This is a genomic window from Pseudalkalibacillus sp. JSM 102089 (assembly GCF_041366475.1).
Classification (GTDB): Bacteria; Bacillota; Bacilli; order Bacillales; family Guptibacillaceae; genus Guptibacillus; species Guptibacillus hwajinpoensis_B.
Map to the genome: position 1 here is coordinate 749,172 of NZ_JBEWYW010000001.1, position 57,428 is coordinate 806,599.

General features: G+C 40.1%; 61 protein-coding genes and 1 other annotated feature (1 of these 62 only partly in view). Of the genes, 20 read left to right on the forward strand and 41 right to left on the reverse strand.

What is annotated here, in order from left to right:
• The 4 genes from ABVF21_RS03715 to ABVF21_RS03730 all read right to left on the reverse strand — a co-directional run.
• Positions 1–1,378: the 5' portion of a hypothetical protein gene (locus tag ABVF21_RS03715; RefSeq protein WP_371017509.1), read on the reverse strand. The gene continues 1,079 nt to the left of window position 1, outside the view; the window shows 1,378 of its 2,457 coding nt (coding positions 1–1,378); its start codon is at positions 1,376–1,378; its stop codon lies off the left edge, out of view.
• Between the two features lie 581 nt (positions 1,379–1,959).
• Positions 1,960–2,184 carry a hypothetical protein gene (locus ABVF21_RS03720; protein WP_194221231.1) on the reverse strand — a complete coding sequence of 75 codons (225 nt, stop codon included), beginning with the start codon at positions 2,182–2,184 and terminating at the stop codon, positions 1,960–1,962.
• A gap of 80 nt (positions 2,185–2,264) precedes the next feature.
• Positions 2,265–3,164 (reverse strand): hypothetical protein, encoded by a 900-nt coding sequence (locus tag ABVF21_RS03725; RefSeq protein WP_194221230.1) that lies wholly within the window; start codon positions 3,162–3,164, stop codon positions 2,265–2,267.
• 102 nt (positions 3,165–3,266) lie between these two features.
• On the reverse strand, positions 3,267–4,442 hold the full coding sequence (locus tag ABVF21_RS03730; RefSeq protein ID WP_194221229.1) for a hypothetical protein: 1,176 nt from the start codon (positions 4,440–4,442) through the stop codon (positions 3,267–3,269).
• Between the two features lie 129 nt (positions 4,443–4,571).
• Here ABVF21_RS03730 and ABVF21_RS03735 point away from each other — a divergent pair, with 129 nt between their 5' ends.
• Together ABVF21_RS03735 and ABVF21_RS03740 are read left to right on the forward strand one after the other, a co-directional pair.
• Positions 4,572–5,366, forward strand: a complete 795-nt coding sequence (locus ABVF21_RS03735) for a hypothetical protein (RefSeq protein WP_283152329.1) — start codon at positions 4,572–4,574, stop codon at positions 5,364–5,366.
• Between the two features lie 74 nt (positions 5,367–5,440).
• Positions 5,441–5,572, forward strand: coding sequence for a hypothetical protein (locus ABVF21_RS03740; protein ID WP_276511840.1), 132 nt, complete (start codon positions 5,441–5,443; stop codon positions 5,570–5,572).
• 9 nt (positions 5,573–5,581) lie between these two features.
• Here ABVF21_RS03740 and ABVF21_RS03745 read toward each other — a convergent pair whose 3' ends face one another.
• The 6 genes from ABVF21_RS03745 to wecB are packed head-to-tail and all read right to left on the reverse strand — an operon-like array spanning position 5,582 to position 11,103.
• Entirely contained in the window at positions 5,582–6,571 is a 990-nt protein-coding gene (locus ABVF21_RS03745; protein ID WP_242057371.1) for a glycosyltransferase family 4 protein, read from the reverse strand.
• Positions 6,572–6,618: 47 nt separating this feature from the next.
• Entirely contained in the window at positions 6,619–7,335 is a 717-nt protein-coding gene (locus tag ABVF21_RS03750) for a glycosyltransferase family 2 protein (RefSeq protein WP_194221226.1), read from the reverse strand.
• A 17-nt stretch (positions 7,336–7,352) separates the two neighbouring features.
• A complete protein-coding gene (locus ABVF21_RS03755) occupies positions 7,353–8,213 on the reverse strand; it encodes an NAD-dependent epimerase/dehydratase family protein (RefSeq protein WP_371017510.1) in 861 nt (286 codons plus the stop codon).
• A complete protein-coding gene (locus ABVF21_RS03760; RefSeq protein WP_371017511.1) occupies positions 8,206–9,033 on the reverse strand; it encodes a dTDP-4-dehydrorhamnose reductase family protein in 828 nt (275 codons plus the stop codon). Before ABVF21_RS03760 ends, ABVF21_RS03755 begins: the two co-directional genes overlap by 8 nt.
• Positions 9,033–10,019, reverse strand: a complete 987-nt coding sequence (locus tag ABVF21_RS03765; RefSeq protein WP_371017512.1) for a polysaccharide biosynthesis protein — start codon at positions 10,017–10,019, stop codon at positions 9,033–9,035. Before ABVF21_RS03765 ends, ABVF21_RS03760 begins: the two co-directional genes overlap by 1 nt.
• Positions 10,009–11,103 carry a non-hydrolyzing UDP-N-acetylglucosamine 2-epimerase gene (wecB, locus tag ABVF21_RS03770; protein ID WP_194221222.1) on the reverse strand — a complete coding sequence of 365 codons (1,095 nt, stop codon included), beginning with the start codon at positions 11,101–11,103 and terminating at the stop codon, positions 10,009–10,011. Before wecB ends, ABVF21_RS03765 begins: the two co-directional genes overlap by 11 nt.
• A gap of 192 nt (positions 11,104–11,295) precedes the next feature.
• On the opposite strand from wecB, the gene ABVF21_RS03775 reads away from it, so the two are divergent.
• Positions 11,296–11,712, forward strand: a complete 417-nt coding sequence (locus ABVF21_RS03775; protein ID WP_194221221.1) for a hypothetical protein — start codon at positions 11,296–11,298, stop codon at positions 11,710–11,712.
• A 90-nt stretch (positions 11,713–11,802) separates the two neighbouring features.
• Positions 11,803–12,867, forward strand: coding sequence for a glycosyltransferase family 4 protein (locus ABVF21_RS03780; RefSeq protein WP_371017513.1), 1,065 nt, complete (start codon positions 11,803–11,805; stop codon positions 12,865–12,867).
• Between the two features lie 12 nt (positions 12,868–12,879).
• Here the strand turns inward: ABVF21_RS03780 and ABVF21_RS03785 are convergent, their stop codons facing one another.
• Positions 12,880–13,791 (reverse strand): glycosyltransferase, encoded by a 912-nt coding sequence (locus ABVF21_RS03785; protein WP_371017514.1) that lies wholly within the window; start codon positions 13,789–13,791, stop codon positions 12,880–12,882.
• Positions 13,792–13,849: 58 nt separating this feature from the next.
• Positions 13,850–14,071, reverse strand: a complete 222-nt coding sequence (locus ABVF21_RS03790) for a hypothetical protein (protein ID WP_303534855.1) — start codon at positions 14,069–14,071, stop codon at positions 13,850–13,852.
• A gap of 245 nt (positions 14,072–14,316) precedes the next feature.
• Between ABVF21_RS03790 and ABVF21_RS03795 the strand changes: the two genes are divergently transcribed.
• A complete protein-coding gene (locus tag ABVF21_RS03795) occupies positions 14,317–14,874 on the forward strand; it encodes a hypothetical protein (protein ID WP_371017515.1) in 558 nt (185 codons plus the stop codon).
• 33 nt (positions 14,875–14,907) lie between these two features.
• Here ABVF21_RS03795 and fabI read toward each other — a convergent pair whose 3' ends face one another.
• The 4 genes from fabI to mgtE all read right to left on the reverse strand — a co-directional run bounded on the left by fabI (position 14,908) and on the right by mgtE (position 19,295).
• Complete coding sequence (gene fabI / locus ABVF21_RS03800) at positions 14,908–15,684, reverse strand: enoyl-ACP reductase FabI (RefSeq protein WP_194221216.1); 777 nt, start codon at positions 15,682–15,684, stop codon at positions 14,908–14,910.
• 90 nt (positions 15,685–15,774) lie between these two features.
• Entirely contained in the window at positions 15,775–15,927 is a 153-nt protein-coding gene (locus ABVF21_RS03805; RefSeq protein WP_371017516.1) for a hypothetical protein, read from the reverse strand.
• A 119-nt stretch (positions 15,928–16,046) separates the two neighbouring features.
• The gene (locus ABVF21_RS03810; RefSeq protein ID WP_194221214.1) at positions 16,047–17,894 is read right to left on the reverse strand and encodes a monovalent cation:proton antiporter family protein; all 1,848 of its coding nucleotides are present in this window, start codon (positions 17,892–17,894) and stop codon (positions 16,047–16,049) included.
• Positions 17,895–17,933: 39 nt separating this feature from the next.
• Positions 17,934–19,295, reverse strand: coding sequence for a magnesium transporter (mgtE, locus tag ABVF21_RS03815; RefSeq protein ID WP_371017517.1), 1,362 nt, complete (start codon positions 19,293–19,295; stop codon positions 17,934–17,936).
• 272 nt (positions 19,296–19,567) lie between these two features.
• On the opposite strand from mgtE, the gene ABVF21_RS03820 reads away from it, so the two are divergent.
• Together ABVF21_RS03820 and prpE are read left to right on the forward strand one after the other, a co-directional pair.
• The gene (locus ABVF21_RS03820) at positions 19,568–20,752 is read left to right on the forward strand and encodes an FtsW/RodA/SpoVE family cell cycle protein (protein ID WP_283152336.1); all 1,185 of its coding nucleotides are present in this window, start codon (positions 19,568–19,570) and stop codon (positions 20,750–20,752) included.
• 96 nt (positions 20,753–20,848) lie between these two features.
• Positions 20,849–21,583 carry a bis(5'-nucleosyl)-tetraphosphatase PrpE gene (gene prpE / locus ABVF21_RS03825; RefSeq protein WP_371017518.1) on the forward strand — a complete coding sequence of 245 codons (735 nt, stop codon included), beginning with the start codon at positions 20,849–20,851 and terminating at the stop codon, positions 21,581–21,583.
• Here the strand turns inward: prpE and ABVF21_RS03830 are convergent.
• The 4 genes from ABVF21_RS03830 to ABVF21_RS03845 form a co-directional block, all read right to left on the reverse strand.
• Positions 21,567–22,442, reverse strand: a complete 876-nt coding sequence (locus ABVF21_RS03830; RefSeq protein WP_371017595.1) for an RluA family pseudouridine synthase — start codon at positions 22,440–22,442, stop codon at positions 21,567–21,569. The two genes, prpE and ABVF21_RS03830, sit on opposite strands and share 17 nt — an antisense overlap.
• A gap of 113 nt (positions 22,443–22,555) precedes the next feature.
• Positions 22,556–23,356 (reverse strand): NAD kinase, encoded by an 801-nt coding sequence (locus ABVF21_RS03835; protein ID WP_194222277.1) that lies wholly within the window; start codon positions 23,354–23,356, stop codon positions 22,556–22,558.
• A gap of 26 nt (positions 23,357–23,382) precedes the next feature.
• Positions 23,383–24,018, reverse strand: a complete 636-nt coding sequence (locus ABVF21_RS03840) for a GTP pyrophosphokinase (RefSeq protein WP_194221210.1) — start codon at positions 24,016–24,018, stop codon at positions 23,383–23,385.
• Positions 24,019–24,044: 26 nt separating this feature from the next.
• Positions 24,045–24,452, reverse strand: coding sequence for a hypothetical protein (locus tag ABVF21_RS03845; protein WP_283152339.1), 408 nt, complete (start codon positions 24,450–24,452; stop codon positions 24,045–24,047).
• Between the two features lie 113 nt (positions 24,453–24,565).
• Here ABVF21_RS03845 and ABVF21_RS03850 point away from each other — a divergent pair, with 113 nt between their 5' ends.
• The 4 genes from ABVF21_RS03850 (at position 24,566) to ABVF21_RS03865 (ending at position 26,883) form a co-directional block, all read left to right on the forward strand.
• Positions 24,566–25,141, forward strand: a complete 576-nt coding sequence (locus ABVF21_RS03850; protein WP_371017519.1) for a CYTH domain-containing protein — start codon at positions 24,566–24,568, stop codon at positions 25,139–25,141.
• 116 nt (positions 25,142–25,257) lie between these two features.
• Positions 25,258–25,653: a globin gene (locus tag ABVF21_RS03855; RefSeq protein WP_371017520.1), complete on the forward strand. Its 396-nt coding sequence runs from the start codon at positions 25,258–25,260 to the stop codon at positions 25,651–25,653.
• Between the two features lie 92 nt (positions 25,654–25,745).
• The gene (locus tag ABVF21_RS03860) at positions 25,746–26,570 is read left to right on the forward strand and encodes a ClpXP adapter SpxH family protein (RefSeq protein ID WP_303534953.1); all 825 of its coding nucleotides are present in this window, start codon (positions 25,746–25,748) and stop codon (positions 26,568–26,570) included.
• A gap of 133 nt (positions 26,571–26,703) precedes the next feature.
• On the forward strand, positions 26,704–26,883 hold the full coding sequence (locus ABVF21_RS03865; RefSeq protein WP_226612623.1) for a hypothetical protein: 180 nt from the start codon (positions 26,704–26,706) through the stop codon (positions 26,881–26,883).
• 49 nt (positions 26,884–26,932) lie between these two features.
• Here the strand turns inward: ABVF21_RS03865 and pepF are convergent, their stop codons facing one another.
• From pepF to mecA, 3 genes are all read right to left on the reverse strand, one after another.
• Entirely contained in the window at positions 26,933–28,756 is a 1,824-nt protein-coding gene (gene pepF / locus ABVF21_RS03870) for an oligoendopeptidase F (RefSeq protein ID WP_303534842.1), read from the reverse strand.
• Positions 28,757–28,848: 92 nt separating this feature from the next.
• Positions 28,849–30,030 carry a competence protein CoiA gene (locus tag ABVF21_RS03875; RefSeq protein WP_283152343.1) on the reverse strand — a complete coding sequence of 394 codons (1,182 nt, stop codon included), beginning with the start codon at positions 30,028–30,030 and terminating at the stop codon, positions 28,849–28,851.
• Positions 30,031–30,216: 186 nt separating this feature from the next.
• Entirely contained in the window at positions 30,217–30,900 is a 684-nt protein-coding gene (gene mecA, locus ABVF21_RS03880; protein WP_194222276.1) for an adaptor protein MecA, read from the reverse strand.
• A gap of 269 nt (positions 30,901–31,169) precedes the next feature.
• On the opposite strand from mecA, the gene ABVF21_RS03885 reads away from it, so the two are divergent.
• Positions 31,170–31,847 carry a TerC family protein gene (locus ABVF21_RS03885; RefSeq protein ID WP_303534839.1) on the forward strand — a complete coding sequence of 226 codons (678 nt, stop codon included), beginning with the start codon at positions 31,170–31,172 and terminating at the stop codon, positions 31,845–31,847.
• 196 nt (positions 31,848–32,043) lie between these two features.
• Here ABVF21_RS03885 and spxA read toward each other — a convergent pair whose 3' ends face one another.
• Positions 32,044–32,439, reverse strand: coding sequence for a transcriptional regulator SpxA (gene spxA / locus ABVF21_RS03890; protein ID WP_098443134.1), 396 nt, complete (start codon positions 32,437–32,439; stop codon positions 32,044–32,046).
• A 288-nt stretch (positions 32,440–32,727) separates the two neighbouring features.
• Between spxA and ABVF21_RS03895 the strand changes: the two genes are divergently transcribed.
• Positions 32,728–33,930, forward strand: a complete 1,203-nt coding sequence (locus tag ABVF21_RS03895) for an efflux RND transporter periplasmic adaptor subunit (protein ID WP_371017521.1) — start codon at positions 32,728–32,730, stop codon at positions 33,928–33,930.
• 11 nt (positions 33,931–33,941) lie between these two features.
• A complete protein-coding gene (locus ABVF21_RS03900) occupies positions 33,942–37,007 on the forward strand; it encodes an efflux RND transporter permease subunit (protein ID WP_371017522.1) in 3,066 nt (1,021 codons plus the stop codon).
• Positions 37,008–37,054: 47 nt separating this feature from the next.
• On the opposite strand, the gene ABVF21_RS03905 is transcribed toward ABVF21_RS03900, so the two are convergent.
• Positions 37,055–37,183, reverse strand: a complete 129-nt coding sequence (locus tag ABVF21_RS03905) for a hypothetical protein (protein ID WP_255462008.1) — start codon at positions 37,181–37,183, stop codon at positions 37,055–37,057.
• A gap of 33 nt (positions 37,184–37,216) precedes the next feature.
• Entirely contained in the window at positions 37,217–37,780 is a 564-nt protein-coding gene (locus tag ABVF21_RS03910; RefSeq protein WP_303534834.1) for a GNAT family N-acetyltransferase, read from the reverse strand.
• Between the two features lie 156 nt (positions 37,781–37,936).
• Here ABVF21_RS03910 and ABVF21_RS03915 point away from each other — a divergent pair, with 156 nt between their 5' ends.
• Positions 37,937–38,116, forward strand: a complete 180-nt coding sequence (locus ABVF21_RS03915; protein WP_303534833.1) for a hypothetical protein — start codon at positions 37,937–37,939, stop codon at positions 38,114–38,116.
• Between the two features lie 83 nt (positions 38,117–38,199).
• Here the strand turns inward: ABVF21_RS03915 and ABVF21_RS03920 are convergent, their stop codons facing one another.
• Positions 38,200–39,408 (reverse strand): putative glycoside hydrolase, encoded by a 1,209-nt coding sequence (locus ABVF21_RS03920; RefSeq protein WP_303534832.1) that lies wholly within the window; start codon positions 39,406–39,408, stop codon positions 38,200–38,202.
• Between the two features lie 178 nt (positions 39,409–39,586).
• Between ABVF21_RS03920 and ABVF21_RS03925 the strand changes: the two genes are divergently transcribed.
• Complete coding sequence (locus ABVF21_RS03925) at positions 39,587–40,123, forward strand: HD domain-containing protein (RefSeq protein ID WP_303534831.1); 537 nt, start codon at positions 39,587–39,589, stop codon at positions 40,121–40,123.
• Here ABVF21_RS03925 and ABVF21_RS03930 read toward each other — a convergent pair.
• The 6 genes from ABVF21_RS03930 to ABVF21_RS03955 form a co-directional block, all read right to left on the reverse strand.
• Positions 40,120–40,518, reverse strand: a complete 399-nt coding sequence (locus ABVF21_RS03930; protein ID WP_371017523.1) for a hypothetical protein — start codon at positions 40,516–40,518, stop codon at positions 40,120–40,122. The two genes, ABVF21_RS03925 and ABVF21_RS03930, sit on opposite strands and share 4 nt — an antisense overlap.
• Positions 40,519–40,824: 306 nt before the next feature.
• Positions 40,825–41,757: an ABC transporter ATP-binding protein gene (locus ABVF21_RS03935; RefSeq protein ID WP_303534829.1), complete on the reverse strand. Its 933-nt coding sequence runs from the start codon at positions 41,755–41,757 to the stop codon at positions 40,825–40,827.
• The gene (locus ABVF21_RS03940; protein WP_283152350.1) at positions 41,750–42,820 is read right to left on the reverse strand and encodes an ABC transporter ATP-binding protein; all 1,071 of its coding nucleotides are present in this window, start codon (positions 42,818–42,820) and stop codon (positions 41,750–41,752) included. Before ABVF21_RS03940 ends, ABVF21_RS03935 begins: the two co-directional genes overlap by 8 nt.
• 11 nt (positions 42,821–42,831) lie before the next feature.
• The gene (gene opp3C / locus ABVF21_RS03945) at positions 42,832–43,854 is read right to left on the reverse strand and encodes an oligopeptide ABC transporter permease (RefSeq protein ID WP_283154302.1); all 1,023 of its coding nucleotides are present in this window, start codon (positions 43,852–43,854) and stop codon (positions 42,832–42,834) included.
• Positions 43,855–43,859: 5 nt separating this feature from the next.
• Entirely contained in the window at positions 43,860–44,789 is a 930-nt protein-coding gene (opp3b, locus tag ABVF21_RS03950; RefSeq protein ID WP_283152351.1) for an oligopeptide ABC transporter permease, read from the reverse strand.
• A 176-nt stretch (positions 44,790–44,965) separates the two neighbouring features.
• Positions 44,966–46,651, reverse strand: coding sequence for a peptide ABC transporter substrate-binding protein (locus ABVF21_RS03955; protein ID WP_283152352.1), 1,686 nt, complete (start codon positions 46,649–46,651; stop codon positions 44,966–44,968).
• 462 nt (positions 46,652–47,113) lie between these two features.
• On the opposite strand from ABVF21_RS03955, the gene ABVF21_RS03960 reads away from it, so the two are divergent.
• Positions 47,114–47,485, forward strand: coding sequence for a DUF3899 domain-containing protein (locus tag ABVF21_RS03960; RefSeq protein ID WP_371017524.1), 372 nt, complete (start codon positions 47,114–47,116; stop codon positions 47,483–47,485).
• A 53-nt stretch (positions 47,486–47,538) separates the two neighbouring features.
• Positions 47,539–47,765 (forward strand) — a binding site (T-box leader).
• A 60-nt stretch (positions 47,766–47,825) separates the two neighbouring features.
• On the forward strand, positions 47,826–48,815 hold the full coding sequence (gene trpS, locus ABVF21_RS03965; protein WP_226612605.1) for a tryptophan--tRNA ligase: 990 nt from the start codon (positions 47,826–47,828) through the stop codon (positions 48,813–48,815).
• A gap of 94 nt (positions 48,816–48,909) precedes the next feature.
• Here trpS and ABVF21_RS03970 read toward each other — a convergent pair whose 3' ends face one another.
• The 3 genes from ABVF21_RS03970 to ABVF21_RS03980 form a co-directional block, all read right to left on the reverse strand.
• Positions 48,910–49,656 (reverse strand): YjbA family protein, encoded by a 747-nt coding sequence (locus ABVF21_RS03970; RefSeq protein ID WP_194221188.1) that lies wholly within the window; start codon positions 49,654–49,656, stop codon positions 48,910–48,912.
• Positions 49,657–50,633: 977 nt separating this feature from the next.
• Positions 50,634–51,872, reverse strand: a complete 1,239-nt coding sequence (gene fabF / locus ABVF21_RS03975; protein WP_303534822.1) for a beta-ketoacyl-ACP synthase II — start codon at positions 51,870–51,872, stop codon at positions 50,634–50,636.
• A gap of 31 nt (positions 51,873–51,903) precedes the next feature.
• Positions 51,904–52,842, reverse strand: coding sequence for a beta-ketoacyl-ACP synthase III (locus ABVF21_RS03980; protein WP_303534820.1), 939 nt, complete (start codon positions 52,840–52,842; stop codon positions 51,904–51,906).
• 178 nt (positions 52,843–53,020) lie between these two features.
• Between ABVF21_RS03980 and ABVF21_RS03985 the strand changes: the two genes are divergently transcribed.
• Positions 53,021–53,374: a YppG family protein gene (locus tag ABVF21_RS03985; protein WP_303534818.1), complete on the forward strand. Its 354-nt coding sequence runs from the start codon at positions 53,021–53,023 to the stop codon at positions 53,372–53,374.
• Positions 53,375–53,405: 31 nt separating this feature from the next.
• Here the strand turns inward: ABVF21_RS03985 and ABVF21_RS03990 are convergent, their stop codons facing one another.
• From ABVF21_RS03990 to ABVF21_RS04005, 4 genes are read right to left on the reverse strand one after another with little or no spacing between them, the layout of a single operon-like run.
• Entirely contained in the window at positions 53,406–53,549 is a 144-nt protein-coding gene (locus ABVF21_RS03990; RefSeq protein ID WP_159782169.1) for a hypothetical protein, read from the reverse strand.
• Between the two features lie 12 nt (positions 53,550–53,561).
• On the reverse strand, positions 53,562–53,738 hold the full coding sequence (locus ABVF21_RS03995) for a ComZ family protein (RefSeq protein ID WP_194221184.1): 177 nt from the start codon (positions 53,736–53,738) through the stop codon (positions 53,562–53,564).
• Between the two features lie 44 nt (positions 53,739–53,782).
• Positions 53,783–54,337 carry a DinB family protein gene (locus ABVF21_RS04000; RefSeq protein ID WP_303534815.1) on the reverse strand — a complete coding sequence of 185 codons (555 nt, stop codon included), beginning with the start codon at positions 54,335–54,337 and terminating at the stop codon, positions 53,783–53,785.
• Positions 54,338–54,353: 16 nt separating this feature from the next.
• Complete coding sequence (locus ABVF21_RS04005) at positions 54,354–55,271, reverse strand: NAD-dependent epimerase/dehydratase family protein (RefSeq protein ID WP_303534813.1); 918 nt, start codon at positions 55,269–55,271, stop codon at positions 54,354–54,356.
• A 109-nt stretch (positions 55,272–55,380) separates the two neighbouring features.
• Here ABVF21_RS04005 and ABVF21_RS04010 point away from each other — a divergent pair, with 109 nt between their 5' ends.
• On the forward strand, positions 55,381–56,571 hold the full coding sequence (locus ABVF21_RS04010; protein WP_371017525.1) for an NAD(P)/FAD-dependent oxidoreductase: 1,191 nt from the start codon (positions 55,381–55,383) through the stop codon (positions 56,569–56,571).
• 1 nt (position 56,572) lies between these two features.
• Here ABVF21_RS04010 and ABVF21_RS04015 read toward each other — a convergent pair whose 3' ends face one another.
• Entirely contained in the window at positions 56,573–57,295 is a 723-nt protein-coding gene (locus ABVF21_RS04015) for a hypothetical protein (protein ID WP_371017526.1), read from the reverse strand.
• Between the last annotated feature and the right edge of the window lie 133 nt (positions 57,296–57,428).

Below are 57,428 nucleotides of genomic sequence, written 5' to 3' on the forward strand. Positions count from 1 at the left end.
CGGTGGCTCCCGTTGTTCCGGTTACTCCCGTTACTCCCGTTGATCCGGTGGCTCCGGTTGTTCCTGTTTCACCGGTTGCACCCGTTGATCCGGTGGCTCCCGTTGTTCCGGTTACTCCCGTTACTCCCGTTGCTCCGGTGGCTCCGGTTGCTCCTGTTTCACCGGTTGCACCCGTTGCTCCGGTTTCTCCGGTCGCTCCTGCTTCTCCCGTTGCTCCAGTTACCCCAGTTGATCCGGTGGCTCCGGTTGTTCCTGTTTCACCGGTTGCACCCGTTGATCCGGTGGCTCCCGTTGTTCCGGTTACTCCCGTTGCTCCGGTTGCTCCGGTTGCTCCTGTTTCACCGGTTGCACCCGTTGATCCGGTGGCTCCCGTGGCACCGGTTGCTCCCGTGGCACCTGTTTCACCGGTTTCTCCGGTTGCTCCCGTTGTTCCGGTTGATCCCATTTCTCCTGTGGATCCAGTTGCTCCGGTTTCTCCGGTTGCACCCGTTGATCCGGTGGCTCCCGTGGCACCGGTTGCTCCCGTTGTTCCGGTTACTCCCGTTGCTCCGGTTGCTCCGGTTGCTCCTGTTTCACCGGTTGCACCCGTTGCTCCGGTGGCTCCCGTGGCACCTGTTTCACCGGTTTCTCCGGTTGCTCCCGTTGTTCCGGTTACTCCCGTTGTTCCGGTTACTCCCGTTGCTCCGGTTGCTCCGGTTGCTCCGGTTGCTCCTGTTTCACCGGTTGCACCCGTTGATCCGGTGGCTCCCGTGGCACCTGTTTCACCGGTTTCTCCGGTTGCTCCGGTTGCTCCTGTTTCACCCGTTGCTCCGGTGGCTCCCGTGGCACCTGTTTCACCGGTTTCTCCGGTTGCTCCCGTTGTTCCGGTTGATCCCATTTCTCCTGTGGATCCAGTTGCTCCGGTTTCTCCGGTTGCACCCGTTGATCCGGTGGCTCCTGTTTCTCCGGTCGCTCCTTTTACTCCAGTTGATCCCGTTACCCCAGTTGCTCCGGTTGCCCCGGTCGCTCCAGTGGCTCCACTCAATTGGGCCCCTATCAATTCAGAAGAAACCAAACGATGAGCCGTGACCAATTGGCCTGCAGTGTTTTTACCCCAGGCAGATACTTCAATATTTTTTTCAGCGCCCCCTCCTGTAGTGAAATTAAACTCAAATGCATCAAAATTAGCGACAAAAGTCTTAGTAATAACTTGATTCGGTGCAATACTGAACAATTCTTGAACATATAAAGTCCTGGTATTACTTAATATATATCCTTCGATATAGACAGTTCCGTTCAACGTTGAACTTCGATTAGTTATTTTCACTGAAAACTGTTGTGTTGCTCTAACACCATTTACAGGAGCATTTTCGATTGGACCAGTGTATAATGTTGGCATTTTACCCCCCCTTTTCCGCTTAAAACCTTCACTTCAACCGTTTGTTTAGGAAAGTAAAATTTCGCCGTTAAATTAACTTTCGATTCTAATGGGACAAGTCCATGTGCTGGTTACAATGTTCCATTCCGTTTTCCTAAATTGTTATTACCGTCTAGGTAAAATTTAGTTACTTTCCCATTACTTCTATTGTAGAGGTATTGACAGAACTACGATTCGAAATCTTTATTGTTACCTAGTGCGTTGTTCTAGTACCAACAGTAGGTTTATTTTCAATTGGCCCAGTCGTCAATATAAAAACTTTCTCTCCTCCTTTTCCAATAAAATCAAAATACGTTATTCAACTCAATCAAACCCAATTCGTCTTTCGAAAGCGAAAAATTTGAGTCGGTTTACTCTGAATGTGTGTCTTTACTATGTTGCATCTCAAACAATATATGATGATCTCTTTCTAATATGAGAAAAATTAGCGGAACACCACTTTACTTCTAAACATACACATTTCACACTTAATCCATTGACCATATTATGTAATAAAATATTGAATAATTACACAACAAAAAAAAGAGCAGAATATTCTGCTCTTAGAACCAATTAAAGCCACCTTTGTTCGTATCTTCTCCTGCTTCTTCTCTTTCCTCCTCATCATTCGATCCAAAAAATCCCCAAGGGTCTCGCTTGTTTTCTCTATTTTCTTCTATATCTTCATATCGTTTATGTTCACGGTCATTGCGGATAATAACTTCATTAGCTTTAACGATCAGTTTATCAACGTGAATGACTTGCGGTTTTCTCTTCTTCTCAGACATTCTAAATCCTCCCCCTCTTATCCTCTTACTTCACATTATCCTATGCAAAAGGAGGATAGTGGGTATGGGCGCCATCTATATTAGTAGCTCAAGGCTATTTGATTTGAAACTTTTATTTTATAATTCTCTTTTTGAAAATAAACAAATCCTTCAATAATAACAGGCTCTTTAAATTCAGATTTAATTGGGATTTGAAAACTTTCGATCCCGATCTTATCTCCAGGCTTCAATATCACTGGGTGTAACGGAGAAACCCAAATTTCCCCCTTCTCTTTTGATTTCTCTAACCAATCATGATCAGGAAATACCCACTGAATTCGATCGCTTGCATCAACACCTTTTGTTTCTACATCATCAATGGAATAAATACGCCCTTTTAAGGTAGCTGCTTCTCTCGGCAAAAAGCGAAAGCAAACAAGAGGATTACGCAATTTCGTTGTTCCGCAATTTTCAATTTGTAAATCTCCACGAATCATAACCGTCTGTTTATCGCTAATAATTATAGAAGTATTGAAGTAGCTCACAGCGTAAGTCTCAGCTATTTCATCTTTTTCCTTGACTGACTCTGATACTTCTTCGTTCTTTTGATACTGCGCCCGCTTCTCAAGGTTTTTCACTTTTCCTTGATAATGCTGAAGCCGCTTGTCTTTTTCATTGATCTCTATTTGCATCTCTGCAAGAAGGTTTTCATATCCTTGTATCCTTACATCATCTTGCCCAATACTTTTCTTCTCTTCTACTTCTTCCTTAATAAGCACATGCTCTTTTGCCTGGTTTTCAAGCTCTTTTTCTAATAAATTTAACTCTTCCTGCAAATAAGCGATCGTTTTCTCCTGCTCCTTACTTAACTCGATTTGCTTCTCAAGCGAAGCTAATTGATCGTTCGCAAAAATAAGTTCTTTCTCAAGTTCCAGCGATTTTTCTTGAAAATATTTCGTACGTGAAATGAGACGAGAATAACTCAATTTTTCACCCTGCATGGAACCTCCCCCTCTCTAACCAGCGCTACATTCTATATGTATGAGTGATAGGTCTCTTTTCATAACAAAAAAGTGCAGGATATGATCTCCTGCACTACTGATTTATGACTGTTTCTTGTACTTAATATCATCAAATGTGATGCAATCATCAACGGTAAGATCGCCTTCTTCAACTTCCACAGTTCCTGTATTAAAGACAACTTTTCCTCTACGGTTTAATAAATGCACTTCAAACCACTGATCATCGTCTGCGTCAACTACAGCAAGTTTAAAGTCAAACGTACGACCGCGATCCGTTACACCGCTACCTTCAACGATGAACTTCAAACCATCTCCACATTCTTCGCACTTAAGAGTATCTTGATCAAAACTCGTTGCAGTGAATGTAAAGTCGTTCTTTCCATCGCTTGAGTCTGTGTCATGGAAATTAAGTTTCATAGAGCTTCCAGTAAGACTACAATTATCACAAATGTTTACAAGCAATGTTGCTTTACCAGAATCATCATCACAGTCTATTTCTCCACTCGCTTCACCACTTAGTGAGCAATCACAACTTGGACGCGGGAAGATGTCTGGACACTGTTCCGGGAATTCAATTGGAGGACATTCATCGATCAAGTCAGGTGCAATTAGATCATTGTCACGAGGTGAACAGAACTTCGCAAGAACCTCTAGTTTCACTTCAGCTTCTACTTGAATGTCTACACAGAAAATAACTTCTAGATCAAATGAAGATGGTGCAGGACAGTTTAATAATACAGTTCCTGAAGGAATGCGGCATACAATTTTAGTGATTCGACAGAAGAGATCTGTTCCATTCGGGAAGCATAGCACAAATGATTCAAGAACAGATGCGTTGCAATCGACCTCTGTTACTAAATCGCCATGTCGGTCGACAACCTTCACCTTTACATCAGTTGTAAATAAAAGGTCAACGAGTTGAGCATCTGCAAATCCCCCACCAGGAATTGCTACGCTAACATCCCGTTTTTCTCCAATTTGTTCACAGAAAAAGTCATCTTCTGTATGCTCGCTGCCTGAGAGTGGGAACAAAGGAGGTGCTTCTGGTGTTTTACATACAATACGAAGTGGACGGCGGCTTGGATCTTCCATAGCACATTCGATCTTTTTAAGCTCATGATCTGTAAATTTGATTTTCTTCTTTACAGAAAGCTGATCGGTTACCCAATCGTATACTTTTTGAACGCGAATGCACTCATCCTGTAGGCTATTTGTAGCTGTAGGAACGGTGCGTTGCTTATGTTGTTTGTGACCCATATCGTTCCTTCCTTTCTTTCACATGATAGGTTGATTCACTACATACTATGGAATTAGCACAGAAATGCAACAGAAGGAGCTGCCCAAATTTCATATGCGTTTCTCATGGAGAAGAAAGGAGAAGATTTTTTGATAAATCTCATCTGGAAAGATAAAGTGATTTGTAAGCTCTCAAGCGAAGAATTAAATGCGCTATTATTACTTCTCCCATACTGGGGGCTGCAGATGAACGACAATGTTCTTACGATGCCATTAGAAGGGAAGAAGCTGCATCTCACTTCCGAGTGGAGCCACTATGCTTATTCCCTTATGGAGTTAGTAAGGCATACGGGAATCGATGCTACACATATGGAAGAAAACAGTGACCTATCGATCACAATTGATGTAGCCTCACACCTCGCTTCTCCACTATCCATTTTGATCGGGAACAAAAAAGTACGCCCGAAAGCACTCGACTATAAGAGCCTTGATTTACAAAAAAGAATTCACAAAAATGCCTGGCTTCCTTTCAATGGATCCACAATGACTTGCTTTATTAAAGAAGATGATCATTATACTGCAATTGAATGGATTTCCTATATGATCATTCAATATTTTATGAAACCCTATTTCAAGCCGGTACATCACATTTCAATCGGTATGTATGAAAGATTAGTTACAAACGTTTTAGAAGAAGTGAATCCAACGCTTGCATCACATCAAAAAACGGATCACCCTCTGTCTGAGTGGCCCGATGTTCCTGATGCGATCGTTCCTCAACAAAAAACAGAGCCACAAACGACTTCACCAAATCAAAATCACCAGCCAATCAACCCTTTTTCTCAGTCTAGTACACTTTTTGAACCCTCACCATTTGATCCATTTAAGTTTAATCATAATCAGCGGAAAACATCAGTCATTAACCCATTTCATCAGAAGAAGTAATCAACTCCACACCTTACTCTTCCTAGCAGAATAAGATGTACAAAGTTATAGAAAAGTCTGTCAGGAGGAGAAAGATGAAGAAAGCAGATATTCAAGAATTATATAAAAAAGTGAAACGTACAAGAAGAACAAGAAAGTCGCGGCCCACTCAAATAAAAGGATGCCGCACATGTGGTAAAACGACTTGGAAGCCAAATACACAGTAAACGACCGGATTATCCGGTCGTTTTTATTATGGAGTGAACAGCATTCAAAAAGGCGTCGACGCTTCGCTTCCACGTCCATTTCTCTGTTTCTTTCTCTCCATTTAATGCGATCTCATTTCTTAGATTTGGTTGGCTTAGTAGTGTCATAACGTCTTCTGCTAGTCGATTTTCATAGCGGTAAGAAAGCAGGGAATTCACGCCGTGTTTGCAATAATCTAAATTACCTCCGTTATACGTTGTGACGAGTGCAGCTCCACACTTCATGGCTTCAAGTCCAGGAAGTGAAGCCGTATCATAAGTAGAAGAATTGACAAATATGTCTGCTTCATTGTAATGATAAGCCAACTCTCGATCATCAGCCGGTGTGAGATAGCGATACTTCCCTGATGCTTTAATCATTTGAAGCGCTTTAGAAGCAGCCAACTCATTAGGTGGACTAATTAATGTGTATTTGGCATTAGGGTATGACTTTTGAACAATAGCCAGTTGCTCTAACAGGTAATTTTGCTCACGATGCCAGGAATGACCTCCCTCTGGCCTTCTTAGTATCGCTGTAAGATTAGGGACTTTATTTAATAACCGTGTACCCATATTATAAAATTGGTCACTAATTCCTACAGGTACGATTGAGCCAGTAATGCCATGATTTAGTCGAATCAGGTCTTGCTGCCATTTCGATAATACAATGAGGTTTGGCGTTACATGATAACTTGGGAAGGATAATTCTTGTTCAGGTAAAAAGGTTGGTTCGTAACACAGACTAATTCTTATGTGGATACCTTTCTTGTTCCTACTAGCGTTTTCTGCGTCGTCAATAAGCGTATAATAGTTCGATACAATAACATCTGCTTTCGGATAAGAAGATTCTGGTATCCCGTATAGCTCTGTCGTTCGTTTGACAGTTGATTTTATTGGATATTCAATCACACCGGTTTTTGGCATCAGAATGATGACTTCATGGCCACGGTCTACAAGGCCATTCGTTATTTCAGCCAGCATTCTTTGTGCGCCGCCTTTACATAGAGTAATGATTGGGAAGGTGAATTTCATAATTGCATACGTTCTTTCCGATACGCTTCTAGAAGGAGCATTCTCACTTTCTTTTTCACAAGGCGAAGTTCTGTTCGAATGGCTTCACTGTGTCGTTGTGTTCCCATCTCACTATGCACCCGGTATTGAACAAGACATTCGTCTATATAAGAAAAGGCATGATCCTTTGCAATACGCGCCCACAAATCATAGTCATGTGTAAATCTTAGCGTTTCATCAAACCCGCCTAATGCCCGGAGCACTTCCATTTTCACCATGACCGTGCAGCCGTTAATGGCACACCCTTGCCTTAAATGCTTTAAGAAAGATAGTCGATTAGGAAAAGCCACCCCTACTGATCCGCTTGTTACTGTTCCAAATTCGTTTATCAACACATAAGAGGAGTACCCTATAACGTGATTGGATTGTTCGAGCGCAGTCACTTGCTTTTCTACTTTATTGGGTTGATAAAGGTCGTCAGCGCTTAACCATGTAAAGTATTCTCCCGTTGCATTAGCAATCCCCGTATTTAGCGCCCCTGCTGTCCCTTTATTTCCCTGTTCAATATAGCGAATCCGTCCGTAGTACGGTTTGATTTTCTCTGTATAGAGCGTTGAACCATCATTAATCACGATCACTTCAATGTTCTTATACGTCTGTGCCAAAGCACTTTCAATCGCTACATCAATATATTCACAGTTATAAAAGGGGATAATGATTGATACTTTCTTCATACTCTCCCTCTTTTCTTTTAAGATTTTTTTGCATACTCCATCAGATCCCTAAGAGATTTCTCAAATGAGATATTTGGCTTCCAACCAAGTTTGTTCATCTTGATGGATGAGTTCAATGATACCTGTTCCTTCTTACGTTCTAGATATGAGGCATTTATAGGATATGGTGTTAGCTTTTGAAATTCAGCGATAACTTCTTCAAGGGTTCGATAATATCCACTTCCAATCTCGTAAGCTATGCCTACTTCACCATACTCTAGAACCATTTGATAGGCTCTCACTGCGTCTCTCACATCAAGGTAATCTCGCGTAGCAAAGGCATTAGATAATTGTATTTCTTTCTCTTTATCCCGATTCTCTTCGTTAATTAGCTGTTTTGCAATCGCTGAACAAACACCAGTAGATGGACCGGGACCGATTAAGTTACATGGAACAGCTAAAATTATTTGCATTCCATATAAATCTCCCCAGGCTTTCGCTAAGTTGGCCTGGAGTGATTTACTAAAACTATATGGGTGAGGATACGCTTTTTCTGCTTGAAGGGCAGATCCAACAACGACAATTCGACAGTTTGGCACGTGTTTTCTAGCTGCCTCCAAAAGATAAAGCGTAGCGAGCACGTTAGTTTCAAAAGTAGAGACTGGTTCTTCCCAGGACTGTTCGACATGGTTCTGTCCTGCTAAGTGAAGAATCATATCGGGCATTGTTTTGGCCATCATTTCATTTACAGCATACTGATCGCTAAGATCTACACGAAGCATGTTAGGATTTGCACTGCGGGATATTCCAATAACATGATAATCCTGCTTTAATTTCTTAATGGCATGAGCCCCTGTAAAACCAGTTGCTCCTGTAACAAGAACCGTTTGTTTAGGCATAATCCTTCATCCATGCTCTTAACTCCTGAAGCATAGCTCGGTAAGGTTGTACGTCGTAAAAAGCATCAGTACGAGTATGAACAATCGTTCGATCTAACTTTAATTCGCTAGAAGGGACAATTGTTACATCTTCCTTTTGAAATACTTCTTTAAAAAGAGTAAGTAGCTCAAATTTCGAAACTGTCTCAGGTGCATGCAGATGGTATAGCCCTGTCGTTTCTTGTTGTATTAAAGAATCGATCGCTTTCGCAAGCTCTAATGTCGTAACCCCATTCCAGAACGCCTGATCAAACCCTTTTATTTCACCTTTCTGTTTGAGAAACCATTGTAAGAGACCAATTCCATTTCCCTTTAGTTCAGGTCCTACAATGGAAGTTCGGACTGTCAAATGAGGGAATTCCGTCACTTCTCCGAGCGCCTTCGATTTGGCATAAACCGTGATTCCATCAGGCTGATCTGATTCTGTATAGTTGCCTTTATCTCCTTTAAAGACACAATCTGAACTTATATGAACAACTTTACCTTTTCTCCGGTTCATTAATTTCACAAGTTGATGTGGCAGTAATGCATTAACCTGAAAAGCAAGTTGCTCATTTTGTTCTGCAGACTCATTCAACACCCCAATCGCATTTATCACAACATCCGGCTGGACTTCATCGATTACCGACTCTAATTGCACGGTATCAAGAACATCTAACACATACCCGTGCGGATCACTAGCATCTCTTGAAGTGAAATAAACGTCTTTATGCTTTTTTTTGAAATAGGCAGTCAGAACATGACCTGCCATTCCTTTTCCTCCAAGTACTAGCAGCTTCATTAGATGAACCCACCTTTAATAAGCATGGCTTTGATTTCTGCTTTCGTCATAACGTCTTCACCAGAGTTATAGTTTTTTAGAGTAACAGGTTGAAAGTTCGCATATCTCTCATTCAGACCAGTAATTTTGATTGCAGGCAAGATAACGAAGTACTCTTTGTCGTAGTATACTGTTGATTGACTCTCATATTCCGAGAAAAGAATTTCATGGAGCTTCTCTCCTGGTCTTATTCCCTGTTCACGTATTTTCACATTCTGGACGCCCGAGGACTCGATGAGAACTTCCGCAAGATCAATTATTTTACAAGTAGGCATCTTCATAACAAAAATTTCGCCGCCTCTACTTTCATATGTGGCTTTGAATAGTAGTTTAATGGCGTCTTCAATTGTTAAGAAGAAACGCGTCATTTCAAGATGAGTAATGCCGATCTCAGCTTTGTTTTGAATTTGGTTCTTAAAAACATGAATGACGCTTCCATTTGTTCCAAGGACGTTTCCACCTCTCACGCATACAAAGGTAGTATTCGACTTGAGCGTGTTCGCATGAATGATCAACCGCTCACCCATTGCCTTTGAAAACCCGTAGAAATTAGATGGATTTGCAGCTTTGTCTGTCGAAATGTAAACAACTTTCTTCACATTATTCTCGATCGCCGTTTTAATCACATTCTGTGTGCCGATAACGTTTGTATTTAAAGCTTCAATCGGTTGGTCTTCACAGACTGGCACGTGCTTCAATGCAGCAAGGTGAAATAAATAATCAACACCCTTACCTGCTTCTAATAAACCTTCTCTTTCTTTAATATCTCCGATTAGAAATGTTAGTCGTGGGTCTTGATGAAATTCCCTCTTCATTTCAACCTGGCTCGTTTCATTTCTCGATAAAACACGAATTTCTTTTGGCGATTTTTGCAACAGCTGTTTTATTAACTCATGGCCCCAGGATCCAGTTCCTCCAGTTACCAGTATCGTTTGATCACGGAACAATTTGTATTCCTCCTAAAATAAATTTCACTACTCGGTCTGATACATTTAAATCCTCATAACCAGTTGGAATCATCCAATTTGGTTGATGATAAAGCATTACGTCAACAGCTCGTTTTATACTCGCAGCATCAATGCCTGAGATCATATTGCTTCCACATGCGATCGTCTCAGGACGTTCAGTTGTGGATCGGACTGTAACAGCTGGTACTCGGAACAAACAACATTCCTCTTGCACTGTTCCGCTATCTGTTAAGACGCAGAACGCTGACTTCTCAAGTCTCACAAAGTCTATAAACCCAAACGGTTCATGCAGTTCAATAAGCGAGTCCAAGCTATCAGCATATTCGGCCGTTAATTTTGATTTAGTTCTTGGATGAATACTGCAAATAATTCTCTTCTTATATTCCATCGCAATGAGCGTTAACCCATCGAAGATTTCTTTCAACTTTTTAGGATGATCTACGTTCTCAGCTCGATGAATCGTCACTAGAAAATAGTCTTTTTCTTCTAGCTTTAGCGAACTTAAAATGTCACTTTGTTGAATAGAAGCTTCATAGTGTGTTAGTACTTCGAGAATAGGATTACCAGTAACGTAAATTCGGTTAGATGGAAACCCTTCTCTTAATAGGTTTTCTCTACTTTGAGGTGTGTAGGGCAAATTATAGCTAGATACAGCATCGATCACCTTACGATTTTTCTCTTCAGGTACTTCAAGATCAAAACAGCGATTTCCAGCTTCCATATGTGTAACAGGAATGTTTAAACGCTCCGCAAGCACAGCACATAAAGCTGAATTCGTGTCTCCCAGAATTAAAATACGATCTGGTTGATGTGTGAGAAGAATTTGCTCTATCTTCATGAACATGAAAGATAGCTGTTCTCCTAATGAAGAAGCTGTATTTGAAAGCATGTAATCTGGTGATCGAATGCCCATTTCTTTAAAAAACACATCTCGGAGAGAAGGTGCTGAATTCTGTCCTGTATGAATGAGGATGTGTTCATCAGCTAATTGATCGAGTTTATCAATGATCAAACTTAATCTAATAATTTCTGGTCGTGTGCCCAGTATTGTCGCAACCTTCATGTCGGCCCTCATTTCTTACACTTTTTTTACACTAATTAACTTATGTATGAAACGGTAACCCGCAATGGACAATCTCCTAATTTTGAAAAACTACTTTATAATGCCCTTTTTATTTAAAAGGGGGGGCCTGTCTATTCCATCCCTCTGTAGTTCGCATAGGATAAGCTATCCTGATAAGAGAGGAGGTCACTTATGCCTAAGCAAATTTTTGATTATAACAAAAGCGTTCCAACAGCTTTTAGCAACTCAATCGTTCGAAACATTCCTCGCTCACCTTCTCGTGTTACGCTAGCTAGCTTCGGACTATACGTTCCCAATCAAGTAAGCGAAGTTGAACTTAATGCGACTATCGGGGTTAGAGCCACTGCTTTAAATCCAACTGTACTAGTTACAATCTACAGAAACTCAATGGTTATTTTCAGTACACGTATTTCCATTGATGTAAGCGTAGCAGACTATCAAACGATATCTTTCACTGCCGTCGACAATAATCCCCCAGGCGGTTATTATGACTACTCTCTACGAGCAGAGTTAGATCAAAGCCTTATCCTTCTTGATAGCGCTAATGCAGTTGGCCCCATAACCCTTACTGGAATTTCGTTTGGGTAATGAGAAAACGAGACCGAAATTGGTCTCGTTTTTTATTCGATATTTTTTCCTTTATGCATAACGTAATAAAAGCAGGATGGGAGGCTAACTATGAAAGTTCTTTTTGTCTATTATTTACCGAGTGGTGGTGTTGAAACATTAAATCGAGAAAGATGTCTTGCACTTAAAGAAGCAGGCGTCTCATGCGAACTTCTGTATATGCAGCAAGGAAGCGGCTATGCCAATATTCGTGATATACCTGTTTATGTGACGAACAATGATCAAGAGATCAAAGCATTAATCGAAAAAAATCACTATACGCTTATAATGGTTTGCTCCGATCATTTATTTCTTAAGCGTATTCGTTCTCTCGGTTATGAGGGAAAGTTGATTTATGAAATACAGGGCCTCGGAACGATGCCAGAAGCTGAACGGTGGATGCAGCGAGCCCATCGTCATGTGACGACTTATGCTGACGCAATCTTTTATCCTCGCACGCCTCACCTTGCTTCATTAGTGGAAAAATATATTCCGAATTTCCCTGTTTATTCTTTCCATAATTGTTTTGATACAAATCGGTTTAAATATATTAACTCGCCATCGATTTCTTCTGCCCCCATTATCGGATGGGTGGGTCGGCTGGAGTCCAATAAAAATTGGCGTGGGTTCCTGGAATACGTATTTGAACTGCGAAAACGACAACCTAATTTAGTCATATGGATGTTTCATGATCCTACATTGGCATTTACGAGCGAAAAGGAAGCATTTGAAACTTCATGCTGTGAACTTGGACTGAATGAAATTATCACTTGTTACTCCAATGTGCCTAATATAGAAATGGCCAAGTATTTTTCCATGATCGGTGATTCAGGTGGATTTTTATGCTCTACTTCGTTAGTGGAAGGCTTTGGTTATGCATTAGTTGAAGCGATCAGCTGTCACTGTCCAGTCGTAACGACAGATTCAGATGGTGTAAGAAGCTTTGTTCTTCATAATCAATCAGGTAAACTTATTAACCTCTCCGATATGAGTGATGCTGTCAATCAAGGTATAGACCTTTTGACAAATAAAACGTTAAGAAATGCCCTTAAATTACAAGCGAAGAATCACATCGCTTACAACTTGGATCCAAAAAAATACGCTTCTCGATTTATTGATATGATGAAAAACTCATAAAAAATAGCACATTCATATAACGTTATGAATGTGCTTAATCATTTCTTCGACCCTTATCGAGGTTAGGTGCCGTTCTCTCACCATTTCAAAGCCTTTCTGAGCGATGTGCCGTCTTTCTGTCTCGTTCACTAAATAATAATTTACTTTCTCAGAGAAATTGCTGTTATCAATTGCCACAAAGGTTTCTTCATTCTTGAATCCTAAATCTTCTAGTTCTTTAGTTACTGGAGCAAGAAGTAGCGTATTGCAAGCGAGCGTTTCAACATATTTAAGTAATGGATAGTGATAAATGGAATTACAAGTCAGAAACAGTTTAGCACGGTTTAATTCGCGGGCATATACTTCTCCTACTACTCCAGAATCGATCTCCTTGTCATAGCCAGGATGAGAATGGTAAAGAAATCCCTTCCTCTGTTTTAAATGACGGTACATTTGATTCCGGAATGGGTATAGCTTCGGTATCATGGATCCCATCATTAGAATATCCGTATCTTTTATAAGTTTATAGTCATGAAAAATATCCTTGGGTACATGATGAGGAAACCAGACCATTTCGCTTTGAAATTCTTGAAATGATTCCATGAATGCGTCTCGGTAATGAGTAAAGATAACTGATGGTTGAACACGTTTCATCATTCTTTTACGTGAGGCAACTTTGTAATGCAAATCATGCATCATGATACCGATCGGAATATCGGTATTCTCTAATCCTGTAATGTAACGGCCATAAGTAGGATGAAAATCATTCATTAAAATAAAATCTGGCTTCACTCTTAACATGGATAGAATCGATTGAATGTCGCCATGACTATGCCAAATCGTGAGAGCAGATTGTTTTTGTAATTCTGCAATTAAATACGAAGTACTTTTATCTATATAATGTGAAACATCATTTGTTATAAAAAGAATCGATATTCTCTTCAACTAGTTCCACTCCTATTCAAAAAAGGTTTCAAAATCTGAAACCTTTTTTAAATACCTATTAGTATTCGATACATACTATTTTATCGATTGGCATTACAAGTGTTCCAAATCCGCCTGATCCCACTTGATTAAAAATAACGAAGTCATGCCCTACTTCTTGTACTGTAACCCCACTAAGATAAGGATCCCCTAATTCTTCTTGAGTGTTAAATGTATAAACGTAGTCAATTGTAGTATTGCTTGCCTTCATCTGGCACAAAAGTCCTTTAAGTCGTAACATATCATCCATCCTTTTTTATTATTTCGGTAGTACCACTCCCGTTCTATTAATCATATGAAAGCAATACAAGCTTGTATGGACAATATGCTCAATCTAAAGAAAATTGGACGAATTCTATCTAGCGTTGCACCTAATTTCTAATAAATGGTTGAATATCCGGTGCAACTTGTACCTTCTTTAATACATTATAGTAGACCTGACCTTTTCAGTATCGGGTAAATATGTTTAGAAAGGATGTCGATTAATTGAGTACTTTATTCTCAGATGAATTCTGTCCAAAGAGTAAAAAATATTACGATTCTAAGTGGGATCGTAAGCATGATTCAAAGTGCGATAAGAAAGACGAAGATAAGCAACATAAATGCAAATGCGATAAGGACGACCATCATTCAAAATGGACGAAGCATGATGGAGAGTGGAAATTAGAAGTACACTGTAATTGCAAGTGTGAAAAAGAGGAACACCATTCAAAATGTGAGGAAAAGCATGAATCAAAGTGTGAGAAAAAGCATGACATGAAAGACCACGATTGCATCACGTCGCTTTTGAAAGAACTATTGCACCAGGATCATGAATTATTACTTCCAAGAAGACCTCTTGTTTATCTTCACATGAAGGGAACAGCAGGCTTTGTTATCCTTGAATCAGGGGCAAAAGCACCAACACCTTTTACACTCCTTAGCTATAATCATAAAACCGGCTGTGCTAAATTCACCTATGAATCTGTTATCGATCTATCTCCACAGGTTTATGTGGTTGACATCAATTCATTAAGTGCTATTTCAATCGCAAATCAAGCATAAGAAAAACCACGACATTTGTCGTGGTTTTTTCAATCATGTCGCGATAATATTGTACCCACTATCCACATGAATCATCTCGCCAGTAATTCCACCAGAAAGATCACTCATTAAGAACAGCGCTGTGTTTCCGACGTCTTCTTTCGTTACAGTACGACGCATCGGAGATTTCTCTTCAATCTCTTTAATCACAGAGTTGAAATCATTAATTCCTTTTGCAGCAAGTGTACGGATTGGCCCAGCCGAAATCGCGTTTACACGGATGTTGTCTTTTCCAAGGTCGTTCGCAAGGTATTTCACACTTGCGTCAAGCGAGGCTTTTGCTACGCCCATAACGTTGTAGTTGTTCACAACACGTTCGCCACCAAGGTAAGTCATCGTAAGGATGCTTCCTCCTTCAGTCATAAGTGGACGAGCTGCTTTTGAAACAGCTGTGAGTGAATATGAGCTAATGTTATGCGCTAGCAAGAAACCTTCACGCGTCGTTTCAAGATACTCGCCCTTTAATTCTTCTGTTTTCGCGAAGGCGATACAGTGAGCAAGTCCGTGAATAACACCAACTTCTTCTTTAATCTGAGCGAATGTCGCTTCGATTTCTTCATCATTCGTAATATCACACGGTAAAATAATAGAATCATCACGATCTAGCGTTCCAGCAAGGTCGCGAACATTCTTCTCAAGACGCTCACCTGCGTAAGTAAAAATCAATCTAGCACCGGCACTGCTTAGCGCCTGCGCAATTCCCCAGGCAATGCTACGTTTGTTTGCAACGCCCATGACAACATATGTACGGTTCTCAAGAGACAGGTTCATATCCATGCTCCTCCTCGAATTTATTATTAGTTATTAGCACCACGTCCTAAGTATAACATGCTTTAGTGAACATGCACCATGTGGATTTCTTCATCCTTTACTTGTTTGAATATTTCGTCTCTCATAACCGCATATTGGACACTCAAATATGACGTTTTGATTTGACTGAGCTGTAAGAGATTCTTCCATATCACAACTTCCTTTACATACAGGACAAATCACTTTCGGACTTTCAACATCCATTCACCTTCACCCTCCATTCATAACCTTATGGTAAAAAGTATCACCTTGTTCGTCGCATTTATGCTCCTTTCTTATTAACGTAAAAAACCCCCTCTCTCTCTAAGAGAAGGGGCTGAAAATTAATAACTTAGCAACGTTCGAACTTCTTCTACACTATCGCTGCTTCCTGTCACAATTAAGCGATCACCAATTCGGAGCTCAGTGTCACCATGAGGGACAATCGAATCCTTACCACGGAAAATTCGTACTATGATCGTATCACCGAGATATGGGAAGCTACGCAGTGGCACACCGTTGTATTCCACATTGTTCATGTTAATTTGATATAGCGCATTTTCTTCACGAGTGAAGATATTAACGACTCCAGGAGACTCGATGAGCGCTTTTAACAAGGCTTTTGTTGAGAAGAAAACAGAGAATACATCAATATTAAGCTCTCTTAGCTGATCGGCTATTTCTGTTAATTCAATTCGAGCAATGACGCGATCTGTTCCATATTCTTTCGCGAATACCGCAATATCCGAGTTCGTTTCATCATCTCCAGAAGAAATGAGGAGGATATCGGCATCGAAGACAGAGCTTTTCTTTAGTGTATCAATGCTATAATCCGAAAGCTCAATTACTTTAAAATGACTGCTTTGTTTCTCAGAGTCCACTTTCTCCTGCTTCGTATGATAAATCGATGTTTCATAATTGGCAGGATTAAGTTCCAGCGAGATAGGCAAAGTGATTTGGTTTGCTCCGATGATCGCCAGCTTCTTCGCATGAGAGCTTTCTTCTGGCTTCGGCATTAGTTTCTTGAAAAGAATTGGTGCTAGAATACAGCTCATAATCGCCACTAAGATTAAAGCAGATGACAGCTGATCATCAATGATATCAATTCGTTCTCCGATTTCAGCTGCTGCAATAACGAGAGAAAGCGTTGATGTTAGCAACATGCCGGAACCGAGAACCGTTTTCGTATCATACCATTTTTTCAATACAACAACGGGCACTAATTTTGAAGCAAAGAGCGCAATCAACAGTAATGGAATAAGAATTAACACTTTAGGATCCTGGAAAAGTGACCAGATATCTAGCTCTACCCCAACCATTACGAAGAAAATAGGAATGAGAAAGCCATATCCAAATGAATCGAGCTTTTGCACGAGTTCCGTATTTGGTGAGAGCAAGGAAACGAGTGCACCGGCAAGAAAGGCACCTAAGATATTTTCCGCTCCAACCGTTTCAGAGATACCGACTAATACAATAATTAACGTAAAGACGGCTCTCGTACCAATTTGAATGGTCCCCTTGGACATCGTCTCGATAAAGGAAAGATGTCGGAAGTAAGCCCCAAGGAAATAAAGCAAAATTCCTGCTCCAAAGAGTATGAGAAGCAGCCACATGTTCCCTTCTCCCCCTGAATTCAGGGAAACAAAGATCGCCAGTAAAATCATTGTAGCCAAGTCAGCTATAACGGCGATTAATAGAATCGTTTGACCGATACTACTCTTCATTATGTTTGCGTCTTTTAACGTAGGAACCACTACACCAAGCGATATGGTTGAAATGATTAACGTCATAAAGAAGGCATTATCCGTATACCCAAGTACAACGAATAGAAGAGACAATAGGTACGATACAAGAAATACAAAAATAAAGACGATAAACGAGACGAGAACACGATTCGGTTCGAGTTTACCGCTTGGTAGCTTTACTTTTTTCTTTTTACTCGCAAAAACCGAGAAATCGATCTCAAGACCACTTAGGAACATCAAGAAGATAAAACCAAGAGTTGATAGCGTATCAAGCCAAGTATCTCCTTGAACAAGGTTAAATCCACTTTGTCCAATGAAAATTCCGGCGATAATCTCGGCAACTACGACTGGCAAAAAGTTCAGTCTGAAGCGGTGTAAGATAAACGGTATTAAAAATGCGATTACGACTACGATAACAAGTGATGATACGGATGCACCGTGTTCCATTTCTTTCCTCCTTCAAACGTCTGCACAGTCAATTAGTCTTTAGACTAATTGACTCATAAATGCAGTCGCCATTCCAAAATAAATAAGTATACTGATAATATCATTAATAGTTGTAATGAACGGCCCTGAAGCAACGGCAGGGTCTATGTTAAGTTTGTGCATTAAGAGTGGGACTAGCGCACCAGCAAGAGTGGCAACAATCAACGTAAATAATAACGAAAAACCAACTAATAAACCAAGTAAAAAGGTTCCTTTCCACAAGAAAATAATAATGGTGACGAGAACTCCTGACGTTGCACCGGTAATTAGTCCAGTTCCTGCTTCTCTAACTATTAACGCCCACTTACTATTCTCTTCAAAATCTCCAGTAGCAAGACCTCTTACAACAACAGCAAGCGCTTGTGTTCCTGTATTACCTGCCATTCCAGCAATAAGTGGAATAAATACCGCTAGCAATGGGACTTTATCGAGGGTTACCTCAAACTGACCAATTAAGCTTGCTGTCATCATTCCAAGAAATAAGAGAATGATGAGCCATGGTAACCTTTTTTTCGCTGATGAGAATGGATTGCGATCAAACGAACCGTCATCTGAAATAGCGGCAAGCTTTGAATAGTCCTCTGAAGCTTCTTCCTCAATAACGTCGACAATATCATCGTGTGTGATAATACCGAGCAAATGATTTTGGAAGTCGAGAACGGGAAGTGCTAGAAAGTCATAATCTCTCATAATTCTAGCGGCTTCCTCCTGATCTTCACCGACCGAAATGGAAACAACCCGCTCATTCATAATCTCTTCTATTAACGTATCTTCTTCTGCAATAATTAAATCTCGAAGAGAAATAACACCAACGAGCCTTTTCTGTTCATCTAATACGAATATATAATAGATAGTCTCTGCTTCAGGTGCTTCACGTCTCAGTATTTGCATCGCTCGCTTCACCGTTTGATGTGCTCGGATCGATACAAATTCTGTTGTCATGATACTACCAGCTGTTTTTTCTTCATAATGAAGAAGTTCCTTAATTTCGTCAGCTGCATCATCATCCATAATGGTTAAGTAACTTGCAATCTGTTCAGGATTTAGTTCATTTAAGACGTCTACTGCGTCATCGGCATACATTTCTGCAAGCATTTTAGCCGCATAAGCTGGCTCCATCTCCGAAATGTATTCTTCTTGCTCTTCAATATCAAAATTCTGAAAGATCTCGGCCATTTCTCTTGGTGATAAATAGGTGTACACAAGCAGCCTGATTTGTTCGGATACGGTTAAGAAGAATTGAGACTGTTCATAAGGATGAATTTCTAGAAACAACTCTCGAAAGGCATCGATTCTCTCTTGTTCTAAATGATGAATAAGTGCTTCGTACAAAGCTTGCGTTTCTTGCTCCTGGTAAGCCACTCTGCACACCTCCTTGATGTTTTAGTAACAAAGTGCGTAAATACTCAAATATGGCTATATCATTTATCGTTTATTTCCGATAAGCTTTTCTAAGGATCGATGTTTTTTCTACTTATCAGTGTCATAAAGTAAAATTACCTTCCTATCTTAGTCGGTGTGTAGTTATTTTGTCAAAAATAAATACAGGAACCGATTTGCAAATGGAAGGATTTCAGATAAGATAGGAATTGTGATTAAAAGAAGGAACGCTTTTCTTTAGAAAGGATTATATCATGAACAATGACAATCAAACACCATGGCAACAAATAGATTTCACACTTTTATTCTTTGTCTTTCTCCTGATGTGCATTAGTACTGTCGCTATTTATAGTGCACAAGCTTCACTACCTGGAGAATTAAAAAACTTCAACTTTGCAGGAAGACAGCTAACGTGGTATTTCGTTGGTGCGTTTGTCCTCTCGCTCACACTGGTCATTGATTTTGATCGCTTTAAACAATTATCCTGGTATCTCTATGGATTTGGAATTCTTCTTCTAATCTTGCTTGCGGTTAGTCCTGAGTATATTGGAAGTTATCAAATTGCTCCGATTCGAAATGGGGCAAAAAGCTGGTTTGTGCTGCCTGGTTTAGGAAGTGTACAGCCATCAGAGTTTATGAAGATTTTCTTAATTATTACGATCGCTTCTACAGCGGTGAATCATCATGAAAAAAACCCAACAAAAACCATTCAAACAGACCTTTTATTATTAGCCAAAATTTTCGGTGTGGCAGCTGCACCTCTTCTAATCGTTATGGCCCAGCCTGACCTCGGAACAGCGATGGTTTTTACTGCTATTGTTGTTAGTATTACATTAGTATCAGGCGTTCGCTGGCGACTTCTCTCTCTTTTAAGTTTACTAGGGGTTGCAGGAATATCTGCTCTTGTCTTTATTTTCTTTAAGTTTCCGGCCTTCTTTAAAGCCTACTTACTTGATGAATACCAGCTCGCTCGGTTCTATGGCTGGCTTGCTCCTGAAGAGTATACAGATGCAGGCTATCAAGCGACGAAAGCGATCCTTGCCATCGGCTCTGGTAAATTAGAAGGGAAAGGATACGCTGACGGTACTGTTTACTTCCCTGAAGCGCACACTGACTTTATTTTTGCTGTGATTGGAGAAGAATTCGGATTCATCGGAGCAAGTATTACGATCTCCATTTTCTTCATGCTAATCTACCGAATGATTCATACAGCCCTTGAAAGCAATGAGTCCTTCGGAAGCTATTTGTGCGCAGGAGTTATCGGAATGCTAACATTCCAGGTATTCCAAAACATTGGAATGACCATTCGGATATTGCCAATTACTGGTATCCCATTACCATTCGTAAGCTATGGAGGAAGTGCACTTTTAACCTACATGATTGCAGTCGGACTCGTATTAAACGTCCGATCTCGAACGAAAACGTATATGTTTGAATAACCTGCCATATTGGCAGGTTATTTTATTTAGCCTTTAACCTTGATACATACTCGTCCAATAGGGTAATGATATAGAGATGAGATAGGAGGGTGCCATTTGTTAGACATTATCAGCGATATACACGGTTGTTATGAAGAACTGACAGAACTAACCAAACGAATCGGATATTCATGGGAAAGTGGACTTCCCGTCCATCCTGACGGTAGGAAACTCGTCTTTCCTGGTGATATCACTGATCGAGGAAAAGAATCTCTTGCTGTAATTGACATTGTCTCTCAGCTCGTTAGCACCGGACAGGCTTACTATTGCCCTGGGAACCATTGCAATAAACTTTATCGGTATTTTATCGGTCGAAACGTTCAGCAAACTCATGGACTGGAGACAACGGTTGCCGAACTAAATGCTCTCAAAAATGATGAGAAAGAGGCTGTGAAAAGGAAATTCATCTCTCTTTATGAACATGCACCACTCTATTTATCCCTCGATGACGGGGAATTAATTGCTGCACATGCAGGAATTCCTGCGCATTATATCGGCCAAGTTGGAAAAAAAGTAAAAACATTTGTCCTCTACGGTGACATTTCAGGCGAATCTCATCCGAACGGCATGCCTATTCGCAGAGACTGGGCTAAGCATTACAACGGAGAAGCTCTTATTGTTTATGGGCACACTCCAGTAAAAGAACCAAGGTGGATGAATCATACAATAAACATTGACACAGGATGCGTGTTTGGAGGCAAATTGACTTCGCTTAGCTATCCGGAATTGAAAACAACTTCTGTCCAATCATCAATGTCTTATGTTCCTGAGAAATTCACTTCTTTCGAATAAGACATAACATATCCTCTTCAACCTCTACTTCAAACCGGAGTTTTTTTTCTAGGAAAGGATGATAGAACTCAAGCTTCGCACTATGTAACGCTTGTCTATTTATTAATGCATGCGTTCCACCATAAAGATCATCTCCTAAGAGCGGATGACCAAGATAAGACATATGAACTCTAATTTGATGGGTTCTCCCCGTTTTTAGGGATAATTCAAGAAGGGAGAATCCTTTATAATGATTTATTGTGCGATAACTCGTTAATGCGTGTTGTCCATCAGGGCGAACAGCCCTTTCAATAATACTCCCCTCTTTCCTCCCTATTGGCGCATCGATTTCGCCGTCTCCTTTCACTTCGCCATGAACAAGTACAACGTATTGTCGTTTCATCTCTTTGTTTTTCTGCTGTCTGGAAAGAAGGTCATGTGCATAGCGGTGCTTCGCAAATAAAACGAGTCCAGATGTATCTCGATCCAAACGATTAACAGCGTGGATGGTACGATCTAGCTTATGCGTATGATAATAGTAGAGAACACCCTCTGCGAGTGATTCAATTGAATGTCGAGATGGGATCGTCGGTAGGCTTGCTGGCTTATTGATAAGTAAAAAGTGTTCATCCTCATAACAAATACGAAGCTCCATCTCTTTAGCTACCATCGTTTCGCTCACAGTTTCTTTTGGAAATAAGACTTCCACCGCATCGCCTTTCCTTAAAACAGCTCTAACGTTTTGATTGATGTTATTAACCGTAAGTTGTCCTCCATTGAATTTAATATCCGTTAACATACTTCTCGATAAATTCTTTTCCGTTAGAAGGTATTCCCTTAGCAGCATCCCTTCATTCTTCTCTTCTACGCTCCACTTCATTCTAACGCTCAAGCAAACTCACCTCGTGTAATTAAATTTTTCATGATAGGCATTCTTTTGTAATAGAGCGAAAAAAACAGCACCGTTCAACTCATGAACAGTACTGCCTCGCTTTAATATACTTCATCGACAAATGATTCCTTGACTCTTTTCCAGAAAGGAAACGGTCTAAAACGCGCGAATCTTACCTTCTCTTCTGCTACTCGATATTGAATAGACTTTACATCTTGTTGCAATAAGAAAAGATGATCAATCGTAATTTGAAAATCAGCATCATTCACCGGTCGCAGTAGACATGTATGATGCTGCGGAAGCACAAGTGGAGATCCTACAGTACGAAAGACGCGATTGTTGATAGATGCCATTTCTGAAAGTTGAATGGAAGGAAGTGCAGGATGAATGATAGCCCCGCCTAACGCTTTATTATAGGCTGTACTACCAGAAGGCGTTGAAATGCAGAGGCCGTCTCCTCTAAACGTTTCAAACAGATCACCTTTTATTTCAACATTCATCACTAAAGATCCCTCTACACTTTTGACCGTACATTCATTTAGCGCAAGATAGCGATTCTCTTTAGAACTATTCAAATAGCGAACCGTTACTTCAAGCAATGGATATTCTACGATTTGAAAAGGAGTCCTTGCAATATGGATGACGAGCTTTTCGACTTCTTCAGGGGTCCAGTCCGCATAGAAACCTAAGTGTCCTGTATGAACACCTACAAAGGCTGTTTGATCCAGGCGATCTTGATAATGATGAAAAGCGTGTAAGAGTGTCCCATCACCGCCAACCGAAATGACAATATCCGGTTCTGCTTCATCATAGTCCAGATCGAAATCACGTAAATAATTTTTGATGCGCTGCTGAAGTTGATTGGAGGTTTGATCCCCTTTTGACTTTACCGCAAATTTCAATTTAGGCACCTCGTCTAGTTTAGTTTTCAGCTTTCTTTTTGTTCATTTTCTTTCTTTTGCATAAAGATTTTCTGAGCTTCCTTAATCTCACCGCGTATTTCAGACATTTCATCATCAAGTTTGGAAGCTGCTTCAGCGGCTCGTTGAAGACGCTTTTTGACATCATCAGGGATTTTCTTATTGTATTTATAATTCAAAGAATGCTCAATTGTCGCCCAGAAATTCATAGCAAGTGTCCGAATCTGTATTTCAACGAGCAGCATTTGTTCTCCTTGAATCGTTTGAACCGGATACTGAACGACGACATGGTATGATCGATAGCCGCTTACTTTCTGATTCGTCACATAATCCCGTTCCTCAACGATATCAAAATCTTTTCTACCACGAAGGTGATGAATGACTTTATTAATATCTTCTACAAACTGACACATCACACGAACACCTGCAATATCATGCATTTCTTCCTGCAGTCTGTTGAGCGGTATGTGTTTCGTTTTCGCTTTATCAAGAATACTTGAAATCGGCTTTACTCTCCCAGTAACAAATTCAACAGGTGAATGATCATCCGCCTTTTCAAATTGCTCTCGAATGCCTTTCAATTTCACTTTCAATTCATTTACTGCTTGTTTATACGGTGCTAAAAATTCTTCCCAATTTTTCATCCAACCACCACCAACGACGATATCTATTATGACGCTGTTAGGAATACTTTCTCAACAGCTTGATTCATCACTTCTCCATAATTTGAATTATCTTTAATATTCTCAACAAGATAGGATAGTTCCTCTTTTAGATCAGTAAGTTCTATTGATGCGTCATCCCCGGAAGTAATAACCACGTTCACGTCCTGATCGAGCACGTTTGCTAACATTGGCCATACTTCCTCTTGAAATCGAATATATGTATACCCTTCTCCACCATCAAGCAAATACACAAATGACAAAGAATCGGAGTCCACTAACATATTTCCAGTAGCTGTATAGGAAGTAAGATCCACTTTTTCATTCAAACCAAAGGTAAGTGTGTGATCTGATAATTCTCCTGTAATAATGTAGTATTGTTCTGGCACAAATACCTCTCCTTTCGTTATTTCCAAGTATGTATCACCTAATAGTTTATCACAATGCAGTGGGAGATTTCACCGTTGTTGTTCTGAATAAAGACATATGCCATAATTCTTTTATATTCATCTAAATGGAGGGTTCACTTATGGCACAGGAAGTAGAAATCGAATTTAAAAATATGCTCACAAAAGAAGAGTATGCCTCTTTGCTTGATTACTATAAATTAGAAGAGAACATTAAAACACAAACGAATGATTATTTTGATACAAAGAATTTTATGATTCGTGAAAAAGGGGCTGCGTTACGCATTAGAAACAAGAATGACAAATTCGTATTAACATTAAAGCAGCCTGCCGAGGAAGGACTCCTTGAGACACATCAAACCGTATCACAAGAAACCTTTGAAAAGATCAAGAAGGACGGCACACTTCCTGATGGAGAAGTAGCATCGCAGCTAAACGAACTAGGAATTCCATCTCCGCTCGACCACTTAGGACGATTAACGACACATAGAGCTGAATACCAAACGACTGAAGGACTGCTCGTCCTCGACCATAGTGAATACCTCGGGAGAGAAGATTTCGAACTTGAGTTTGAAGTCTCTGATTTCACGACAGGAGAGCGCGCCTTCACGTCCGTTCTTCATCAGCATCAAATTCCAAAAAGAAAGACAAATAATAAGATTCTTCGATTCTTTCTAGCATCCCAAGAACAGGCCTAAACGGTCCTGTTCTTTTTGTTTGGCAATGATTTCAAATCGGATTATTTGCTGTTACGTAGGGAGGTTGCTAAAATGAAATTGTAATTAAGTTCTACCTTCCAAAGGGGAAAATGTATATGAAACAAAACATGTATGATCATATCGGCGGTGCTCAGCTTGAACAGCTAGTGACTGCTTTTTATAATCGGGTTTCACAGCATCCCGAATTAAAACCTATCTTTCCAGATGATTTAACTGAAACAGCTAGAAAACAAACTCAATTCCTAACTCAATTTCTCGGAGGGCCGCCTCTATATTCCGAAGAACATGGGCACCCTATGTTAAGAGCTAGGCATCTCCCATTCGAGATAACACCTAAACGTGCGACAGCATGGCTTTCTTGCATGGAGTTAGCAATGGATGAGGTTGAACTAGACGAAGATTTACGAGAACATCTCCTAACAAGGTTAACGTTTACTGCTCATCATATGGTTAACTCGGGTGATCAGGAAGAGAAAGGAGAATCGAATTGACACCGAATGCTACTGGTTCCTATTGCGATTCTTACAATCCAAATGGACAATCCGATACAGCTTGCACGACTACATCTCAAAAAGGTAAACCTATCGAGATTTACTCATTTATTGATCCGCTTTGTCCTGACTGCTGGGGTCTCGAACCGGTCATTAAGAAATTACACCTAGAATATGGACATACCTTCCGCATTAGACATCTAGTGGGCGGAAATATAAAATCATTTAACTCGTTTAAACGAAAAAATGAAGGCATCACAACACACGCTGATGTCGCTGAGCGTTGGGAACGTACAGCCAGTCGCTCTGGGATGTCCTGTGACGGTGATTTGTGGTATGAGGACCCTATGGATACCCCTTATATCGCATCAATTGCTATCAAGGCTGCAGAGCTTCAGGGAAAGCTTCCAGGATTTCGTTTCCTAAGGAAAATGAGAGAACTTCTTTTTATCCAAAAGCAAAACATGACTAAAGAAGAAAATCTAGTTCAAGCAGCAAAAGAAACCGGACTTGATGTAAAGGAATTCCAGAAAGATCTTCACTCTCAAGCTGCTGTAAAAGCATTTCAATGTGACTTAAAGATCTCTTCAGAAATGGAAGTTAATGAGCTTCCTACCCTTGTTTTCTTCAATGAAAATATTGAAGAAGAAGGTCTTAAAATTACAGGACTTTATGAATATGATGTGTATGTCAGAATTCTGACAGAAATGCTTAAAACAAAACCAACGCCAGAGCCTCTTCCGTCGCTAGATGAATTCATGGAACGCTATCACTTTGTCGCAACAAAAGAAGTGGCAGTCGTTTACGACATGAGTTGTGACGAGGCAGATGCCGCTATGAAGAAGCTCGCCTTGAAGCAAAAGGTAGAGAAAGTGCCCGCGAAACACGGATGTTTCTGGCGCACTGTAAAAAGTTAAAATCGGGCTTCAAAAAAGGAATGAACCAGCATGGTTCATTCCTTTTTTGTTCTTACCATTCAATTACTTCTCCTCTTCCAAGTAAGTATATGCATCATCATTTCTCATAACTATAATACGAGGAGGGAATTTTATGACGCGTTTTTTCATCTTACTAGGTGTGGCACTCATCATCGTTAGCTTTGTCATGTTTATTATGGGATTATTAAGATTTATTCCTGTGCCTATTGGTGGAGCCCTTTTATTTCTCTCTATTCTTTTTACCGTTAGCATGTACAATTCCAGAAACCAATTCAAAGGATTTAATCGCTAAAAAAAGCCTTCTCTAGGAGTAGAGAAGGCTTTTTTGCGGCCTATGGAGCCTATTCGTCTTCGAATAACAAATTCTCCATTTCGTTAAGAATGGATTCAAATACATCTAGTGCGTCACTGATTGGTTTAGAAGAAGTCATATCTACTCCGGCCTTCTTCAAGACTTCAATCGGATAATCTGAACTTCCTGCTTTTAAGAAATCAATGTATCTTGAGACTGCTTCATCGCCTTCTTCAAGAATTTGATTTGAGAGGGATGCAGCTGCGCTAAATCCAGTCGCATATTGGAATACATAGTAATTGTAATAGAAATGAGGAATACGAGCCCACTCGAGAGCAATTTCATCATCGATCACAAGATCGTCACCAAAATACTTTTTGTTAAGATCATAGTAGATCGAGGAAAGAAGATCTGGCGTCAACGGCTCACCATCTTGCGCTCTTTTGTGAATCGCATGCTCAAACTCAGCAAACATCGTTTGTCTAAATACCGTTCCTCTGAATCCTTCTAGATAGTGGTTTAATAAATAAAGCTTTTCCTTTTTGTCTGAAGTGTTTTCAAGCAAATAATGATTGAGTAACGATTCATTTGTTGTTGAAGCAACTTCAGCTACAAAAATGGAATAATTTGCGTATGGATAAGGTTGGTTTTCTCTTGTGTAATAACTATGAACCGAATGGCCGAATTCGTGAGCGAGCGTAAATAAATTATTCACGTTATCTTGCCAGTTCATTAGAATATATGGACGAGTTCCATACGTCCCTGAAGAGTAAGCCCCGCTTCTTTTACCTACATTTTCTTGCACATCAACCCATCGGTTTGAGAAGCCTTCTTCTAAGATTTCTTTGTACTCTTCTCCTAGTGGAGATAATCCTTTGAGAATATAATCTTTCGCTTCTTTATATGAAACCTCCATCTTCACTTCTGGTACAAGTGGTGTATAGAGATCATACATATGAATGTCATCAAGACCAAGTGCTTTCTTTCGAAGGTTTACATAGCGATGCAATAGATCAAGGCGATTGTGCACTGTTTCCACAAGGTTGTCATAGACGTCTTCTGGAATGTTATTACTATCAAGTGCAGCTTGTCTTGCCGAATCATAATTACGCACGCTAGCATAATAGTTGTCTTTCTTAACTGTTCCACTTAGGGTAGAAGCAAAAGTATTCTTGAATTTCCCATACGTTTCATAGACTGCCTTGAACGCATCTTTCCTTACACGACGGTCGCTACTCTCAAGAAAACGAATGTACCGTCCGTGTGTAACTTCCACTTCTTCCCCATTCTCATCCTTAATCGTTGGAAACTTCATATCTGCATTATTTAACATGCCAAACGTGTTGCTTGAACTGTTCGTTACGTCGCTAACCCCGGCCAGAATGGCTTCTTCTTCCTTAGATAGAACGTGCGGACGCTCTCGATTAATTTCATCTAATGCTTGCTCATAAAGTTTCAGTTCTTTCTTTTCGTTCAAATACTGTTTGATGGTTTCTTCGGGAACACTTAGAATTTCTGGTACAACAAAAGCGAGCTCACTACTCACCTGCGTCGCAAGATTAGCTGCACGATCATTAAGACCCTGGTAATGCGAGTTAGTTGTATCCTGATCATAGCGCATATGGGCATATGTATACAGCTTGCCAAGCTTAATTGTAATTTCATCTTGTTTTTGAAGGGCCGCATAAAGCGTATCTGCAGAATCGGCTAACTTCCCTTTGTATTCTTCCATCTCCGGGAGAAGTGCTTTTATTTCTTTAAATTCCTCATCCCATTTTTGATCGTTTTCGTAAATGGCTTCAAGATCCCAAGTATCTTCTACTGGAATTTCGTCTCGTTTAGGTAGAGCGTTTACTTTTTTCTCTTCCATCATTAGACACCTCCATCAAATAATTACCTCACATACATTATCGTACCATATTCCTCTTAGGATTCTTACAATTTCGCTCGACAAACGTTGCAGTTTCACACAAGTTTCCCGAGAATTTCATGATCTTTTTTAGTGCATCGCTCAACTTGCTGGTGAACCTCAGGTTGATAAAGCTTTTCATATCGTTCATTATCCCATTCTTTCAAAACTTTTAACCGAACTAATTGATCAATATACCCCTTTAGTGCCGCTGACACTCCTTCACCCTGTATCTTGTGAGGGCCATTTCTTACTTTAATAAGAGTAGCATCGATTACTTGTTGGAAGGCATTTATTAATGACTGCATAGAGAACGATTTATTTTGAGGAATGAAAGAAAGATAGCAAATAATAATCCACGTTTGCCATAAATAAGAGGGGGTTTCAATCCAGTAGTTTTGTGAAGATGGGATGCCAGCTTCAGAGGGGAAAGATCGAATAGACTTTCCGCTAAGATAGAGTCGTTTACGTAAGAAGTAATAAATGAATGATTTTTCACCGTGGGGATTTTGACGCCAAATTTGTTTTTGCTTAAACCATATGGGCACGGATTCATGATTAGTAAAAGGAGTATGAGACTTAAATAAATCGAAATAAGAAATAGATGAAGCGCTATGATAAGTGGTTGTACAGATGAATTTTGTAGGGGTTAAGCTATAGTGGATCGTTAGGTTCGCGAAGGTACATTCTTCGGGGCAATAATAATAAATAGAAGGAGAACCTCTATGGTGAGATGCTGCTGCCCAGTCCATAGCTGTAAGGGTGTGAATGAGGGAATATAGTCGTTTGAGTCGCTTTGCTCCAAGAATCCACGTTACATGAATGTTTGTAGCGTTATAATCAAATGATCGTTTCGTAAGCAGTCTCGCTTCTATTGAGGCACATTGAAATTCAATCGCCGTACGAGATGAGGGGATAAATAGATCGGGGCGTTGATTAGAGGCAATTAACACATGTTCTAATTGCACATCCTGGTGATCTTCTCTAAGCCAATCATAAAGGTGTTGTTTTCCGGTTAGGTGGTAATTAGATTCTCGCTCCCATTCCATTTCACAAGGGGGGGAACCTTGATGAGCAAAATGCCATATCTTCTTTTCACCTAGCTTCATGACAACCCGCTCACGGCACCCAGGACAATAATAGGGTGTGGAACGCCTTAATTTCCGTAGCTCATCAAGGCTGAAGCAACGGTCGGCAAGATTGAGTAATGATCCATTTATAGTTGAAGCAGTTAACATCACAACACCTCTCTTTTATTCGTTCCTAACAATAATTCTCTTCCTAGAGAAACATCCCTCTACAGTTTCTATATTTATTTGAATGAGATAACCGGCTTGACCACATGGCCAAGGCTGCTTTTTTATGGCCCCTTCAAGGATTGGAGAAATAAAAAAAAGCCGATTTCCATAGAAATCGGCCTCACCTTATAAGAGTGGGAAGTGTCCGCGGAGTTGTTCAAGAGCCTGCTCAGAGAGAATCTCCTTACCGTATTCATGAATGCGGTGAATGGTCAGGTCTGTTTCATATCCGTATTCCAACAGCTGACTCAATCGGTTGTCCTGATCTTCTTCTATCAATGTTTCGTCGAAGACAACATGGAGATAATAACGGTCCTCATAATGATACAATCCATTTTCGACTCCAGTTGAATCAAATCCGTGTGACAATGAAATCACATCTTCAAAGTCTCTAAATCCGATCATAAAGGAAAGCTCTTCGCCTTCTAGCGGCTCAGGCTCGTCTTCTGGATCTAAATTGTTCTGAAGCGCAAATTTATCATCAAGAATTTTATCCATATTTTCATCGAGCGGAAGATCAAGCTGCTTATCCTCTGACATCGGAAGTTCAAGTTTGGACCCGTCGTTTGACATTTGTGCACGTGTCACAATGATTTCAAGACCCTTTTCAAGTGCTTGAACTTGTATCCAGAGTGGACCCTCAAGTGAAAACTGTTCCCTTTGATGTGCTTCGTCCATCATTTCCCAGAACAATTCTTCTCCTCTTTCTCTATCGTACCAAATTTCTTCTCGATCGAACCCTCTATTTTCAATATCTCTATACGTAATAAAGAATTTTAAAGTATTCGCATTGACGCGTTCGATTTCCATGTGCACTCTCTCCCTCCTGTTTAGTTAACCGGAAGGCTATTCCCTCTGGGATACTCCTAATTTTCTCTTTCCCTTAAGTGGCTTGAGTTTAACCACTTTTTCTCTTGTAATACCATTCTATGATAAACCATCAAAGAATGGAAATAAAAAATCGTTTGATTTTTTCACTCATATTAAACCATATACACGATATATTTATTTATGTGTATAGCTTGCCCTAAAGTGCTCCTGTCATATGATTAAAAATTCGCTATTCGGGAGTGGATTCCTTGCTTACCTTAGAAACCATGACTCAGATTCTGTTTATTATCGGTATTGATATCGTCCTAGGTGGTGACAACGCAGTTGTAATCGCCCTCGCGTGTCGTAATCTCCCCGATTCTCATCGCAATAAAGCTATCATGATGGGAACAGCCATTGCTGTTGGACTTAGAATAGCACTAACCATTGTCGCTGTCTATTTATTGATGCTCCCTTTCTTATTAATTGTTGGTAGCCTCTTTCTTCTCTACATTTCCTTCAAATTGGTAATAGATAGTGAAAGTAATGAAACGGTCCAATCCACCTTTTCGTTTTGGGGAGCCATTCGAACCATTGTCATAGCAGATCTCATTATGGGGCTTGATAATGTACTAGCGATCGCTGGTGCATCCGAGGGGAAACTGCCGCTTGTCGTTTTTGGATTATTCATCTCTATCCCTATTATCGTATGGGGGAGTCGAATGATCATGCATGCCCTTGATCATTTTCCTGTATTAATTTACATTGGTGCAGGCATTTTAGCTTTTACCTCCGCAAGGATGTTAACAAGCGCAGCAGAATTAAAAACCTTCTTTTATACATACCCTTCCATGGAAATAGCTACCGAGATTATATTTCTTCTCATTGTGATTGTTGGAGGGTGGTTAGTAAAGAAGGTAAAAGGAAACATCCTTTATATTTATTAATCTGTACTCTTGGTATGAGGAGATAGTCATTCCTATCGACAAAAAAACTTCTACAGGAAATCCTGTAGAAGTTTTTAATTAGTTGGCTATGTTTATGCATATTGTTGATACTTCGCCTTGTGATGCCCTATGATTGGTTATCACAGGGGTAAAGAGTCAAAAATCGAGAATCAACAATATAAGCTAATATAGCTAATTAGTTAACGAGACGCTGTGCCTCTTGAAGTTGAAAAGTACGAACCTTGCGAGGTAGGAAACGACGAATTTCATCTTCGTTATAACCAACCTGGAGTCTTTTTTCATCCAAAATGATTGGACGGCGAAGCAATCCTGGATGCTCGCTAATTAGCTCAAATAATTCCTGTAAAGAAACCGTATCAAGATTTAAGTTCAATTCCTGGAAAGTTTTTGAGCGAGTTGATATAATTTCATCTGTTCCGTCTTCAGTCATACGTAAAATTTCTTTCACTTCTTCAATAGTAAGAGGTTCAGAAAAAATGTTACGTTCTGTAAACGGAATATCGTGCTCCTGCAACCACGCCTTCGCTTTTCGACAAGATGTGCAGCTTGGTGATGTATAGAGTGTTACCATAAGGAATTGCTCCTTTCTATAAGTAAACGTCAAATCTACATTAGAAAAATTATCTTTTCACAATTTGTATTATACTACAATTCTTATCAAATAAATAGAGGATGACAAAAATTACATAAAAGCTATACAATAACTATACAAATGATTTATGTTAAGTCTAACTCCTATATACCCCTTCTTCACTCTCCCAAACCTTTATTGTTTAAAAATGTTTGATTTTTTATCTGAAAAAAGTTTCTTTCACATGATACGATTCGTAAGAGATACACTAATTCTGAGGTGAATAATATGAAAAAGGCTCTGTTTCTTGTAAGTATACTCGTCTTTGCAAGCGCTTGTACGACACAGGAAATTACAAATGAAGAAACTTCAAATGAACCGATTCCAGTTGAAGTCGCTACTGCTCAACAAAAAAACATTTCGAATGAACTTGAATTAGCCGGACAAGCTACTCCTGGAGTGACGATCCCGCTCGCTGCCCCTTCCCCTCTAGAGGTAAAAGAAATTAACGTGACTGTTGGGAGCACTGTGGAAAAAGGTGATCTCATTGCTTCTCTCGACGATTCTACAGCGAGAGAAAATGTCAACCAGCTAACGAATGCGGTCAATGAGCTTGAAAAAGCCGTTAGCCAGGCTCAAGAATTGTCTGGACAAGCAGAAAAAAGTGCTCAAGAGTTAAAGAATCTTCAATCTGAATTAAATGCGTCACTCGAACGATCTAAGGAGCTACTTAATGAACTTGATTCAGAAGAAGTGACTGCTGCTGATGTTTTAAAGGAAAGTCTTGAAGTAACCATAAAGCAGGCACAATTATCCCAAGCTGCAGCCCAGGTTCCTTCAATGTCAGCAGGTAATGTGACACAGCTTGAAACACAGTTGTCCGAAACAAAAGCAAGCCTTAACCAGGCAAGGGACGTCTTAAATGCAACTACAATTGAATCACCTATTAATGGAATCGTTTCTCAAATCAATGCTGAAGAAAATGCTGCAGCAGTGCCAAGCACCCCGCTTGCGGTCGTCGTTAATTTAAATCCGATTAAAGCTGCCTTTCAAGTAAATAGCTTTCAAATTACACAGTTACAAAAAGATCAGGAAGTGAAGATCACTTTTGACGGTGTCGATGGTTCTTTTGATGGGAAATTAAAAGCGATCCCACCTACAGCAAATGAACAAACGGGTTCATTTCTAATTGAGATTCCAATTGAAAACAAAGATTTGAAAATCAAAGGTGGTATGAAAGCAACTGCGACCATACAAACAGATGTCATAGAGAACGCTGTAACTGTCCCTAAGGATGCAATTATCTATGGTGATGATGAAACGTATGTTTACGCACCACAAGGAAAAAAAGTGAAACAAGTTAACGTCGAGCTCGGAGCAGAGACTGATGAAAGCATCCAAATTACAAACGGTCTCTCAAAAGGTGATAAAGTCATCACTAAAGGTAAAGATCGTTTAAACGAAGCATCTGAAATCCAGGTACAGAAGTGAGTTGAACACACATGAATATTGCTAAGCTTTCCGTCTTTCGTCCAATTGCTATGGGGATGGTGATTATTTTCATCCTCATTATCGGAACAGTATCACTACGTAACATGCCAGTTGATCTGTTTCCTGATCTAACTTTCCCTGTTGCAGCCGTAACGGTTACATATGATGGTGCTGGTCCTGAAGAAGTTGAGAACTTACTAGCCTCCCCTCTTGAGAACGTGATGGGAACCTTACCGAATGTCGAAAGTATATCGTCCGTCTCACAAAATGGTGGTGCCCTGATCCTCGTTTCATTTGAATGGGGAACAGATATGGATTTTGCTACGTTAAATATGAGGGAACAAATTGATGCAGTTAGAGACTCTCTACCTTCTGAAGTACCAATTCCTAAAGTATTGCGTTTTAATCCTAGTGATATTCCTATCATGCAACTTGGAGTGGCTGGATCGGAGGAAGATCTTACTGCAGTAAAAAAAGTAATTGAAGATCAAATTAAACCTTCACTTGATTCAGTACCAGGGGTTGCAGCTGTTACGATCGAAGGTCAGTTAGAGAAGGAGATTAGATTAACTGCTGATCCAGATAAATTAAGTCAGTATGGCGTCACCCTTACAAACTTACAGCAGCTAATTGGGTCAGAAAATCTTAATTTACCAAGCGGGTCTATCGAAACAGAGAATAAAAACCTGCCTCTTCGCGTAACAGGGGAGTTTAAATCCGTTGATGATTTGAAAAACTTATCCGTGCCCACACAGAATGGGACCGTCAAGCTTAATCAGCTCGTTGAAATCGAAGAAATGATGAAACCTGCCGTTCAAGAAAGTTTCTTAAATGGTGAGCCGGCGATTGGTTTTTCAATCCAAAAACAATCTGGAGCAAACACCGTTCAAGTAGTGAAGCAAATTAATGAGAAGCTTGAAGAAATTCAGCCTTCCCTACCAGAAAGCATGGAAATTAAAACCGTATTCGATCAGGCGAAATTTATTAATCAGTCAATCCGTGCTGTTGTATGGAATATTATTATTGGAAGTCTTTTAGCTGCTGCCGTTCTATATCTGTTCTTACGCAATATTCGCAGTACGCTAATTATTGGTTTATCCATACCTATTTCGATCGTAGGTGCATTTATTTTAATGTATTTCTCAGGTCAAACGATCAACCTCCTGACACTAGGCGGCCTCGCGCTCGGAGTTGGAATGATGGTAGACAACTCTATTGTTATTCTAGAAAACATTTACCGACTAAGGCAGGAAGGTAAATCACTTAAAGAAGCGGCAGTAGATGGTACGAAAGAAGTTGGTAGTGCAATCATTGCATCTACACTCACTACAGTTGTCGTTTTCTTACCAATTGTGTTTGTTACTGGGCTCGCTGCCCAGCTCTTTAAACCATTAGCTCTTGCTGTTACCTTCTCACTATTAGCGTCACTATTTACAGCACTTATTATTGTGCCTTTGTTATCATCTCTTCTGATGAATCGAAACGAATCGAAATCAATTTTTCAACTTAAATTTGATCGGGTTAATAATTGGTATCGTCGAGTATTAGATAAAACACTGTCTCATCCTAAAAAAACAATCGGCTTCACCGTTCTGCTCCTTGCTATTTCAGCAGCAGGAACGCCTTTTATTGGGACAGAATTCCTTCCTGCACAGGATCAGAGCTTTGTGAATATATCAGCGAATCTTCCTGCAGGAAGCTCTCTTGACGCCACTGAAACCGTCACAGAGGAAATTGATAACGTCTTAAAGTCAACTCCTGAAGTTGATCTATCCTATTTAACAGCTGGAGGAACTGACAACTTTAGTGTTGGAGCTGGCAGTCAAACGAACCGGGCTAGCTACAGCGTCCTGCTCGTTCCAATCAATGAACGAGATCAATCTGACTTAGAAGTAGCCGAAGATATCCGAAAGAAGCTTAAAGGTATACCGAACGCCGATATTTCTGTATCTGCCAGTGATTCTGGATTTAGCGCTGATCCTATTTCAATTAACATCATCGGACCTGATCTTGATGTTTTGAAAGAACTTTCGGATGATGTGATGGAGAGCTTATCAGAAGTCGATGGCGTAAGAGAACCAACTTCGAGTATCGAATCCAACAATCCAGAAGTTCAAATTCTAATCGATCGTGAGAAGGCTGCGAGCTACGGAATAGGCAGCTCACAAATTTCAACAACGATTTCTAATGCCACAAAAGGACTTGTAGCAAGCAATCTTGCAAGAGATGGCAATCAATTAGATATTCGCTTAGCAGTTGAAGATAAATATACAGATTCCCTTGATTCTCTATCTAGCCTATTAATCGAGACTCAAACTGGGGAAAAAATCCCCCTTTCTGCTGTTGCCGAGATTAAACGGGGTCTTGGTCCATCGGAAATTACACGTTCGGATCGATTAAGACAAGTGGAAGTAACAGCGAGTCTATTGGGTCGAGATCTTGGAACGGTAACAGATGAAATTCGCGAAAAACTAGTCAAAGACGTTCCGCTCCCTGGTAATTCATATAAAATTACTTTTGGTGGACAAGATGAACAAATGAATGATGCTTTCTTTAAATTGTCAGGCGCTCTTGCTCTTGCCATTGTTCTTGTTTATATGGTTATGGCAGGACAGTTTGAATCGTTTCTCTATCCATTTATCATTATGTTCTCTGTTCCGCTCACAGCAATCGGGATTATATTCGGCCTACTTATTTCCTTCCAGCCTCTTGGAGTAGGTTCGCTCGTTGGTATGCTCATTTTAACGGGAATTGTAGTCAATAATGCGATTGTACTCGTTGATTATATTAATAAGCTTCGTGAAACAGGGATGGGAACTCGTGAAGCGATTTTAGAAGCAGCCCCCATTCGCTTAAGACCGATTTTAATGACAGCTTTAACGACGATTCTCGGTCTAGTTCCTTTATCATTCGGGTTTGGTGAAGGTACAGAAATTCAGCAACCGATGGCCATCGTCATCGTATTCGGATTGAGTGTAGCAACGTTTATAACATTAGTATTTATTCCTGTTGTTTATTACTTGATTGATCTACGTCGTCAGAAACGATTGGGTAAAAAATTAGAAACAAATGAATAGAAAAAAACCGAAAGCCAGCTGGGGCTTTCGGTTTTTTGTTACATTCTTTAAGCTGATGTTCTCGTATTTGAGGCGGGCTCTTTCGAAGACTGCGGTTTCCAGGTTTTCCAACGTCGTTTCAATAAATCCTTCAACCATTCGCGCTTCTTTTGCTTTTTCTTCTCACGATTCTTCATAAGAAGGTTCCCTCCTGATCGAAAACAATACTCTTATTCTTCAATGAGTTCCTTATCTTCTTTAAGACTCAGCACTTCCTCAACAGGCTGATAAGACTCACCATACAACTGCATATCTTTGTAAGTATGAATCTCCTGATACGTATGCTTCATCGCTTCGTAAATTTCTTTCTCACCAGCTTCGTTTGGAGACCAGAAAAGAATTTCCATTTCATTGATCTCGTTTGTAGCAAGAGATCTTCTTCGGTAGCCAATCGACTTCGCGTGTTTAAATCCTTCTCTCAAATAAAAGCGCTGTCTTTTTTCAGTATCTGTTTCATCATAATCAACAGGCTCTACCTCAAGAATAATGGGCTTATTCTTTTCTTTAAGTTCTTCAATTAATTTCTTTCCTAGCCCCTGACCTCTGGCATCCTTGGAAACGAAAATATAATCCACGAATATGAAATCAGGAAGATCGGCATACATTAGAACATGGTGCGGCCCCTCGTCCTTATTGTAAATGTCACCTTTTTCTTCAAGCAGTAAGTCCATATGCTCTTTTGATTTCATCTCTTCAATGGGGAAATATTGCTTCAGCTTCTCATACCAGTTCATTGATCTACTCCCTTTTAAATTAATTCGTCACTAATAGTATAACACATTTATCCAGTAAAATAGTGCTAAGGTAGATAAGGCAGTAGTTATTTTCCCCTCTTCTTAGTTATGTAAACATACTGTACACTAATATCAAACATGCTAAGGAGGAATGAAATGAACTTTTTTGCTGAGTTTATCATGCTCGCTATTCTACTCATTAGCTTCACAGCATTTATTGCTATCTTCTTAAATGCATCAGGCCGTTTCCTTTTTTCTAAACAAAAATCCTCCTTCCAACAGCCTTTAGAAGATAGTCAGAAAAACTGGAGGAAATTAACGAAAGATTCATTCTAAACCAGCACATTGAGCATTACACGTAAGGGAATCGTATATAGAGAAAAAGGATTGCCTTCACAGGCAATCCTCTTCTTTACGTATCACGGTGTATAGTCGACATTCTTTGTATAACTATTACTTGCGTCCCAAAGTAGATATTCATTAATACCGTTATCTTTCAAGGCTTTAATTTGAGCTTCTACTTCCGCTTTTCCGTAGTTCAAGTAATTTCCGCTACCAAGATAACTTGCAGTGAAATCCTGAATCCATGGACGGCTTGTAGGAGCATTATCCAATTTGCCTAATACTTCATTCTCTACTTTTGCATACTCATTTATTAAGTTATATGGTTCCAAATCAGGCTTTGAAATTCCAAAATAGGATCCCCAGTGACTTGGATAAATCATAGATGAAATAACATCAACGTTACTAGAAATCTTAGAGAAATTCTGTCCGATACCAGGCGCTTCAGGAATCGTTGCTGAGTAACCAAAAATATCAACCGATACATCAACATCGTACTGCTCAAGTTTTGAATTCGCATATGCTACAAAGTCCGTTACAGCCTCCACACGTTTTTGAACATTGTCCATATCCATATCTGCATATTTGCCCATCGAATATTCTAATGTGTCTTCACGTGTTTCAAATCCTTCTGGGAAACGGACGTAATCAAATTGAATTTCTTTGAAGCCCATTTTAGCTGCTTCTATCGCAATTTCAACATTGTAATCCCATACCTCTTCCTTAAATGGGTTAACGAATGCTTCTCCACGTCCGTTTTTCCAGATAGAGCCACCTTCTTTATATGAAAGTTCTGGTCTTGCTTCTGCAAGCACTGTATCTTTAAATACAACTACTCGCGCGATTGGATAGATCTCGTTTTTCTCCATCTCTTCTAAAACCTTGCGAGGATCTTTCATATAAGGCTTGCCAATCTCATACTCTGCTAATGGAGAATCCTTCTTTGGTTCATATGTAAGATTTCCAAAATCATCTTTAATATCGATGACCATTGCATTTAAGTCTGTTGAGTTCACAAATTTTGTGAGCTTGCTGAATCGACTTCCACCTGCAGAATTTCCTGTTACGTAAATACCTCGAACTGCATCAGGATATTCGAAATCTAGACCAGAATCATAAACGAATCTTGGTAGTCGATCTGGTAACGTTAGTTCTTTTTTTTCTGTCTCAATCCCTTTAAGATTTGTCGCTGATAATGCTTCATCTGCTTGTACCGATTGCCCAAAAGCAGAAAAAAGCAAAACTGACGCGAGCAGGCCTTTCAACCCCACATTAAAAATACGCACAGCTTCTCTCCCCTTTATTAGTTTGCCTCCTCTATTATAAGATGAATAAACGCTCTTTGAAAGAACTTCCAGTAAAATTTCTCATGTCTTTTTCGTGAACGATATAAATTGCTTTATTTTTTATCAAATGGTATGATATTTAGAAAAATAAATTTAGATTGGTGAGGAGGCCATAACCATGAGAAACGTAACACTAACTGATATCTATCAACTACCATTTGCACGAAAGTATCTAAAACGCGCTGGATTGGCTCATGCGATTACTGTGGCCAAACACGCTTATCATTTCGCGAGTGAACATGATGTCAATCCTGATCTTGCTACTAAAGCAGCATTACTTCATGATATAGGTCACTATACATGGTACCGAAATGGAAAATGGGATTATAACTTATATAAACAAAATGATATTCATGCGATCAAAGGGGCTGAGCGTGCTCACAAAATGCTGATACGTCTTGGTGAAAATCCAGTTTCAGCAAAGGAAATTGCCGTCGCAATCCTATTCCACACGGATTCCTACTTTATGGGAACTGTAAACCGTAATGCTCTTCAAGAAGTAGTTGCAATGGCTGATGAAGCGGACGAAGAACCTGGTGGTAATCACCACTATAAAGTTATCTCTGAAGAAGAAGCGAGAAATGAGCTCGCTGCACTCGATCACTTGATTGAACAGAGCTTGAACAGTCAAAAGGAGTGGCAGCAAAGTGTTTAAGAACCACTATAGCTCAGGAAAGGGATATCGATATGTAAATCCTTTCCATCCCTTTCCCTTATCTCCCCTTCCCACTTCTTTACAAAAGTCATTCCGTACTCACTATTAGGCACACTCATCATAATCCTCTTCTTTTTCTGCTTATAAGCCAATTGAACGATAAATTCGTACAAACCCCACCTCTTCTTTTCATTGCCTTTATAAAAAAATTCCACAGCCTCAACATACTCTTCAAATGTTTCAATCCAAACATATCCTACGTTTTGTTCTTTTTCTTCAAATAAGTATACGATAGAATGAGAAGAAGGCTGTAACTGTAACCTTGCCATATTTTCTGATCTAATCGACTCGAGCGTTTCTTCATCAAACTCTGAATTGTAAGTGTAAAAAATCATATGGATCCTCCTCTATTTTGCTTTGTATGATTTCACAAAAGGCATCTCAGTAAAACGAACAAAGTAACTACAGCTTTTCTGAAAGGAGAGTTTATGATCACATTAAAAATTAGTTTGCTTATTTCTACTTTTATTCTGTGCGGACTTATTTTAGTAGACTATTCGCTTCCCGTTGACTTATCCCTTTATGTAAAAGGATTTCTGATTGTTCCAATTCTACTCTACATAGGTTATCTAGTCATAAAATTTCGTCATAAAAAGCACTAAAAAAGGACCTCATTTCAGTTGAAATGAGGTCCTAACCTTTTAAACTGTTACTTGGTACTTTTGGTACTCTTCTTCAGTACAAGCGATCCAGTGTCCTTCCACTACTTCACGAAGAACTCGTTCTTCTCCATTTTCAGGAAGATGCTTATCTGGGTCATAAACTTTACGTTTTCTAGAGCGCTCATACTCTGGATCCGGAAGTGGAATCGCAGATAGAAGAGACTGAGTATAGGGATGTAGTGGGTTTCGATAAAGCTCTTCACTTTCAGCAAGCTCAACGATTTGGCCACGATACATAACACCAATACGATCACTAATGTATTTTACCATAGAAAGGTCATGCGCAATAAACAAATACGTTAAGCCTTTTTCTCTTTGAAGTTTCTTCATCAAGTTAACAACCTGTGCTTGAATCGAAACGTCTAGAGCAGAAATAGGTTCATCCGCAATAATAAACTCTGGATCAACCGCAAGAGCACGAGCGATTCCGATACGCTGTCTTTGCCCGCCACTAAATTCGTGAGGATAACGGTTCGCATGCTCTTTGTTCAACCCTACTGTTTCAAGAAGCTCAACCACTTTGTCCATACGGGCTTTCTTAGACGTTGAGAGACCGTGAATATCAATGCCTTCCGCAATAATATCAGAAACGGTCATTCTCGGATTTAAAGAAGCGTATGGATCTTGGAAGATCATCTGCATCTTTTGATTAAATTTCTTAAGATCTTTCGCAGATTTCTTTCCGTGCACATCTTCTCCATTAAATCGAACTTCACCGTCAGTTGCGTCGTATAGGCGAATAATAGTACGTCCAGTTGTGGATTTTCCACAACCAGACTCTCCAACTAGACCGAACGTCTCGCCTTTATAAATATCAAATGTTAAGCCATCAACAGCTTTTACTGTGCTTTTACCTACTTTAAAATGCTGCTTTAAGTTTTTAATTTCTAGGAGTTTTTCTTGACTAGACATTCTTCCCACCATCTTTCGCGCCAATGATCGGCTCACTTGGAGCCATTCCCTGCATACGTTTTTTAATTGCTGCAGGCGGTTCTACTTTAGGTGCTTTCTCGTGCAATAGCCACGTTGCTGCATAATGCGTATCTGAGATCTTAAACAACGGTGGCTCCATTTCTGTATCAATCTTCATTGCGTATGGATTACGCGGAGCAAATGCGTCACCTTTAGGTGGATCAAGTAGATCTGGCGGTGATCCTGGAATAGCAATAAGCTCTTCATCTGTTGAGTCTAGACTTGGCATTGAACCAAGAAGCCCCCAAGTGTAAGGATGCTGAGGGTTGTAGAATATTTCATCTACCGTTCCAGTTTCAACAATTTTACCTGCATACATAACCGCTACGCGATCTGCGATATTAGCTACAACCCCAAGGTCGTGAGTAATAAAGATAATCGACGTACCCATTTTTTCTTGAAGATCATTTAGTAGCTCAAGAATTTGAGCCTGAATTGTAACATCTAGAGCTGTTGTTGGCTCATCTGCAATAAGAACACGAGGATTACATGCAAGAGCAATGGCAATAACTACCCGCTGTCTCATACCACCTGAGAATTGGTGTGGAAATTCATTCACTCTTCCCTCTGCATTCGGAATACCAACAAGTTTCAAAAGCTCAATCGCACGTTCCTTCGCTTCTGATTTATTCATATTTTGGTGCTTCACTAGACCTTCCATGATTTGCTTCCCAATAGTCATGGTCGGGTTAAGTGAAGTCATTGGATCTTGGAATATCATTGAGATTTCAGATCCACGAATCTTTTGCATTTCCTTTTCGGAAAGCTGAGCTAAGTCACGATCACCGAACTTAATCTCACCTTCTTTAATTCGTCCTGGTGGGTTTGGAATCAAACGCATAACCGCTTTTGATGTAACGGATTTCCCTGATCCAGACTCACCAACAATTGCTAATGTTTCACCTTTATTTAAATGGAAGTTTACTCCACGAACGGCTTGCACTTCTCCAGCAAACGTATCAAAGGAGACGTGCAAATCATTCACTTCTAGAATCTTTTCCATTCTAATCCCCCCTATTTACGTAGCTTTGGATCAAATGCATCTCGAAGGCCGTCACCAAGAAGGTTAAAGGCTATCATAATCAATGAAATGATAATCGATGGCCATAGCACAAGATGCGGATAAATTTGTAGACTCTTAAATCCATTGTTAATGATAGAACCAAGTGAAGCTTCCGGCGGTCGTAGTCCAAGACCGATAAAGCTTAGGAACGCTTCGAAGAAAATTGCACTTGGAATTGTAAACATCGTTGTAATGATAATTTGTCCGAGTACGTTTGGAATTAAATGTTTCCCAATTACTCGTCCGCTTGTTGCTCCTAATGTACGAGAAGCAAGAACAAACTCTTGGGTTTTAAGTTTTAAAACCTGTCCTCGAACAATACGCGACATTCCTATCCACCCTGTCACCGAAAGTGCGAGGATAATTGAGAATATTCCAGGCTCAAATATCAAAATAAATAGAATAATTAATATTAGATTTGGAATACCTACTAGAACTTCAATAATACGCTGAAGAATGTTATCAACTCGGCCACCATAATAAGCAGAAATACCACCATAAGCGACACCAATCACAAAATCAATAAAGGCTGCTGCTGCAGCGATGAATAGGGAAATTCGCGTTCCCTGCCAAACACGCGTCCACTGATCTCGGCCGAATTCATCCGTACCGAACCAGAAGTATTCGTCTTCATAACCTTTAGCTTCATACTGATCTGTTCCGCGGATATCAACTCCGTTAACTCCAAGAAAATCAACATTTTCAAGAACGGGCACTTTAGCAGGAAGCTTAGCTCTTGTTAATTCCTGTTCAGAATATGAGTGTTCATTCATTCCTGGCCCTACAATTGCCAATAAGATGATGACAAGTATAATAATGAGTCCAGTAATAGCCCCTGGATTCTTTTTTAATCTTCTCCACGCATCTTTCCAAAAACCTGTGCTTTCACGTGCTATTTGTTCATTTTCAGAAGAATCAATTTTAGCGGGTTGAAACATGTCGTCTGAAATGTCGTGTAGCTTCTCTTGTTTCATACTCATTAACTCTTACCTCCCGCTAAACGAATTCGTGGATCAATGATTCCATACATAATATCCACTATTAAAATAACAACAATAAATAGCAAACTAAAGAAAAGAGTTGTACCCATAATAATTGGAAAATCGTTTGTTAATATTGAGTTAACAAACTTCTCACCAAGTCCTGGTATGACGAAGATTTGTTCAATTACTAGAGTACCTGTCATTAGACCTACAACCAGTGGTCCCATAATAGTAATGATAGGTATAGAAGCATTACGGATTGTATGTCTAATAACAACCGCTGTGCTACTTAAGCCTTTTGCCTTTGCTGTTGTAATATAGTCCTGTCCGAGAACTTCTAACATCTCAGTTCTCATGAAACGAGCTATTGTTGCGACAACAATCGAAGCAATTGCAATCGTTGGCATGATTGTATAAGCGAAGCCATCCCAGTAAGCAACCGGTAACAACTGCCACTTAACCCCCAACCAGTATTGCATTAGGCCAGCGATAACGAAGTTTGGAATTGAAATACCAAGAACTGCGATAACCATTGTTCCATAATCTAAGAATGAATTGTGTCTTAGTGCTGCAATGATTCCAAGAAAAAGACCAATGATTGTTCCAACTACTAGTGATTGAAGTCCTAAATAAGCTGAAGGTCCAATACGTTCACCGATAATTGTAGACACTTCACGGCCATCCTGCTGGAAGGAAACACCGAGATCACCTGATAATAAGTTTTTCATGTAATTGAAATACTGTACAGGAACGGGATCGTTCAAACCATATTTATCATTCAACTGTACAATTTGTGTTTCTGTCAGCTTATCCTGGTTGTTAAACGGTGTACCAGGGAGAAGCTTCATTAGAAAAAATGTTAGCGAAGCAATAATTAGGAAGGTAATCAACATTGAAATGACCCTTCCGCCAATATAACGTCCCACTACAACCAACCTCCTCAAAAGATACCTGCTTATATAGTATAAGTCGAAAAATGGAATTTCACTAGAAAAAATTTTCTATCTATTTCACTTCTAGCTATCGTTTCGACATATTTCTTATTACAGGTAAAAAAGAGAGCATATGTCAGGATGACATATACTCTCCTGAAAAACTGAAATTATTTACCTTCGATCTTAGCCCATTTGTAAGAGTAATCTGCTCCAAATGTGTGTACATAGAAGTCCTTAACGTAATCCTTCTTAAGGACCGCGTTACCTTTTTGGTAAGTAGGAACAATTGCAATGTCCTCTTCCATTAGAACTTTCTCAGCGTCTTGCATCATTTTCCAACGCTTCGCTTCATCTGTTTCTTTCTTAGCTCCTGAAACTAGCTCGTCATACTTCTCGCTAGAGTAACCCATGCGATTATATGCGCCGTCTGTTTCAAACATATAAAGGAAAGTCATTGGATCTGGATAGTCAGGTCCCCAACCGCCAGTTGAGATATCAAAGTCACCAGAATCTTCAAGCTCTAGGAACTGCTTCCAAGGCTGCTTGTTGATTGTTAATGTAAGACCATCAAGCTTCGTTTCAAACTGATCCTTAGCATATTCTGCAATTTTAGCAGCAAGTTCGTTATCAGTTGTTAGGAATTCTAGTTCTACAGAGTCTGTACCAAGTGCCTCAAGTCCTTTTTCCCAAGCTTCTTTCGCTTCTTCTTCACCTTGATCAGCATAGAAGCCGTCTGGAGAGAATTCACGGAAATCATCGCCGTCTGGACCGTTAACGAAATCTTTAGGTACGAAATACTTCGCAGCTACAGATCCGTTGTTTAGAAGTACATTAACAAGTCCTTCTCTGTCGTAAGCAAGGTATAGTGCTTTACGAATATCTTTGTTAGCAAGTGCTTCTGTTTCTTGGTTCATACGCATGAAGTACATTGTTGGCTCAACGATAGTTGAGAATTCTTCATTATCTTTAAACTGATCTACGAAGTCTGCCGAAAGACCTGCGCGATCGATCTTACCAGTTTCATAAAGGTTTACAGTAGTAGCTGTATCTTGCACTACTTTAGTCGTAATCTTTTCAAGACTTACAGTTTCAGCATCCCAATATTCAGCGTTCTTTTCAAAAGTCCATCCTTCACCGTGGTTCCACTCAGCAAAAACGAATGGTCCGTTGTAAAGCATTGTATCTGCTTCAAGTGCAAATTGCTCGCCCTGTTCGTCAGCATATGCTTTAGGTTGTGGATAGAATGTTGCGAAAGTTAGTAGTGATTTAAAGTAAGGAACTTTTGTATCTACAGTAACTTCAAGTGTTTTCTCATCTACTGCTTTAGCTCCAAGTTCTTCTACTTTACCGTAAAGTGGATCGCCTTCAGTAATGATTGCATTACCGTTTTTGATTCCAGCAGTTCCAAACATAGAAGCGTAAGGAGAAATTGTATCTGGGTTTAGCGCTTTATGCCATGCATAGATGAAGTCATCTGCTACTACATCTGATCCGTCAGACCATTTAGCGTCGTCACGAATTGTAAATGTGTAAACAGTTTCACCGTCTTTTTCTTCTTCTGTTGGTTCTTCAGCAGCCATACCAAGTGTAGGCTCGTTATTTTCGTCAAGACGATATAGTCCTTCGAAAACCTGGTTCATTGCGTTAAAAGATGTTGCATCAGTAGCTTGCGTAGTATCCATTGAAGGAATCTCCGCAGTTTCTACTAGGTTAAGTACTTGTTCAGAAGCGGAGTCTCCATCTCCATCGCCGCCGCTGTTCCCCCCGTTGTTTGAGCCGCCGCCGCAAGCCGACAGGAATACGCTCAATACAAGCACAAGAGATAGGACAAGAGTCCATCTTGATTTCTTCATGCTGTGTGACCTCCCTTAAAATATGTAGCTATAAAAGCTAGTGATCCGCATGACGGAATTCATCAAATTATCTAACTATTTACGTGAGAATAATCTGATTCGTTTCGCCCACAACTCGTATTATACAAGTTTTCTAATTATTTTGCATACGTTATTTTTACACTCATTTACAAAAACCGCGCCACAATTACGTTTGCATAACAAAAAATAGTTCTTTAGTCCTGGTATAAATTCTCTGGTTTCTGGGTAAGATTTGATATTTTACAGTCAAATGTATGAAAATCTATCTACACCCCCTTACCTAAAAGTATATAGTATACTTTGGTGTATACTATATGCATATCGCGAAATATTCTGAAATGTAAACAATGTATTAAACCGTTACACATTTCTAACTTCTTTATATTGTTCTTGACTAATTATTTTTTTATACTTGATAGTAGAAAGAAAATGGGGGCTACTATGAAATCACTTACTTTAAAATCAGGTATCTTAATTGTGCTTGCGATTACCGCTTCAATGATTATCTCATTTACTTCTGACGGAGGCCTTGGCATCCAATCCATATCAGATATACTCTTTATGATTGCACTTGCTATGGTACTTATTGGTGCTGCTCTTCACGTAGTTCAAACGGGGTTTTTCGACGGAATTGTCTATTCATTTAAACGGTATTTTAGAAATACGGCTAAGCGACAAATGATTGAGGAGGATACTTCCGAAATTCATTACAAACTTGATTATGATAACCCAATCACTTATCCACTCTTAATGGCAGGCGGATTTTGTGTCATACTCACTATTATCATTTCCATCGTTCTTATAAGCACCTAACTTGTTGCATGCGATGATTTAGTTGCGCTATACTAGTTAAAGAAGAAGGATACAGAACGGCTAAGATGAAGAGTAGTACAAACTGATGTGATTTATAGAGAGCCTATGGTTGGTGGAAATAGGTATCACACTTTTTGGAATGGACTTCTGAGCCCCTTTGCTGAAGACTTTAGTAGGCATTGGCGTGAGCATTCACGTTACCACTACCGGTATTTAATACCATAAGTGATCCAGACTTACTGGATAAGCAGGGTGGCACCACGGTCCATTCGTCCCTAGCATTAAGGGATGAATGGGCCTTTTTGTATGCTTTTTTAGAAAATGAGAGGAGCTACACACAATGAGCGTTATTTTTTCGGGTATTCAACCGAGTGGAACATTAACAATAGGGAACTATCTTGGAGCAATGAAGCATTTTACTGATCTTCAGGATGAGAATGAGTGTTATTTCTGCGTTGTAAACCAGCACGCAATTACAGTACCTCAAGAAAAACAAGCTTTAAAACAGAATTCAAGGAGTCTTGCTGCATTATACCTTGCTTCAGGTATTGATCCTGAAAAATCAACACTTTTCATTCAATCTGAGGTACCAGCTCATGCTCAGCTGGCATGGATGTTACAATGCGTTTCATATATAGGTGAATTAGAGCGCATGACCCAATTTAAGGATAAATCAACTGGAAAAGAAGCTGTAAGCGCAGGTTTGCTTACATATCCCCCACTTATGGCTGCTGATATTCTTCTTTACGGTACAGAGATTGTCCCTGTTGGAGATGACCAGAAACAGCACATTGAGTTAACTCGTAATCTTGCTGAGCGTTTTAACCGTAAATTTAATGACATTTTCGTTATGCCTGATGCGCGCATTCCTAAGGTCGGGGCACGAATCATGTCACTACAAGATCCTTCTAAAAAAATGAGTAAGTCTGACTCCAATCAAAATGCGTTTATTTCAATGCTTGATGAGCCATCTACTATTATTAAAAAAGTGAAACGTGCGGTTACTGATTCAGATGGAGTTGTCCGTTACGACAAAGAAAACAAACCAGCGATCTCTAACCTGCTTACGATTTACTCTCTTTGCTCAGGTAAAAGCGTTGAAGAAATTGAATCCCTATATGAAGGTCGAGGATATGGTGACTTTAAGGCGGAGCTTGGTGAAGTAATCGCTGATATGTTAAAACCTATTCAGGATCGCTATAATGATCTCATTTCTTCATCTGAACTAGATGACATCCTTGATCATGGGGCGGAGAAAGCGAACCGTAAAGCATCTAAAATGCTTACAAAAGCAGAACGTGCCATGGGGCTTGAAAGAAAAAGAAGATAAAGAAAAAAGGAAGGTTGCACTGGGCAACCTTCCTTTTGCTTTATCCAAATCAATAATAGTCAATAATTGAGAGACTAAAGATCTAAGCTTTTCGTTAATTCACGTGTGTTCCTTTTTCAAGCTCCCATATTTTTTCGAAATACGGCTGCCCTTTGATGATTCGCTCACAGATTTGCTCATGCTTAGCTGACCAACCTGCCTTTACTTCTCTATATAGCCCTTCCCATGCCTCGTCCATTTCCATACTTTGGATTTGCACATACTGTTTCGGCTGACATTCTGTAAACCAATAACGTATTTCAGCCGAGTTACCACTAGAATATAGTTGATCTAGTGCCATAAACAAAAGCTGCTTCAACTGTCTTTCTTTTCTAGTAAGTCCCATCATAATGTCTGGTCCTGGAGAAAGAATATGATGTTCTTTCAAAGGTTGATCTGATTCAAATGGATAACTGATAGCTTCAACATCTGCCACCATTTCATAAACTGCTTTTTCTTGTCTAGGTATCACTCGACTTTTGCGAATCGGAATCTTATACCCTAATGTATCAATGACAATAACCCCTCTGCCGTCCGTAGCCAAGAAGCAATACTCTAAAGGTGATCGTTCATTATTTTTACGTATATAGCTCTGTTGAAAAACATCACTAAGTAAACTCTCCGGAAGCTCCGTCAAATCATTCTCAATGTAATGATACAGTAGTGACTCCACCTTAATAACAGGCACCTGATCCAGCAACTCAATAAAATCATCTTTTCGCCATTCATGAAAATTGCAAACATTGTACCCATTCTCTTCACCTTCAAACCAATTCACCCAAACATCTCGCAAATACAACATCTGGCTACCCCTCACTTCGCTACTGTTTGTAAAAACAGTATAGTCAGGACCAAGTCAAATTATTCCATGATAAGTATATTATTAAGAAAAGATTAATAGAACACTGAAAAGCGGAAGCCTCCGTTTAGACCCGGCAGGCACTGGAGCCTTTTCATTTGAACACGGTCTTTGTGTTCGGATGAAATGGTGAAGTGACCGAGGGTCAGGAGGCTGCAGCTGGACATGAAAAGCGGAGACGAGCGTTTAGAAACGGAGATATTGGAACTCTTGAACTAGAACACGCCCTTTGTGTTCTGGTGAAAGAGTGAAATATCGCAGTTTCTGCGAGTCGCAGCTAGACTGAAAAGCGAAGCGGGCCTGCTTAAATCCGCAGGATGTTGGAGCCCATGAGACTGAGACGCTTTTTGTCTCATTCGATTGGGCGAAACAGCCGGAGGATTTGGCCCGCGCAGCTAGACATGAAAAGCGGAGACGAGCGTTTAGAAACGGAGATATTGGAACTCTTGAACTAGAACACGCTTTTTGTGTTCTGGTGAAAGAGTGAAATATCGCAGTTTCTGCGAGTCGCAGCTAGACACGAAAAGCGGAGACGAGCGTTTAGAAACGGAGATATTGGAACTCTTGAACTAGAACACGCTTTTTGTGTTCTGGTGAAAGAGTGAAATATCGCAGTTTCTGCGAGTCGCAGCTAGACACGAAAAGCGGAAGCCTCCGTTTAGACCCGGCAGGCACTGGAGCCTTTTCATTTGAACAAGGTCTTTGTGTTCGGATGAAATGGTGAAGTGACCGAGGGTCAGGAGGCTGCATCTGGATCTATGAAAAGCGAAAGCGCCCGTTTAGTCTCGACAAGCACTGGAGCCTTAACAAAAGAACACGTCCTTCGTATACGAATTAAAAGGTGAAGTGGCCAAGACCCTGCCCACTCCACCTAAACACAAAAACCCCCCCGGGAAATCTCCCAGGGGGTTACAACCTATCTACTTTACAAATTTCTTAAACACCAATGTCGCATTATGACCACCAAAACCAAGTGAATTGTTCATGACTGCATTTACTTCAGCTTTACGTGCTTTGTTTGGCACATAATCGAGATCACAGTTTGGATCAGCCGTTTCATAATTGATTGTAGGTGGGAGGATTCCTTCTTCTAGCACCTTCGCACAGAAAACCCCTTCAACCGCACCTGCAGCGCCAAGCAAATGACCAGTCATTGACTTTGTTGAACTAACCGCAAGCTTATAAGCATGCTCTCCAAAGACAGACTTAATCCCTGCTGTTTCGTACCTATCATTATAATCCGTGCTTGTCCCATGGGCATTAATGTACCCAATGTCAGCAGGCGTAAGACCAGCATCATCAATAGCCTGTTGCATTGCACGTGCGCCGCCTTCCCCTTCAGGAGCCGGTTGCGTAACATGATAAGCATCACCTGTTGAACCGTACCCTACAATTTCTCCATAAATTTTAGCGCCGCGTTTTTCAGCAGATTCAAGGCTTTCAATGACAAGGATTCCTGCACCCTCACCAATAACAAACCCATCACGATTCGCATCAAATGGACGACTTGCTGATGCAGGATCTGGATTAGTAGATAAAGCCTTCATCGAGCCAAATCCAGCTACGCTCATGCTAGTAATAGGTGCTTCTGAACCACCAGTAATCATCACATCAGCATCTCCACGCTGGATCACCTTGAAAGAATCACCAATGGAGTTTGTTCCTGAGGCACATGCTGTCACTGTACATGAGTTAATTCCTTTTGCACCAAGCATGATCGAAACCTGGCCAGAAGCCATATCAGGAATCATCATTGGCACGAAGAATGGACTTACACGACGAGCGCCTTTGTCCATGAACGTGCGGAATTGGGATTCATAAGTTTCCATACCGCCAATACCAGAACCGATCCAAACACCGACTCTTTCAGCATTCTCATCATTAATCTTCAATCCTGCATCTTCAACTGCCATTTGAGAAGCTGCAACGGCAAATTGGGTGAAACGGTCCATTTTTCGAACATCTTTACGATCCATGAAATTTTCGGGATCAAATTCTAGAGCTTCACCTGATACTTTTGCTGCAAATTGATCTTTATCTAATCGTGTTAGTGGATTAATCCCAGAAACACCGTTAACTATATTTGTCCACGTTTCATCTACTGAATTTCCGAGTGGAGAAACAGTTCCCAACCCAGTAATAACTACTCTTCTTTTCATTTTACCAGCGCTCCTTTTTCTCTACTACTCATTAACGTCCTAATTTTAGGGCAACTGCTCCCCATGTTAAACCGCCGCCAAAGCCAACAAGAATAACCACATCGTCTTCCTTAACGCGGCCTTCCTCCATCGCCTCTGAAAGTGCGATTGGAATCGTGGACGAAGACGTATTACCGTATTTCTTAACCGTTGTCGCCATTTTCTCAATCGGAAGTTCAAGTCTCTGTCTTGACGCTTCCATGATGCGGATATTTGCTTGGTGAGGAATAAGGAAATCCACATCTTCTTTCGTTAAACCAGCTTTATCGATTACATTAATCGCTGATTGCCCCATTTGTCTAACGGCAAACTTAAATACTTCTCTACCATTCATAGCCATAAAACCATTTGGCTCTTGATAAAGATGTTTAGCTCCAGATCCATCCGAACCTAGTTCAAATGAGAGAATACCTCTTCCTTCTGTAACAGGCGCAATTACTGCTGCTCCTGCTCCATCTCCAAATAGTACGGCTGTGTTTCGATCTTCCCAGTCAGTAATTTTCGAAAGTTTCTCTACACCAACTACTAGGATATTTTTATAAGTATCGTTATTAATGTACTGACCAGCTGTAATCATGCCATACATAAATCCAGCACAAGCCGCACTTAAATCCATCGCAGCCGCATTCGTTGCACCAAGTTTTTCTTGAAGCAAACAGCCTACTGATGGGAATGGATAATCCGGAGTTACTGTGGCAACCAGAATAAGATCCAAGTCTTCCGCTTTTATATTAGCATCTTCAAGGGCCTTTTTTGAAGCTAAATAAGCCATATCAGATGTATTCATATCATCGTCTGCAATTCTTCTTTCTTCTATTCCTGTTCTAGTGCGGATCCATTCGTCAGATGTATCAACCATTTTCTCTAAATCTTGATTGGTTAATACACGTTCAGGTACATAATGTCCTACACCTACTAAACCAGCGTTCATCATGAATTTCCCCTTTATAGGATATTTTCTAACTTAAAACCAATCTTTAGTAGCTGGTACTAATTTTAATTCATAAGTGTGTGTTTGTCTACCTAACTGCTTCTTGGTGGGACTCACCATTCTTGCGTGACATTCATAAACTAAACATAAGTAAACTTGAACGAAGGGGGATAGATAGATGTATCCGTATAATCAACAACAGCCTTATTTTCACCAACAGCCTGGATATCATCACTATCAGCAACAGCCTTTCACACCTTATCCGCCATATCAGTCATTTGACCCCTACCAATCACATCATTATCAGCAGCCTATTCATCAGCAGCCTCAGCCCTACTATCCACACCCTTACTACCAGCAAGCCCAGCAACCATACTTTCCTCAGCAAGGATACCAGGGCGGACAGCCATTTATGAATCAATTTAAAAAGCAAAATGGACAGTATGATTTTCCTAAAATGATGAATACCGTTCAACAAATTACGCCGATGGTGAAGCAAATGGGCTCATTGCTAAATTTATTCGTTAAATAATAGAAAAGACGTGTTTCCACGTCTCTTCTATTCATTTAGAAAGAAACAGCATGCTTCCTGCACTTATAAATAGTAAAATTCCGGAAATGACCATTAAGCTAAAACTACCGATCAATATTCCTATTAACAAACCACCTAGTGGGACAAACCAAATCCAGAAAGCTTTACGGCCCATAATACTCTCTCCTTACTCCTGTGCATCCTGCTTCCCGAGCTCATAGGCATCTTCCATAGCCTTAAGAAAGAGCTGAAGCAATGGCTGCATCTTTTCAAGATCTAATTCGATTTCTTGCTCTCCAAGCGACTGCTTCGCTTCAGGTAAATACTTCATTGCAATTTGCATAAACTTCATGTTTTGATCCATTTCATTCACTCCTAATTTACTTTCGCCTGTACGGCTCCCTTCTATTATAACGACAAATACGGTGTATTGAAATGCTCCCAATCTTCCCGCTGTCCAGAAACCATCTTTAATACCATCGCAGCCTGTCCTCTATGGTAAGCTTCATGGTCGATTAAATGGCTTATGATCCATTCGGGAGAGTAACGGTGCACCTCTCCATTAATCGTAACTTCAGGTCCTGGTTTTCGATACTCTACATCAGATAGATGATTGAAATAAGATTTTATCAATTCGCGCGCCTCTGCAAGGCGAGCTAAAAACCAGGATAGATCTTTATCATCAGGAGCAGAGATCACTTGCTCTTCTTGAAAGTAATATCGCTCTCTTTCATCCTCTGTTACACTTTCTCCCATAAGGGCATTTTTCACCCACCAAAGCTCAATTTGTGCAATGTGTAGTATATAAGCTCCAACTGTAGGAAAACTTGAATACCCATAGTGAAGTTCCTGAAATTCAATGTCACTTACCATCGAAAGAAGTTTTTCTCTCGTTTCTTTTAAAGCTTGAAGCCCATGAGAGGAATCGTGGACATCATAATTACCGAGCGTCTTTTCAATCATTCATCATCTTCCCTTCTCAATCAGTCAAATAAATCGAAGGATCAATCGCCATCATTTTCTCCGTATGCACTCGTTGCAGATGCAATCCTTCATCAATAGGTGTCACATTCTTAAACCCAAGCTTATTGACACATTCTTTGCTAGAAACCCTGCACTTCAAGTTACTCTGATAACGCATTTCCTTTGGATCTTCTATACACCATTCGACTCCGGTTTGCCATTCTCCTTCTCTTCCACTTGTTAGATTGAACGATTCTGACTGATCGATTCGACATCCTGCTTGATACAAAGCCCAACACACATCTCTTACATAAACCGCATCATGATGAAATTTCTTCCCCTCATTTTCATACGATGACGGTAGCTTTTTAGTTAGAAAGTAATGTTGATAAACATACTGAGTAGGTTGCCAAGGTCCATAAACAAGCGGAGCTCGAAGTACTTTTACAACACCATCTCGTTGATCAGACTTCAATAAAACTTGTTCATTTTCAGCGTTTAACTTGCCCGACATTGTTGTAGGGTGTAGAGGAGTTTTTTCTGTAATTTGTCCATAACGTGTTCCGAAAACTTCCGTGCTCGATAAGTAGACGAGTACTTTTCCGTTGGATGCTTGTAAGACCTTGCTTGTGTTCTGTAATCCTTCTTCGATGATCTTAGAGCCGCGAACATGTTCAAGCCCTGGATGACTAAGATGAAAAATCGTGTCACATTCTTTGGAAATCTGGACAAGAGAAGCTTCACTTAAAGAGCTGTTGATTTGTTTGTAATTAGCGTTTCGAAGTAACATCATTTCCTTCATTTCATATTCAGCATTTCTTAGGGTATTTAATTTATTATCAATTGCTACTACTTCAATGCCTTTGCCTAGTAGAAATTCTGTTAAATGAAAGCCAATGAATCCCAATGCCCCTGTTACAAATACTTTCTTCACTAGTTTTCACCTCTGTTTAGATCGAATACTTTTTATCCCATCTGACCATTCTAAGAAAGATATCATTTGTCTAACTTAAGTTAACAAACCCTTTAAGGAGGATACTTTCATGCAGCTTCATCACGGAAATTTATTCTGGCCAACAACTGTAACAGAGCCCCCTACATTTCCTGAACTCACTTCATCCATCACCTGTGATGTCCTAATCATTGGCGGTGGTATGTCGGGAAGTATTCTGGCAAAGACGCTTGCTGACTATCATGTTGACACTGTTTTAATAGAAAAAGATACGATCGGCTCTGGAAGTACTTCGGCGAATACTGGCCTTCTTCAATTTTCTAATGATGCTATGCTTGTAGATTTGATCGATCAATTCGGGAAAGAGAAGGCTGTTTATTTTTATAAACTTTGCTTAAAAGCAATAGACGAACTAGAAAAGGTTGCAGGCTCTTTAAGTGAATCAGCTGAATTTAAACGAGCAGAAAGCCTTTATTTCGCAAGCAACGATCATCACGCAAAAAAACTCAAGAAAGAATACGAAGCTTTAACACATCATGGGTTTGAAGCAGATTATATTGATCGTCACGCCATCGAAAGTCTCTTCTCCTTCACTGCCCCTGCAGGGATCTATACGAAAGGTGAGGCGGAAGTAAACCCGTATAAATTCGCACTTGCCCTTACAAGCAGCGCCAGGGAACTAGGATTAAGAGTGTTTGAGCATACCGAGATCCTCTCTCATCAATTTAATAAAAATGATTTAATCTTCGAGTCTGAAAAAGGAGAAATTCGTGCAAAACATGTAATTTACGCAACTGGCTATGGTACGCAGGAATTTGCCAAAACAAAAGGCGCACTACTCGATCGCACCTATACCATTGCGACTGAACCCATACCGAAGTTTCCTGGTTGGCACAATCAAGCCCTTATTTGGGAAACCGATCGCCCTTATTACTATTTAAGGACAACTGCTGATCATCGCATCCTCATTGGTGGACTTGATTCTAATCTTAAAAAAGAAGAAAAACTCGAACAACAAGGACAGCGATTACTTGCTAAACTGCATGAAATGTTTCCTTCTATCCAAACGTCAATCGCATATGAATGGAGCGCCATATTTGGTTCAACGAAAGATGGACTACCTTACATAGGAAAACACCCAAAGTACGAGGGTGTCTATTTCATGTTAGGATATGGTGGAAACGGGACGGTTTATAGCATGCTTGGTGCCGAGATACTAAAAGATCTTATTTTATATGGTCATCATCCAGCAATGGAAATAACACAACTGAATCGATCGTAAATCACAATTCCTCATACTGTTGAAAAAAACGAATCATCTTCCTACCAAGAAATTGATAGCTATCACTCAACAAAGCAAGGTCAACGGGGTATCCTACCTCCTGTTGAAGACGCTCGTATTCTCTAATTTGTTCTAACGAATAGGGACTTTTCATGGAATGGTGCCAAATTTTAACTGGACAAGGACATGCTTCCGTTTCTTTGTTGTCAATTCTCATTAAAACCTCGTCATTCTCAATTTCATAAGCTTGTGCCATCTCTCGTAGTAACCGTTTATAGAAAAGACGGTTCACTTGTTCTTGTCTGACTAGGCGCTTCAAATCAAAACAAGGGTTTAATAATGCCGCTGATCTAACTAAGGTATGACGATTGTTTAAAAAAGCATTTGCTGCCAATACTCCCATACCTTCCGCAACAACATGTATCCTTGGATTCAGAATTTCCTGTTTGTGAACAAGATGATAAATTCGTTCAGTTAATTTCGCTGCTTTTGGCGATCCCCAGTGCCTTCCATATAGATTGCTCGTATAGACTGTATACCCTGCCTCTAGAAGATCGGCAATCATCCCTTCACGCGTATGGTTCTGCAACCAGAAACTTGTATCAGCATCAACGAAATGTGTTAAGCCACCTATAATAAATATGCCAAACCCGTTAGGCCGTTCAGGGACAAGAACGATCGTCCACTCCCCGTCTAATTGATAGGCTCGTTTACGAATACACATACTCTCCCCTCGCCCTTTTATCACTTTCTGTATAACCTATGCAAGTTACATATGGAAGAAAGGGTGAAGTGCCTATTTTGAGGGAATTTCATATCTTCTTCATCCCACGTCATTAGAAAGCGCCCTTAGTCAT

Excerpts from the sequence above, each read along its gene's own strand:
- ABVF21_RS03910 (WP_303534834.1), bottom strand. The coding sequence starts at position 37,780 with ATGAACTGGTATGAGAAGCTGAAGCAATATTTCCCCATTGAAGAGATG.
- ABVF21_RS03750 (WP_194221226.1), bottom strand. The coding sequence starts at position 7,335 with ATGAAGAAAGTATCAATCATTATCCCCTTTTATAACTGTGAATATATT.
- ABVF21_RS03905 (WP_255462008.1), bottom strand. The coding sequence starts at position 37,183 with ATGAAGAATCGTGAGAAGAAAAAGCAAAAGAAGCGCGAATGGTTGAAG.
- ABVF21_RS03820 (WP_283152336.1), top strand. The coding sequence starts at position 19,568 with ATGAACAATGACAATCAAACACCATGGCAACAAATAGATTTCACACTT.
- ABVF21_RS03960 (WP_371017524.1), top strand. The coding sequence starts at position 47,114 with ATGAAATCACTTACTTTAAAATCAGGTATCTTAATTGTGCTTGCGATT.
- trpS (WP_226612605.1), top strand. The coding sequence starts at position 47,826 with ATGAGCGTTATTTTTTCGGGTATTCAACCGAGTGGAACATTAACAATA.
- ABVF21_RS03925 (WP_303534831.1), top strand. The coding sequence starts at position 39,587 with ATGAGAAACGTAACACTAACTGATATCTATCAACTACCATTTGCACGA.
- ABVF21_RS03720 (WP_194221231.1), bottom strand. The coding sequence starts at position 2,184 with ATGTCTGAGAAGAAGAGAAAACCGCAAGTCATTCACGTTGATAAACTG.
- ABVF21_RS03995 (WP_194221184.1), bottom strand. The coding sequence starts at position 53,738 with ATGGATCAAAACATGAAGTTTATGCAAATTGCAATGAAGTATTTACCT.
- ABVF21_RS03840 (WP_194221210.1), bottom strand. The coding sequence starts at position 24,018 with ATGAAAAATTGGGAAGAATTTTTAGCACCGTATAAACAAGCAGTAAAT.
- ABVF21_RS03745 (WP_242057371.1), bottom strand. The coding sequence starts at position 6,571 with ATGCTGGCTGAAATAACGAATGGCCTTGTAGACCGTGGCCATGAAGTC.
- ABVF21_RS03780 (WP_371017513.1), top strand. The coding sequence starts at position 11,803 with ATGAAAGTTCTTTTTGTCTATTATTTACCGAGTGGTGGTGTTGAAACA.
- ABVF21_RS03970 (WP_194221188.1), bottom strand. The coding sequence starts at position 49,656 with ATGTTGTATTTGCGAGATGTTTGGGTGAATTGGTTTGAAGGTGAAGAG.
- fabF (WP_303534822.1), bottom strand. The coding sequence starts at position 51,872 with ATGAAAAGAAGAGTAGTTATTACTGGGTTGGGAACTGTTTCTCCACTC.
- ABVF21_RS04000 (WP_303534815.1), bottom strand. The coding sequence starts at position 54,337 with ATGATTGAAAAGACGCTCGGTAATTATGATGTCCACGATTCCTCTCAT.
- ABVF21_RS03935 (WP_303534829.1), bottom strand. The coding sequence starts at position 41,757 with ATGTCTAGTCAAGAAAAACTCCTAGAAATTAAAAACTTAAAGCAGCAT.
- mecA (WP_194222276.1), bottom strand. The coding sequence starts at position 30,900 with ATGGAAATCGAACGCGTCAATGCGAATACTTTAAAATTCTTTATTACG.
- ABVF21_RS03900 (WP_371017522.1), top strand. The coding sequence starts at position 33,942 with ATGAATATTGCTAAGCTTTCCGTCTTTCGTCCAATTGCTATGGGGATG.
- ABVF21_RS03760 (WP_371017511.1), bottom strand. The coding sequence starts at position 9,033 with ATGAAGCTGCTAGTACTTGGAGGAAAAGGAATGGCAGGTCATGTTCTG.
- fabI (WP_194221216.1), bottom strand. The coding sequence starts at position 15,684 with ATGAACCTGTCTCTTGAGAACCGTACATATGTTGTCATGGGCGTTGCA.
- ABVF21_RS03850 (WP_371017519.1), top strand. The coding sequence starts at position 24,566 with ATGGCACAGGAAGTAGAAATCGAATTTAAAAATATGCTCACAAAAGAA.
- ABVF21_RS03875 (WP_283152343.1), bottom strand. The coding sequence starts at position 30,030 with ATGTTAACTGCTTCAACTATAAATGGATCATTACTCAATCTTGCCGAC.
- ABVF21_RS03790 (WP_303534855.1), bottom strand. The coding sequence starts at position 14,071 with ATGTTACGACTTAAAGGACTTTTGTGCCAGATGAAGGCAAGCAATACT.
- ABVF21_RS03865 (WP_226612623.1), top strand. The coding sequence starts at position 26,704 with ATGACGCGTTTTTTCATCTTACTAGGTGTGGCACTCATCATCGTTAGC.
- ABVF21_RS03830 (WP_371017595.1), bottom strand. The coding sequence starts at position 22,442 with ATGAAGTGGAGCGTAGAAGAGAAGAATGAAGGGATGCTGCTAAGGGAA.
- ABVF21_RS03810 (WP_194221214.1), bottom strand. The coding sequence starts at position 17,894 with ATGGAACACGGTGCATCCGTATCATCACTTGTTATCGTAGTCGTAATC.
- pepF (WP_303534842.1), bottom strand. The coding sequence starts at position 28,756 with ATGATGGAAGAGAAAAAAGTAAACGCTCTACCTAAACGAGACGAAATT.
- ABVF21_RS03855 (WP_371017520.1), top strand. The coding sequence starts at position 25,258 with ATGAAACAAAACATGTATGATCATATCGGCGGTGCTCAGCTTGAACAG.
- wecB (WP_194221222.1), bottom strand. The coding sequence starts at position 11,103 with ATGAAGGTTGCGACAATACTGGGCACACGACCAGAAATTATTAGATTA.
- ABVF21_RS03980 (WP_303534820.1), bottom strand. The coding sequence starts at position 52,842 with ATGAACGCTGGTTTAGTAGGTGTAGGACATTATGTACCTGAACGTGTA.
- ABVF21_RS03755 (WP_371017510.1), bottom strand. The coding sequence starts at position 8,213 with ATGCCTAAACAAACGGTTCTTGTTACAGGAGCAACTGGTTTTACAGGG.
- ABVF21_RS03775 (WP_194221221.1), top strand. The coding sequence starts at position 11,296 with ATGCCTAAGCAAATTTTTGATTATAACAAAAGCGTTCCAACAGCTTTT.
- ABVF21_RS03915 (WP_303534833.1), top strand. The coding sequence starts at position 37,937 with ATGAACTTTTTTGCTGAGTTTATCATGCTCGCTATTCTACTCATTAGC.
- opp3C (WP_283154302.1), bottom strand. The coding sequence starts at position 43,854 with ATGAAACAAGAGAAGCTACACGACATTTCAGACGACATGTTTCAACCC.
- ABVF21_RS04015 (WP_371017526.1), bottom strand. The coding sequence starts at position 57,295 with ATGTGTATTCGTAAACGAGCCTATCAATTAGACGGGGAGTGGACGATC.
- ABVF21_RS03955 (WP_283152352.1), bottom strand. The coding sequence starts at position 46,651 with ATGAAGAAATCAAGATGGACTCTTGTCCTATCTCTTGTGCTTGTATTG.
- ABVF21_RS04010 (WP_371017525.1), top strand. The coding sequence starts at position 55,381 with ATGCAGCTTCATCACGGAAATTTATTCTGGCCAACAACTGTAACAGAG.
- ABVF21_RS03730 (WP_194221229.1), bottom strand. The coding sequence starts at position 4,442 with ATGGGTCACAAACAACATAAGCAACGCACCGTTCCTACAGCTACAAAT.
- ABVF21_RS03895 (WP_371017521.1), top strand. The coding sequence starts at position 32,728 with ATGAAAAAGGCTCTGTTTCTTGTAAGTATACTCGTCTTTGCAAGCGCT.
- ABVF21_RS03990 (WP_159782169.1), bottom strand. The coding sequence starts at position 53,549 with ATGGGCCGTAAAGCTTTCTGGATTTGGTTTGTCCCACTAGGTGGTTTG.
- ABVF21_RS03725 (WP_194221230.1), bottom strand. The coding sequence starts at position 3,164 with ATGCAGGGTGAAAAATTGAGTTATTCTCGTCTCATTTCACGTACGAAA.
- ABVF21_RS03805 (WP_371017516.1), bottom strand. The coding sequence starts at position 15,927 with ATGGATGTTGAAAGTCCGAAAGTGATTTGTCCTGTATGTAAAGGAAGT.
- ABVF21_RS03740 (WP_276511840.1), top strand. The coding sequence starts at position 5,441 with ATGAAGAAAGCAGATATTCAAGAATTATATAAAAAAGTGAAACGTACA.
- ABVF21_RS03930 (WP_371017523.1), bottom strand. The coding sequence starts at position 40,518 with ATGATTTTTTACACTTACAATTCAGAGTTTGATGAAGAAACGCTCGAG.
- ABVF21_RS03985 (WP_303534818.1), top strand. The coding sequence starts at position 53,021 with ATGTATCCGTATAATCAACAACAGCCTTATTTTCACCAACAGCCTGGA.
- ABVF21_RS03940 (WP_283152350.1), bottom strand. The coding sequence starts at position 42,820 with ATGGAAAAGATTCTAGAAGTGAATGATTTGCACGTCTCCTTTGATACG.
- spxA (WP_098443134.1), bottom strand. The coding sequence starts at position 32,439 with ATGGTAACACTCTATACATCACCAAGCTGCACATCTTGTCGAAAAGCG.